General features: G+C 59.8%; 44 protein-coding genes, 4 tRNA genes and 3 pseudogenes (2 of these 51 only partly in view). 30 read left to right on the forward strand and 21 right to left on the reverse strand.

The window, feature by feature from the left end:
- The 6 genes from ftsA to mutT all read left to right on the forward strand — a co-directional run.
- A protein-coding gene (gene ftsA / locus ACTG1P_RS15320; protein ID WP_005336148.1) for a cell division protein FtsA crosses the window boundary here: on the forward strand, positions 1 to 551 show its 3' portion. 709 nt of this gene lie to the left of the window's left edge; only the last 551 of its 1,260 coding nucleotides appear in the window; its start codon lies beyond the left edge, outside the window; the stop codon is at positions 549 to 551.
- A gap of 39 nt (positions 552 to 590) precedes the next feature.
- Positions 591 to 1,742: a cell division protein FtsZ gene (gene ftsZ, locus ACTG1P_RS15325; protein ID WP_005336147.1), complete on the forward strand. Its 1,152-nt coding sequence runs from the start codon at positions 591 to 593 to the stop codon at positions 1,740 to 1,742.
- Between the two features lie 99 nt (positions 1,743 to 1,841).
- Complete coding sequence (lpxC, locus tag ACTG1P_RS15330) at positions 1,842 to 2,765, forward strand: UDP-3-O-acyl-N-acetylglucosamine deacetylase (protein ID WP_005336146.1); 924 nt, start codon at positions 1,842 to 1,844, stop codon at positions 2,763 to 2,765.
- A 140-nt stretch (positions 2,766 to 2,905) separates the two neighbouring features.
- On the forward strand, positions 2,906 to 3,811 hold the full coding sequence (locus tag ACTG1P_RS15335; protein ID WP_042058684.1) for a M23 family metallopeptidase: 906 nt from the start codon (positions 2,906 to 2,908) through the stop codon (positions 3,809 to 3,811).
- 58 nt (positions 3,812 to 3,869) lie between these two features.
- Positions 3,870 to 6,590, forward strand: coding sequence for a preprotein translocase subunit SecA (secA, locus tag ACTG1P_RS15340; RefSeq protein WP_440001632.1), 2,721 nt, complete (start codon positions 3,870 to 3,872; stop codon positions 6,588 to 6,590).
- Between the two features lie 74 nt (positions 6,591 to 6,664).
- Complete coding sequence (gene mutT, locus ACTG1P_RS15345) at positions 6,665 to 7,069, forward strand: 8-oxo-dGTP diphosphatase MutT (protein ID WP_440001633.1); 405 nt, start codon at positions 6,665 to 6,667, stop codon at positions 7,067 to 7,069.
- A gap of 75 nt (positions 7,070 to 7,144) precedes the next feature.
- Here mutT and yacG read toward each other — a convergent pair whose 3' ends face one another.
- The 9 genes from yacG to ACTG1P_RS15390 form a co-directional block, all read right to left on the reverse strand.
- The gene (gene yacG / locus ACTG1P_RS15350; RefSeq protein ID WP_440001634.1) at positions 7,145 to 7,339 is read right to left on the reverse strand and encodes a DNA gyrase inhibitor YacG; all 195 of its coding nucleotides are present in this window, start codon (positions 7,337 to 7,339) and stop codon (positions 7,145 to 7,147) included.
- Between the two features lie 9 nt (positions 7,340 to 7,348).
- Positions 7,349 to 8,071 (reverse strand): cell division protein ZapD, encoded by a 723-nt coding sequence (zapD, locus tag ACTG1P_RS15355; RefSeq protein ID WP_440001635.1) that lies wholly within the window; start codon positions 8,069 to 8,071, stop codon positions 7,349 to 7,351.
- Between the two features lie 37 nt (positions 8,072 to 8,108).
- A complete protein-coding gene (gene coaE / locus ACTG1P_RS15360; RefSeq protein WP_440001636.1) occupies positions 8,109 to 8,723 on the reverse strand; it encodes a dephospho-CoA kinase in 615 nt (204 codons plus the stop codon).
- Between the two features lie 13 nt (positions 8,724 to 8,736).
- Positions 8,737 to 9,609 carry a prepilin peptidase gene (locus tag ACTG1P_RS15365; RefSeq protein WP_440001637.1) on the reverse strand — a complete coding sequence of 291 codons (873 nt, stop codon included), beginning with the start codon at positions 9,607 to 9,609 and terminating at the stop codon, positions 8,737 to 8,739.
- Between the two features lie 129 nt (positions 9,610 to 9,738).
- Positions 9,739 to 10,980, reverse strand: a complete 1,242-nt coding sequence (locus ACTG1P_RS15370; RefSeq protein WP_440001638.1) for a type II secretion system F family protein — start codon at positions 10,978 to 10,980, stop codon at positions 9,739 to 9,741.
- Positions 10,981 to 11,220: 240 nt separating this feature from the next.
- Positions 11,221 to 12,927: a PilB family type IVa pilus assembly ATPase TapB gene (gene tapB, locus ACTG1P_RS15375; protein WP_005336134.1), complete on the reverse strand. Its 1,707-nt coding sequence runs from the start codon at positions 12,925 to 12,927 to the stop codon at positions 11,221 to 11,223.
- Positions 12,928 to 12,930: 3 nt separating this feature from the next.
- Positions 12,931 to 13,359, reverse strand: a complete 429-nt coding sequence (tapA, locus tag ACTG1P_RS15380; RefSeq protein ID WP_058057590.1) for a type IVa pilus major pilin TapA — start codon at positions 13,357 to 13,359, stop codon at positions 12,931 to 12,933.
- Positions 13,360 to 13,674: 315 nt separating this feature from the next.
- Entirely contained in the window at positions 13,675 to 14,538 is an 864-nt protein-coding gene (gene nadC / locus ACTG1P_RS15385; RefSeq protein ID WP_440001639.1) for a carboxylating nicotinate-nucleotide diphosphorylase, read from the reverse strand.
- A gap of 3 nt (positions 14,539 to 14,541) precedes the next feature.
- Complete coding sequence (locus tag ACTG1P_RS15390) at positions 14,542 to 15,012, reverse strand: retropepsin-like aspartic protease family protein (protein WP_440001640.1); 471 nt, start codon at positions 15,010 to 15,012, stop codon at positions 14,542 to 14,544.
- Positions 15,013 to 15,142: 130 nt separating this feature from the next.
- Between ACTG1P_RS15390 and ampD the strand changes: the two genes are divergently transcribed.
- The 5 genes from ampD to lpdA all read left to right on the forward strand — a co-directional run bounded on the left by ampD (position 15,143) and on the right by lpdA (position 23,085).
- Positions 15,143 to 15,718, forward strand: coding sequence for a 1,6-anhydro-N-acetylmuramyl-L-alanine amidase AmpD (ampD, locus tag ACTG1P_RS15395; protein ID WP_167571392.1), 576 nt, complete (start codon positions 15,143 to 15,145; stop codon positions 15,716 to 15,718).
- A 278-nt stretch (positions 15,719 to 15,996) separates the two neighbouring features.
- Positions 15,997 to 16,761, forward strand: coding sequence for a pyruvate dehydrogenase complex transcriptional repressor PdhR (gene pdhR, locus ACTG1P_RS15400; RefSeq protein ID WP_005336127.1), 765 nt, complete (start codon positions 15,997 to 15,999; stop codon positions 16,759 to 16,761).
- Positions 16,762 to 16,840: 79 nt separating this feature from the next.
- Entirely contained in the window at positions 16,841 to 19,501 is a 2,661-nt protein-coding gene (gene aceE, locus ACTG1P_RS15405) for a pyruvate dehydrogenase (acetyl-transferring), homodimeric type (protein WP_440001641.1), read from the forward strand.
- A gap of 119 nt (positions 19,502 to 19,620) precedes the next feature.
- Entirely contained in the window at positions 19,621 to 21,510 is a 1,890-nt protein-coding gene (gene aceF, locus ACTG1P_RS15410; protein ID WP_204419767.1) for a pyruvate dehydrogenase complex dihydrolipoyllysine-residue acetyltransferase, read from the forward strand.
- Positions 21,511 to 21,657: 147 nt separating this feature from the next.
- The gene (lpdA, locus tag ACTG1P_RS15415) at positions 21,658 to 23,085 is read left to right on the forward strand and encodes a dihydrolipoyl dehydrogenase (protein WP_440001642.1); all 1,428 of its coding nucleotides are present in this window, start codon (positions 21,658 to 21,660) and stop codon (positions 23,083 to 23,085) included.
- Positions 23,086 to 23,247: 162 nt separating this feature from the next.
- Here the strand turns inward: lpdA and ACTG1P_RS15420 are convergent, their stop codons facing one another.
- Positions 23,248 to 25,158, reverse strand: a complete 1,911-nt coding sequence (locus ACTG1P_RS15420; RefSeq protein WP_139474352.1) for a methyl-accepting chemotaxis protein — start codon at positions 25,156 to 25,158, stop codon at positions 23,248 to 23,250.
- Positions 25,159 to 25,392: 234 nt separating this feature from the next.
- Between ACTG1P_RS15420 and ACTG1P_RS15425 the strand changes: the two genes are divergently transcribed.
- The 7 genes from ACTG1P_RS15425 to mdtD all read left to right on the forward strand — a co-directional run bounded on the left by ACTG1P_RS15425 (position 25,393) and on the right by mdtD (position 38,258).
- Positions 25,393 to 27,654, forward strand: a complete 2,262-nt coding sequence (locus ACTG1P_RS15425) for a patatin-like phospholipase family protein (RefSeq protein ID WP_440001643.1) — start codon at positions 25,393 to 25,395, stop codon at positions 27,652 to 27,654.
- 229 nt (positions 27,655 to 27,883) lie between these two features.
- Complete coding sequence (gene acnB, locus ACTG1P_RS15430; protein WP_005355080.1) at positions 27,884 to 30,481, forward strand: bifunctional aconitate hydratase 2/2-methylisocitrate dehydratase; 2,598 nt, start codon at positions 27,884 to 27,886, stop codon at positions 30,479 to 30,481.
- A gap of 280 nt (positions 30,482 to 30,761) precedes the next feature.
- On the forward strand, positions 30,762 to 32,351 hold the full coding sequence (locus ACTG1P_RS15435) for an EAL domain-containing protein (RefSeq protein WP_440001644.1): 1,590 nt from the start codon (positions 30,762 to 30,764) through the stop codon (positions 32,349 to 32,351).
- A gap of 127 nt (positions 32,352 to 32,478) precedes the next feature.
- Entirely contained in the window at positions 32,479 to 34,071 is a 1,593-nt protein-coding gene (locus ACTG1P_RS15440; protein WP_440001645.1) for an EAL domain-containing protein, read from the forward strand.
- A 162-nt stretch (positions 34,072 to 34,233) separates the two neighbouring features.
- The gene (locus tag ACTG1P_RS15445; protein WP_440001646.1) at positions 34,234 to 35,628 is read left to right on the forward strand and encodes a D-arabinono-1,4-lactone oxidase; all 1,395 of its coding nucleotides are present in this window, start codon (positions 34,234 to 34,236) and stop codon (positions 35,626 to 35,628) included.
- Positions 35,629 to 35,637: 9 nt separating this feature from the next.
- The gene (locus tag ACTG1P_RS15450) at positions 35,638 to 36,765 is read left to right on the forward strand and encodes a CobW family GTP-binding protein (RefSeq protein WP_440001647.1); all 1,128 of its coding nucleotides are present in this window, start codon (positions 35,638 to 35,640) and stop codon (positions 36,763 to 36,765) included.
- A gap of 68 nt (positions 36,766 to 36,833) precedes the next feature.
- A complete protein-coding gene (mdtD, locus tag ACTG1P_RS15455) occupies positions 36,834 to 38,258 on the forward strand; it encodes a multidrug transporter subunit MdtD (protein ID WP_440001648.1) in 1,425 nt (474 codons plus the stop codon).
- Here the strand turns inward: mdtD and ACTG1P_RS15460 are convergent.
- From ACTG1P_RS15460 to folB, 3 genes are all read right to left on the reverse strand, one after another.
- Complete coding sequence (locus ACTG1P_RS15460; protein ID WP_005336108.1) at positions 38,230 to 38,718, reverse strand: YbaK/EbsC family protein; 489 nt, start codon at positions 38,716 to 38,718, stop codon at positions 38,230 to 38,232. The genes mdtD and ACTG1P_RS15460 overlap by 29 nt on opposite strands.
- A gap of 126 nt (positions 38,719 to 38,844) precedes the next feature.
- On the reverse strand, positions 38,845 to 39,354 hold the full coding sequence (folK, locus tag ACTG1P_RS15465) for a 2-amino-4-hydroxy-6-hydroxymethyldihydropteridine diphosphokinase (RefSeq protein WP_440001649.1): 510 nt from the start codon (positions 39,352 to 39,354) through the stop codon (positions 38,845 to 38,847).
- On the reverse strand, positions 39,354 to 39,725 hold the full coding sequence (gene folB, locus ACTG1P_RS15470; RefSeq protein ID WP_005355064.1) for a dihydroneopterin aldolase: 372 nt from the start codon (positions 39,723 to 39,725) through the stop codon (positions 39,354 to 39,356). The genes folK and folB overlap by 1 nt, the downstream gene beginning before the upstream one ends.
- Before the next feature lie 157 nt (positions 39,726 to 39,882).
- Between folB and plsY the strand changes: the two are divergent.
- From plsY to ACTG1P_RS15500, 6 genes and pseudogenes are all read left to right on the forward strand, one after another.
- Positions 39,883 to 40,543, forward strand: a pseudogene (gene plsY, locus ACTG1P_RS15475) (glycerol-3-phosphate 1-O-acyltransferase PlsY).
- Positions 40,544 to 40,590: 47 nt separating this feature from the next.
- A tRNA-Phe gene (locus ACTG1P_RS15480) sits at positions 40,591 to 40,666 on the forward strand.
- A gap of 52 nt (positions 40,667 to 40,718) precedes the next feature.
- Positions 40,719 to 40,794 (forward strand) — tRNA-Thr (locus ACTG1P_RS15485).
- A 3-nt stretch (positions 40,795 to 40,797) separates the two neighbouring features.
- A tRNA-Phe gene (locus tag ACTG1P_RS15490) sits at positions 40,798 to 40,873 on the forward strand.
- An 8-nt stretch (positions 40,874 to 40,881) separates the two neighbouring features.
- Positions 40,882 to 40,957 (forward strand) — tRNA-Asn (locus ACTG1P_RS15495).
- A 105-nt stretch (positions 40,958 to 41,062) separates the two neighbouring features.
- Positions 41,063 to 42,235, forward strand: coding sequence for a CD0519/CD1768 family membrane protein (locus ACTG1P_RS15500; RefSeq protein ID WP_440001650.1), 1,173 nt, complete (start codon positions 41,063 to 41,065; stop codon positions 42,233 to 42,235).
- A gap of 85 nt (positions 42,236 to 42,320) precedes the next feature.
- On the opposite strand, the pseudogene ACTG1P_RS15505 reads toward ACTG1P_RS15500, so the two are convergent.
- Positions 42,321 to 42,654, reverse strand: a pseudogene (locus ACTG1P_RS15505) (hypothetical protein).
- Positions 42,655 to 42,786: 132 nt separating this feature from the next.
- On the opposite strand from ACTG1P_RS15505, the gene ACTG1P_RS15510 reads away from it, so the two are divergent.
- Together ACTG1P_RS15510 and ACTG1P_RS15515 are read left to right on the forward strand one after the other, a co-directional pair.
- A complete protein-coding gene (locus tag ACTG1P_RS15510; RefSeq protein WP_421288383.1) occupies positions 42,787 to 43,302 on the forward strand; it encodes a ClbS/DfsB family four-helix bundle protein in 516 nt (171 codons plus the stop codon).
- Positions 43,303 to 43,547: 245 nt separating this feature from the next.
- On the forward strand, positions 43,548 to 44,003 hold the full coding sequence (locus ACTG1P_RS15515) for a hypothetical protein (protein WP_440001651.1): 456 nt from the start codon (positions 43,548 to 43,550) through the stop codon (positions 44,001 to 44,003).
- Between the two features lie 75 nt (positions 44,004 to 44,078).
- Here the strand turns inward: ACTG1P_RS15515 and argH are convergent, their stop codons facing one another.
- The 5 genes from argH to argC all read right to left on the reverse strand — a co-directional run bounded on the left by argH (position 44,079) and on the right by argC (position 49,916).
- A complete protein-coding gene (gene argH, locus ACTG1P_RS15520) occupies positions 44,079 to 45,464 on the reverse strand; it encodes an argininosuccinate lyase (protein WP_440001652.1) in 1,386 nt (461 codons plus the stop codon).
- A 413-nt stretch (positions 45,465 to 45,877) separates the two neighbouring features.
- Positions 45,878 to 47,113 carry an argininosuccinate synthase gene (locus ACTG1P_RS15525; protein WP_033115910.1) on the reverse strand — a complete coding sequence of 412 codons (1,236 nt, stop codon included), beginning with the start codon at positions 47,111 to 47,113 and terminating at the stop codon, positions 45,878 to 45,880.
- A gap of 56 nt (positions 47,114 to 47,169) precedes the next feature.
- Positions 47,170 to 48,081 carry an ornithine carbamoyltransferase gene (locus tag ACTG1P_RS15530; protein WP_440001653.1) on the reverse strand — a complete coding sequence of 304 codons (912 nt, stop codon included), beginning with the start codon at positions 48,079 to 48,081 and terminating at the stop codon, positions 47,170 to 47,172.
- 25 nt (positions 48,082 to 48,106) lie between these two features.
- Positions 48,107 to 48,886: an acetylglutamate kinase gene (gene argB, locus ACTG1P_RS15535; RefSeq protein ID WP_033115912.1), complete on the reverse strand. Its 780-nt coding sequence runs from the start codon at positions 48,884 to 48,886 to the stop codon at positions 48,107 to 48,109.
- Positions 48,887 to 48,908: 22 nt separating this feature from the next.
- A complete protein-coding gene (argC, locus tag ACTG1P_RS15540; protein WP_064339283.1) occupies positions 48,909 to 49,916 on the reverse strand; it encodes an N-acetyl-gamma-glutamyl-phosphate reductase in 1,008 nt (335 codons plus the stop codon).
- Between the two features lie 271 nt (positions 49,917 to 50,187).
- Here argC and argE point away from each other — a divergent pair, with 271 nt between their 5' ends.
- Both argE and ppc read left to right on the forward strand, forming a co-directional pair.
- On the forward strand, positions 50,188 to 51,333 hold the full coding sequence (argE, locus tag ACTG1P_RS15545; protein ID WP_440001654.1) for an acetylornithine deacetylase: 1,146 nt from the start codon (positions 50,188 to 50,190) through the stop codon (positions 51,331 to 51,333).
- 230 nt (positions 51,334 to 51,563) lie between these two features.
- Entirely contained in the window at positions 51,564 to 54,197 is a 2,634-nt protein-coding gene (ppc, locus tag ACTG1P_RS15550) for a phosphoenolpyruvate carboxylase (protein WP_440001655.1), read from the forward strand.
- A gap of 141 nt (positions 54,198 to 54,338) precedes the next feature.
- Here the strand turns inward: ppc and ACTG1P_RS15555 are convergent, their stop codons facing one another.
- Complete coding sequence (locus tag ACTG1P_RS15555) at positions 54,339 to 54,974, reverse strand: Vat family streptogramin A O-acetyltransferase (protein WP_440001656.1); 636 nt, start codon at positions 54,972 to 54,974, stop codon at positions 54,339 to 54,341.
- Positions 54,975 to 54,997: 23 nt separating this feature from the next.
- Positions 54,998 to 55,315, reverse strand: a complete 318-nt coding sequence (locus ACTG1P_RS15560) for a DUF6968 family protein (protein WP_440001657.1) — start codon at positions 55,313 to 55,315, stop codon at positions 54,998 to 55,000.
- A 349-nt stretch (positions 55,316 to 55,664) separates the two neighbouring features.
- On the opposite strand from ACTG1P_RS15560, the pseudogene ACTG1P_RS15565 reads away from it, so the two are divergent.
- Positions 55,665 to 56,554 (forward strand): annotated as a pseudogene (locus tag ACTG1P_RS15565) (diguanylate cyclase).
- Between the two features lie 471 nt (positions 56,555 to 57,025).
- Positions 57,026 to 57,671, forward strand: partial view of an amino acid permease gene (locus ACTG1P_RS15570; RefSeq protein ID WP_440001658.1) — the 5' portion only. The gene runs 629 nt beyond the window's last position; the window shows 646 of its 1,275 coding nt (coding positions 1-646); the start codon lies at positions 57,026 to 57,028; its stop codon lies off the right edge, out of view.

Genomic DNA, 57,671 nt, shown 5'->3' on the forward strand with positions numbered 1-57,671 from the left:
GCACTGTGACCAGTGACATCGCCTACGCCTTCGGCACGCCGCCGCTCGACGCGGAAGCGATCAAGGTACGCTACGGTTGCGCCCTCGGTCGTCTGGTCAGCAAGGAAGACAATATTGAAGTACCCAGTGTCGGCGGTCGCCCGGCGCGCAGCCTGCAACGGCAGACACTGGCTGAAGTGATTGAGCCCCGTTACACCGAGTTGCTCTCCATGGTGAATGATGAGCTGGTGCGGGTACAAAGCGAGTTGAAAGCGCAGGGGGTCAAGCATCAGCTGGCAGCCGGTGTGGTCTTGACCGGCGGCGCTGCCCAGATTGAAGGCATTGTGGAGTGTGCAGAGCAGATCTTCCAGAGCCAGGTCCGGGTGGGAGAGCCCATGAACATACGTGGTTTGAGTGATTACGTGCAGGCACCGGTGTACTCGACTGCGGTCGGGTTGCTGCAATATGGCCGCACCCATCAAGCCACAGGTAGCAACAAAGAATATGCCGCCAAGGCAAGCGTCGGTGGCCTGGTCAAACGGGTTAGCAACTGGCTGCGTGGCGAGTTCTAAGAATTTTGCTGAGTCAGGCAAATAAAGCGGAGAGACAACATGTTTGAATTTATGGATAGCCACACTGACGAAGCCGTCATTAAAGTGATCGGTGTAGGTGGCGGCGGCGGTAACGCTGTCGAGCACATGGTTCGTCAAAATATTGAGGGTGTTGAGTTCATTACCGTCAACACCGACGCCCAGGCACTGCGTAACTCCAGCGCCAACACTACCCTGCAGATCGGTGGTGGCATCACCAAGGGTCTGGGTGCCGGCGCCAATCCGGAAGTGGGTCGTGATGCGGCCATGGAAGATCGCGAAGCGCTGCGTGAGCTGCTGACCGGTTCCGACATGGTGTTCATCGCTGCCGGCATGGGTGGTGGTACCGGTACCGGTGCCGCACCGATCGTGGCCGAAGTGGCGCGCGAGATGGGCATCCTGACCGTCGCCGTCGTCACCAAGCCGTTCTCCTTCGAAGGGAAGAAGCGGATGGGCTTCGCCGCTCACGGCATCGAGGAGCTGTCCAAAAATGTCGACTCCCTGATCACCATCCCCAACGACAAGTTGCTGAAGGTGCTGGGTCGCGGCATCTCCCTACTGGACGCCTTCAAGGCTGCCAACGATGTACTGCTTGGCGCGGTACAGGGCATTGCCGAGCTGATCACCCGTCCGGGCTTGATCAACGTCGACTTCGCGGACGTGCGTACCGTGATGCGTGAAATGGGTACCGCCATGATGGGTACCGGTTCCGCCTCCGGTGATGACCGTGCCGAAGAAGCGGCTGAGAAAGCCATCTCCAGCCCGCTGCTGGAAGACGTGGATCTGGCCGGTGCCCGTGGCATCCTGGTCAACATCACCGCCGGCATGGACATGACCATCGAAGAGTTCGAAACCGTGGGTAACGCGGTCAAGGCCTTCGCCTCCGAGAACGCTACCGTTGTTGTGGGTACCGTAATCGACCCGGAAATGCACGACGAACTGCGTGTGACCGTGGTTGCGACCGGTATCGGTGCCGAGCGCAAGCCGGACATCACTCTGGTCAAGAGCAGCCAGGTGCAAGAGCGCCCGGTACGTCAGCCGCTGGTCAGCGACATGATGCAAGGCCGCGTGATGGACGAAGCCCCGGCCAAGGTGGTCAACGCCGAGCCGCAAGCTCGTCGCGAACCGGATTACCTGGATATTCCGGCGTTCCTGCGCAAGCAAGCTGACTAAGCCTCTTATGGCTCTTGTTTGTTTGTTGTTCAAGGAATGTGCTAAGATGGCCTGCCAACGACCATCTGGTCCGGATTTTAAGCTGTTTAGGGTACACCCATGATTAGACAAAGAACCTTGAAAACGAGTGTACAGGCGACTGGTGTCGGCCTGCATTCGGGCCGGAAAGTCACCATGACGTTCCGTCCGGCGCCTGTGAACACAGGGATCGTTTACTTGCGTACCGACCTGAATCCTGTGGTGGAGCTGCCAGCCAATGCCGATCAGGTGCGCGATACCGTGCTCTGTACCGCTCTGGTCAATGAAGCCGGTGTCCGGGTCTCTACCATTGAGCACCTCTCTGCCGCGCTGGCCGGGATGGGGATCGACAACCTCTACGTTGAGGTTGACGCGCCCGAGATCCCGGTGATGGACGGCAGCGCGCATCCCTTTATCTACCTGCTGCAGGAAGTCGGGATCCGTGAGCAAAATGCTGCCAAGCAGTTTGTGCGGATCAAGAAGAGCATCCGTGTTGAAGACGGCGACAAGTGGGCGGAATTCCACCCTTATCGCAATGGCTTCAAGATGGATCTCGAGATCGATTTCCAGCATCCGGTCTTTGAAGGGCGCAATCAGCGTTGTGTACTGGACTTCTCCGGTGCCTCCTTCGTGAAAGAGATCAGCCGTGCCCGTACCTTCGGGTTCATGCGTGATATCGAGTACCTGCGTTCCCAGAACCTGGCGCTGGGCGGAAGCCTGGAAAACGCCGTGGTACTGGACGACTATCGGGTGCTGAACGAAGATGGTTTGCGTTATGAGGACGAGTTCGTCAAGCACAAGATGCTGGACGCGATCGGTGACCTCTATATGTGTAACCGCAGTATCATTGGTGAGTTCCGTGCCTACAAGACCGGACATGCCCTGAACAACAAGCTGCTGCGTGCCCTGCTGGCCGAGCAGGAGGCTTGGGAACTGGTGACCTTCGAGGGTGAGGGCGACAAAGCGCCTATCGCTTACTACGATAACGGTCTGGTTCTGGCCTGATAGCTGTGCAACGGAACGTCGGTCCTCTCTCCGCACCGACGTTCCGTCATTTGTTTACTCCATCCTTTAATACCGATTATCTCCCGGTTTTATTTCCCGTGCAGGCTCATGGCCGCACCTGACCGAGCAGACTTAGTTCTATGAGCATTACCCTGATCCTCCACGGCAAGCAGCGACGCAAGTTGCACCTGCCCAAACAACGTCTGGCCTGGGTCGGCGGTATTCTCTTCTCCCTGTTGGCCCTTGGTGGTGGTTGGCTCTGGCAGAGCTGGCACCAGAAAATGGAGGCGCTGGAAGTGGCGCTTGCCGTTGCCGAGCAACAGTCCGTCGACCAGAGTGGCGATGAAGCCCGTGAACAGTTGGCAATGCTGGCTGCTCAGGTGGGTACCATGCAGGGCCAGCTTGGCCGTCTCAATGCCCTCGGCGAACGATTGACCGAGCAGGCCGATCTCGACCCCGACGAGTTCAATTTCAAAGAGCTGCCCCCCATGGGCGGCCCTTCTTATGATGAAGATCTGGAAGTGAGCCTCAACGAGCTGCAAGCCTCGATGAAACACCTCAGCCAGCAGCTCAGCAGCCGCGAAGAGCAGCTGTCGGTACTTGAATCTTTCATCATGAATCACCATATCACCGATGCCGGTTTTATTTCCGGCACGCCAGTCAAACAGGAGCGAGTTTGGGTCTCGTCCGGGTTTGGTGGGCGGGTCGATCCGTTCAACGGGCGTGCCAAGATGCACAAAGGGGTCGATTTCCGTGGCAAACCCGGAACCCCGATTCTGGCCACCGGGCCCGGCATTGTCAGCTGGGCGGGCCGTCATCCGGAATTTGGCAATATGGTGGAGATTAATCACGGCAATGGCCTGGTCACCCGCTATGCCCACAACTCCAGGTTGCTGGTCGAGGTGGGCACCCTGGTTGATCAGGGTCAGAAGATTGCCTTGATGGGACGTACCGGTCGCGCGACCGGGGTCCATCTGCATTACGAAGTGTTGAAAGACGGTCGTCAGGTCAACCCCGCACGCTTTCTCAGTGCCAGCCGGGGTTAGGTTTTTTTCTTCAGTTCCAGTGACGGAACGCTTTTATAACCAGAAATAGTTGGTACCCATGATTAGCACACTGCTTACCAAGATTATCGGCAGCCGGAACGACAGAACGCTCAAGGCTTTGCGCAAAATTGTAAAACAGATCAATGCCATGGAGCCGCAGTTTGAGGCGCTCTCCGACGCTGAGCTGCAGGCCAAGACGGCCGAATACCGTCAGCGTATCGAGCAGGGCGAGACCTTGGAGCAACTGCTGCCGGAAGCGTTTGCGACCGTGCGTGAAGCCTCCAAGCGGGTGTTCGGCATGCGTCACTTCGACGTGCAGCTGATCGGCGGCATGGTGCTGAACTCCAACCGTATCGCGGAAATGAAGACAGGTGAAGGTAAAACCCTGACCGCCACCCTGCCGGCTTATCTGAACGCGCTCTCCGGTCGCGGCGTACACGTGGTGACAGTGAACGACTATCTGGCCAAACGTGACGCCGAGGCGAACCGCCCGCTGTTCACCTTCCTCGGTATGACCGTCGATTGCAACGTGCCCGGTATGGATGCGTCCCAGAAGCGTGACGCCTACGCCGCCGACATCACCTACGGTACCAACAACGAATTCGGTTTCGACTACCTGCGCGACAACATGGCGTTCTCGCCAGAGCAGCGTGTACAGCGTCCGCTCAACTATGCGCTGGTGGATGAGGTGGACTCGGTGCTTATCGATGAAGCCCGTACCCCGCTGATCATCTCCGGCCCGGCCGAAGACAGCTCCGAGCACTATATTCGCGTCAACAAGCTGATCCCGCTGCTGGTCAAGCAAGACAAGGAAGATACCGAAGAGTACACCGGCGACGGTCACTACACGGTGGACGAGAAGAACCGTCAGGCCCTGCTGACCGAAAACGGCCAGATCTTCGTGGAAGAGCTGCTCAAGAAAGAGGGGCTGCTGGACGAGAACGACTCCCTGTTCTCCGCCTCCAACATCAGCCTGCTGCACCACGTCAACGCCGGCCTGCGCGCTCACACCCTGTTTGAGCGCAACGTGGACTACATCGTCCAGAAGGACGAGATCGTCATCGTCGACGAGCATACCGGTCGTACCATGCCGGGTCGTCGCTGGTCTGATGGCCTGCACCAGGCTGTCGAGGCGAAGGAAGGGGTCAAGATCCAGAACGAGAACCAGACGCTGGCCTCAATCACCTTCCAGAACTACTTCCGCCTCTACAACAAGCTGGCGGGGATGACGGGTACTGCCGATACAGAAGCATTTGAATTCCAACAGATTTATGGCCTGGATACCGTGGTAATCCCGACCAACAAGCCGATGGTGCGCAAGGACATGGGCGATCTGGTCTACCTGACCGCCAATGAGAAGTATGCTGCTATCGTCAAGGATATTCGTGAGTGTGTGGAGCGTGGCCAGCCGGTGCTGGTGGGGACCGTCTCTATCGAAAACTCCGAGCTGCTCTCCGGTATCCTCAACAAAGAGAAGATCCCGCACCAGGTGCTGAACGCCAAGTTCCACGCCATGGAAGCGGAGATCGTTGCTCAGGCTGGCCAGTCCGGCGCCGTGACCATCGCCACCAACATGGCCGGTCGGGGTACCGACATCGTGTTGGGCGGCAACTGGCAGGCGGAGATCGCCAAGCTGGAGAACCCGACCGACGAACAGATCCGTGAGATCAAGGCAGCCTGGCAGGTACGCCACGATGCCGTGCTGGCCGCCGGTGGTCTGCACATTATCGGTACCGAGCGTCACGAGTCCCGTCGCATCGACAACCAGCTGCGCGGCCGTTCCGGTCGTCAGGGTGACCCGGGTTCCTCCCGCTTCTATCTCTCGATGGAAGATACCCTGATGCGGATCTTCGCCTCCGATCGCGTGACCGGCATGATGAAGAAGCTGGGCATGGAAGAGGGCGAAGCCATCGAGCACCCGTGGGTCACCAAGGCGATCGAAAACGCCCAGCGCAAGGTGGAAGGTCGCAACTTCGACATCCGCAAGAGCTTGCTGGAGTTTGATGACGTTGCCAACGACCAGCGCAAAGTGGTCTACGAGCAGCGCAACGAGCTGCTCGATACCAACGACATCTCCGAGACCATCCACGTTATCCGTGACGATGTGTACGGCGCGGTGATCGACGAGTACATCCCGCCCCAGTCTCTGGAAGAGATGTGGGACGTGCCGGGTCTGGAAGCGCGCCTGAAGGCGGACTTCGCGCTGGATCTGCCGCTGCAACAGTGGCTGGCGGAAGATGACAAGCTGTATGAAGAGAAGCTGCGCGAGCGGATTCTGAGCGAAGCCACCAAGCTCTATACCCACAAGGAAGAGCTGGTCGGCAAAGAGGTGCTGCGCAACTTCGAGAAGGCGGTCATGTTGCAAACTCTGGATGGCCTCTGGAAAGAGCATCTGGCGGCCATGGATCACCTGCGTCAGGGCATCCATCTGCGCGGTTACGCCCAGAAGAACCCCAAGCAGGAGTACAAGCGCGAATCCTTCGATCTGTTCACCCAGATGCTGGAAACCCTCAAGCGCGATGTGGTCAGCATCCTGAGCCGTGTTCAGGTGCAGGAGCGCGATGTGGAAGTGATGGAAGAGCAGCAGCGCCAGCAGGCACAAGCCGCTCCCCGCACCTACACCCACGCCGCTGCCGAGAACCAGCTGGCCGATGAACAGGCCGCAGGCGAAGAGGGCCACACCACCTTCGTACGCGACGAGCAGAAGGTTGGTCGCAACGATCCCTGCCCGTGCGGTTCCGGCAAGAAGTACAAGCACTGCCACGGTCAGTTGACCTGATCGACGCTATGTCATAACAGGCGGGCCAAGTGCCCGCCTTGTTATTGGTGGCAACAAGCGAACAGAGGTAATTGATGGAACAGAAAAAACGGATCTGGGTGGCGGTTGGCGTCATCGAGAATGAACGGGGCGATATCTTCATCGCCAGACGCTCCTCCGATCGCCATCAGGGGGGGCGCTGGGAGTTTCCCGGTGGCAAGGTAGAATCGGGCGAGGATCTGCTCACCGCACTGGATCGGGAACTGTGGGAAGAGATCGGCATCCGGGTGCAGGATTGTGCCCCCTTCATGGAGCTACAGCACGACTATCCCGAGAAGCAGGTGTTGCTGGATATCTGGAAGGTGACCCGTTTTAGCGGTGAACCGTTCGGCAAGGAGGGGCAGGAGTGTCTGTGGGTGCCGGTGGCCGAACTGCACCACTACCACTTCCCCGATGCCAATGGCCCGATTGTAGCGCGGCTACAGGGTCTGCTGGCGTGAGCCGGTAGCCATCAACAAGCGTGAAAAAGGGCCCGTCGGCCCTTTTTCATTTGACACAGGTGAGCGACCACTGACTTATAGCCATTGATCGCCCTCTTCCGGCTCCGGCAGCAGATCCGGGTTGATCTCCCCGGAGATCCGCTTCTCTTCATCGGCCCACTCGCCGAGATCGATCAACTGGCAGCGCTTGCTGCAGAAGGGGCGGAACGGACTCTGTGGGCCCCACTCCACGTCGCTCTGGCAGGTTGGACACTTTACCTTGGTGACCATATGCGCTCCTTAGCAGCAGGCGAGCTGGAACGGCACATCGCCAATCTGCTGCTCGCCGGTAGGCAGAAAGCGCAGAGCAAAGCGGTTCTTGTGGCCACTCAGGGTCGGGTAGCAAAACAGATTGCCCGGCAGCTTGATGCGGATCAGCTCGGCGCTCTCTGCGGTGTCCTGGAAGAAGCCATTGGTCGCCACCTGCTCGCTGAAGCTGCCTGATTCACGCCACAGACGCAGCAACAGGGTAATGGCGTTCATCAGCAGGGTGATGTCGCTCAGCCAGCCCTGCATCTGCTGGTGACGGGTGATGGCCGGGGTACCGAGCCAGTGATGCAGCTGGGGCACGTCGAAGGCACACAGACCACCGGGAATGGAGAAGCGCTGGCGGATGGAACCGAGCAGACGATCCTCTTTCAAGCGGGCACCCGGGCGGGCGGCGCTCAGCAGGTTGCGGGAGAGCTGGCTGCTCTCTTGCTGCATCTGTTTGATCTGGTCCAGATCGACGTCGGGCAGGCTGGCCCAGTGGCTCAGACGCTGGCCGAGACGCTCCAGATCCTTGATGAGGTCGGCGCGCAGGTCACCACGTTCCAGCAACTCCTGCAGATCGAACAGCCCTTTGAAGAAGGCGATGTGGGCCCAGGAGTGCTCGCTCTCCAGATTGTCGCGAATTTGGGAAAACAGGGACTCCAGACGCAGGTAGGTCCGGCTTTTTTCATTGAGGGGAAAATCGTAAATCATGCCTAATCCTGGCCAGCCATAAACCGGCCTAGTGTACTCACTGTTGACGGGGTTGTTGAGAGGCAATTGCCAGATATGTCTCGTGCAGCGCCAAAATCCGCGTTTTAATCGCCATTTCGCTGCCATTGTGGTTTTCGATGACATCATCCGCCGCAGCGAGACGTTCCGACCGGCTCGCCTGAGCGGCGATGATGGCCCGGGCCTGCTCGGCCGATATCCCATCCCGGCGGCAGGTGCGCTCAATCTGGGTGGCTTCATCCACATCGATCACCAGCACCCGGTTGGCGAGGCCGGTGAGTTTGTTCTCCACCAGCAGCGGCACCACCAGCAGGCAGTAAGGTGAGCGTGCCTCGGTACACTGACGCTGCATTTCGCTGCGAATCAGCGGATGGAGCAGGGCATTGAGCCACCCCTTGGCCTGTGGGTCGCTGAAGACCCGCTCGCGCAGGGCCCGACGGTCGAGTTGACCGCTCGGCTCAATCACATCCGGGCCAAAATGGTCGGCGATGGCGGCAAGGGCCGGGGTGCCCGGCTCTACGACCTCGCGGGCGATCACATCGGCATCCACCACCTCGATACCCAGCTCGGCAAACTGATTGGCGATGGTGGTCTTGCCGCTGCCGATACCGCCGGTGATAGCAACGATATACATGGGGGCCTCTTGCTCAAAGCAGGGTAGAGAGATACCAGTTGGTAATGGTATCGCCCCATAGCAGGGCAATCCAGCCCGCGATGGCGAGGTAGGGGCCGAAGGGAATGGGGTTGCCCTGATGGTGCCTGCGCAGCGCGATCAGGCTGATGCCGATCACGGCGCCGACCAGGGATGAGAGCAGCAGAATAATGGGCAGCGCCTGCCAGCCGATCCAGCCGCCCAGGGCCGCCAGCAGCTTGAAGTCGCCATATCCCATCCCCTCCTTGCCGGTGAGCAGCTTGAAGGCCCAGTAGAGGCTCCAGAGCACCAGATAGCCCGCCATGGCGCCAATCACGGCATCAGCCAGCGGCACGAAGCCACCTGCCAGATTGAACAGCAGCCCGCCCCACAACAGTGGCAGGGTGAGCTGGTCGGGCAGCAACATCTTGTCGAGATCGATAAAGGTGAGGGCGACCAGCACCCAGGTGAGCAGCAGGGCGGCCAGCGTGCCCCAACCTGGCGGGATCACTATAGCGACCGCCAGCGACAGCAGAGCGGTCAGCAATTCCACCAGCGGATAGCGCGCCGAGATGGGCGCCTGACAGTCGCGGCAACGCCCTTTGAGCCAGAGCCAGCTCAACAGCGGGATGTTCTCGACGGCCGAGATGGCATGGCCACAGTGGGGGCAGGCGGAGCGCGGCACCATCAGGTTGTAGCGCGTGGGCGCCACGGCCTCTTCGTCGGGGGAAAAGTAGCTGCGATACTCAGCCTGCCACTCCCGCTCCAGCATGATGGGGAGGCGGTGGATGACCACGTTAAGGAAACTGCCGATCATCAGGGAAAAGAGAAAAACCAGCGAGAAGTAGAGCCAGGGCAAGCTGTGAGCGAGGTCAAGTACAACAGACATAGGTGTGGTTGGCCGTTATTGGTGAATGGTGAATGGTGAATGGTGAATGGTGAATGGTGAATCGGGATTCGTGGCTCGATTAACGATTCCCGACACCCCATTCCCGAATGCCGCCCGCCCCGAGGCCGATCAACCCACCACATCGCCAAGTTTGAAGATGGGCAGGTACATGGCGATCACCATGCCACCGACCAGCACCCCGAGCACCACCATGATGAGGGGTTCCAGCAGGCTGGTGAGGCCATCGACCAGATCATCCACCTCCTGTTCGAAGATGGTGGCGACCTTGGAGAGCATATCATCGATGGCGCCGGACTCCTCGCCGATCATCACCATCTGGATCACCATGTCGGGGAAGAGATCGACGGTGCGCATCGCCACGTTGATCTGCATACCGGCCACCACCTCATTGCGAATGGCCATGACGGCGGTGCGATAGACATAGTTGCCGGAGGCACCGGCCGCCGAGATGAGGGCATCCACCAGCGGAATACCGGCCGAGAAGGTGGTGGAAAGGGTGCGAGCAAAGCGAGCCATCGCCGCCTTGTGCAGGATCATCCCGACCACCGGGATAGTGAGCACAAACTTGTCGGTATTGTCTCTCACCTTCTGGGAGGCGCGCCAGGCGCGGACATAGAGGAAGATGGCGAGCGCAGCGCCACCAAAGAAGACATACCACCAGTTCTGCATAAAGCGGGAGATGCCGATAACAAACTGGGTGAACACCGGCAGCTCCGCACCGAAGCTCTTGAAGATATCTTCAAACTGCGGGATGACGAACAGCAGCAGGATAGAGGTCACCACGATAGCGACCAGAATGACCATGGTGGGGTAGAACATCGCCTTCTTGATCTTCGACTTGAGCGCCTCAGACTTCTCCCGATAGGTGGCGATACGGTCGTAGATGGTCTCGAGCGCACCGGATTGCTCCCCTGCTTCCACCAGATCGCAGTAGAGATCGTCAAAATAGCGGGGGTGGCGGCGCAACGCCTCTGACATGGGGGTGCCGGTCTCCACATCGGCGGCGATCTGCCCCATCAGCTCGCGCATGGCCGCTTTTTCGTGGCTGCGGGCGATGATCTGCAGGCTCTGCACCAGCGGTACACCGGCGGAGAGCATGGTGGTGATCTGGCGTGAGACGATGGCGATATCCATCGGCTTGATCTTGGCGCCGCCCTTGGAGAAGAGCCCCTGGGATTTCTTGGCTACCTTGGTGACGTTGACCCCCTGCTTGCGCAGTTCGGTCTTGACGGTGTTGATGCTGTCGGCCTGCAGCTCGCCGGAGACCTTCTGCCCCTTGCGGTTTACCCCGTGCCAGCGGAAGGCGAAGACTTTCTTGGGGGCATTGTTCTTTTTCGTTAGGGTTGCCATCTTTGCATCCTGCAATGGGGTTGGTTGTCAGAGTCGGACTCTGCGCGTCACCAACCTGGTCAAGGTGCCCGACTGGCTTGATGCCTGCGGGGTACTGATAGGGTGGGTGGTACCTTCTTGGCGCCAGCCCGGTCACTTTAATGCCTGATTATTCTGTCATTCGGGCTGTCATCTATTCCGTGTTCGTGAACGACGAATTCGCTCTGCCAACCAAACCGGCGGGTCGTTCCGCTACGCGGATCAGTTGGTGGTGACCCGGTTGACCTCGGCCAGACTGGTGACCCCGAGCCGGGCCTTCTCCAGTCCCGAGGTGCGCAGGGTACGCATCCCTTCCTTCTGGGCGATCGCGGCGATTTGCAGGGAGTTGGCCCCTTGCATGATCAATTTGGCGATGTTCTCCGACATCAACATGATTTCGTAGATGCCGACCCGCCCCTTGTAGCCGCCGGAACACTCCTTGCAACCGACCGGTTTGAACAGTCGCAGTCCGGCCGCCAGTTGCTGCGGCGTAAAGCCCAGCTCCAGCAGTTCGGCTTCCGGCACCACTTCCGGCGCTTTGCAGTGGTCGCACAGTTTACGGGCCAGCCGCTGGGCCATGATCAGGGTCACCGAGGAGGCGATGTTGAAGGCCGGTACCCCCATGTTCATCATCCGGGTCAGGGTCTCGGCGGCGGAGTTGGTGTGCAGGGTGGAGAGCACCAGGTGACCGGTTTGGGCAGCCTTGATGGCAATCTCGGCGGTTTCGAGATCGCGAATTTCACCCACCATCACCACATCCGGGTCTTGCCGCAAGAAGGAGCGCAGGGCGCTGGCGAAGGTGAGCCCCGCCTTGGGGTTGACCTGCACCTGGTTGACGCCGGGCAAGTTGATCTCCACCGGATCTTCAGCGGTAGAGATATTTACCTCGGTGGTGTTGAGAATATTGAGGCCGGTATAGAGCGAGACCGTTTTGCCCGAGCCGGTGGGGCCGGTCACCAGGATCATCCCCTGTGGCTTGGAGAGGGCGCGCAGGTACTGCGCCTTCTGCCGGTCATCAAAGCCGAGTTGCTCGATATTAAGGCGTGCCGCCGAGGAGTCGAGCAGACGGATAACGATCTTCTCCCCCCACATGGTGGGCAGGGTGTTGACCCGCATATCCATCGACTTGTTGCGCGACAGCTTCAGCTTGATGCGGCCATCCTGCGGCAGCCGCCGCTCGGCGATATCGAGCCGCGCCATCACCTTGAGGCGAGCGGAGAAGCGGTTGGAGAGGTTGACCGGCGGGGTAGCAATTTCATGCAGAATACCGTCGATGCGAAAGCGCACCCGATACTTGAACTCATATGGCTCGAAGTGCAGGTCGGAGGCACCACGCTTGATGGCGTCCATCAGGATCTTGTTGATGTACTTGACGATGGGGGCATCGTCATCGGCGGTATTAACGCTTTCGTCGAGGCGGCTGTTCTCGTCAGAGACCTCGAGATCAGAAATCTCGGACTCGTCGATATCCTCCATGCCGAGGGCGTCATTTTCGCTCTCCAGCAGCTTGCCGATGGCGGCGGTGAGCTTGTTCTCCTCCACCAGCAGCGCCTCGGTATGAAGGCCAAAGCTGAAGCCGAAGTCCTCCAACGCTGAGACATTGGTCGGATCCGACATGGCGATATAGAGGGTGTGGCCTTGGGTGTAGATGGGCAGCACATGGTGTTTCTCAATCAGCTTCTGATTGAGGTACTTCTGCGGGATCTCGGCCAAGTCGAAGGCGGCAAGATCCAGCAGAGGTACCCCATACTCCAGCTCGCAAAAGTCGGCGAGCGCCTTGCTGTCGAGGATCTCGTTTTCTATCAGAAATGTCACAAAGGGTTTGCGCTGGGCCTTGGCCTGGCTCAGATAGCGCTGGGAGTCCTCTTCACTGATCAGTGAAGAGGCGGCCAAGCTTAACGCCAGGCCGCTATTAGGGCTAGAGGTCATGCGTTAGCAGATACCTGCTGCTACGCAGGATGCTGATGAACTTGCAGCCCAATTCACTTTCCCACTTTGCACTGTAGGAATAAGAATGTACTGCTCGCCATTTAATCCGTTAGTGGTTGTAGCGGTTGCGGTTATCGCGTTAGTTGTGGTGCTTACATCTACGGTCGCAACATTTCCATTAGCTGCGCTTACTGCGGGAGGGACTCCATTAGTTCCGGCGTCACATGTTGAGAGTGTACCGTCAGGAGCGGCAGTTGTTTGTGCACAGATCTCAATTGCTGTTTTAAATGGGCCCACTGCAGATACGACTTCAGTAAACTTAGCTTTTTTGGTGTAGGTCTGATAAGCCGGCAATGCTACTGCAGCCAAAATGGCCACGATCGCGACCACGATCATCAGTTCAATAAGGGTAAAACCCGATTGTTTCTTCATTTGAAATATCCTTTTATCCTTGGTTCCTGGGAAGTGTCGGTAGAAAACCATCCGAACGTCAGTATCTTATCCGAGCTGTCAGGGGTGGCAACAGAGATTGCTGCCTTTGTTAACCACTTTCATGTCATTTACCAAAAACTTGATGCGAGTCATAAAATAAGTAGCTTCTTATGACTCTTTGTTACGGGTGAAAGCGGGTCCGTCATTACACTCCTTTGCTGAGGGATCCTGCATAAAGAAAAGGCGCCCATGGCGCCTTTTGCAAGTTGTTTATCCGGTTAGGTCGAGTAATTGCTCAGGCCTGCGGGGTGAATCTCACTGCTGGATAAAGCGCATGGAGAGATCGAGCGCCCGCACATGCTTGGTGAGCGCCCCGACCGAGATAAAATCGACGCCGGTGGCGGCAAACTCGGCCAGGGTGTCCAGCGTCACATTGCCGGAGACTTCCAGCTTGGCTCGGCCCTGATTGATGGCAACCGCTTCCCGCATCATAGTCACGTCGAAGTTGTCCAGCATCACGATATCGGCTTTTGCCGCCAGCGCCTGCTCCAGCTCTGCCAGTGATTCCACTTCCACCTCTACCGGTTTACCCGGATTGAGATGACGAGCCTCATTAATCGCCTCGGCAATGCCGCCACAGGCGAGGATATGGTTCTCTTTGATGAGATAGGCGTCATAGAGCCCGATGCGGTGGTTTTTGCCGCCGCCACAGGTGACCGCGTACTTCTGGGCGGTGCGCAGCCCCGGTATGGTCTTGCGGGTGTCGAGCAGGCGGCAGTCGGTGCCCTCCAGTTCAGCCACATAGCGAGCAGTGAGGGTGGCGACGCCGGAGAGGGTCTGGACAAAGTTCAGCGCATTGCGCTCGCCAGTCAGCAGCTGGCGGGCAGGGCCATGGAGGCGGAACAGCTCCTGATTGGGGAAGAGCACTTCCCCATCCTGCACCTTCCACTCCACCTTCACGTCGCCGCCGAGTTGTACGAACACTTCATCCACCCAGGGCTGGCCGCAGAACACACCGGCCTCACGGGTGATGACCCGGGCAGTGGCCATCCGGTCGACCGGGATCAGCTGGGCGGTGATATCAGCGCTGGCGTCCGGTTGGTCCAGCGTGGTGAGGGCATCGCCCAGATCTTCGAGTAGTGCGGCGCGCACGGCGCGGCTGACATCCTGTTGAAACATGCCTTATTCCTGCAAGGGTCTGAGCAGCAGTTGCCGCTCCTTTTGAACCAGCTCCAGCCGACCGAGGGCGTTCATGCCAACCAGCACTTCGTCACCGTCTGCCGCCGGATTGATAAAGATGGCCAGATCGTACAAGGTCAATGGCCCCATCGCCAGCGTTTCGATGGTGCCGTTGCCGACCCGGATCTGCCCCGCAGCGGTATTGACCTGGCTGCTGCCGTGAGCGCTCAGGCCGAGCCGCTCGGCAACCTGCTGCGGGATGGTGATCCGGGTGGCGCCGGTATCGAGCAGCAGTTGCACCGGCTGGCCGTTGATGGCACCCTCCAGACGATAGTGGCCGCTCTGGTCGGCTCGCAGCAACAGCTCGCCGCTGGCGGTGACGCTTGGTTGGTTGCGGGAGTGAAAATAGAGGGTCAGCAGACCCATCAAAGAGAGCCAGGCCAGTAACCACATCCAGCGTGCCGTGTGCTGCATACCCCATCCATATCGAGCGGAAGATGACTCAGCCTAACATACCATTTCCCGTTGCTTCAGTGAGTTGGTGCCGGGTTGCCTATCGCGTATCTTCGTTTTTTCGCCATTTATCAGCCAACTCGAGTAGCCGATGACTCAACTCGCTTCGCAACCTTGTTTCTCTATCGATGCCGCTGGCTGGTGCCAGCAGGCGCGCCGGGTGCCTTCTCCCCATCACAACGAACGGGCCGCCCCGGACGATATCTCCCTGCTGGTGGTTCATGGCATCAGCCTGCCGCCAGGGGAGTTTGGCGGTCCCTTTATCGACGATCTCTTTATGGGACGACTCGACCCTGAGGCTCACCCCTATTTTGCCGGTATCCATCAGCTGAGGGTTTCGGCCCACTGCCTGATCCGCCGTGATGGCGAGCTGGTGCAGTATGTGCCGTTCGGCGCGCGCGCCTGGCATGCAGGTGTCTCGAGCTGGCAGGGGAGGGAGGCATGTAATGACTTCTCCATCGGCATCGAGCTGGAAGGGACTGACGAAACCCCCTATACCGAGGCTCAATACCGGGCGCTGGCAGGACTCACTCGAGCTATCTCGGAGCGCTATCCGGCCATCACCCACGAAAAAATTGTCGGCCATTGCGATATCGCACCAGGACGCAAGACGGATCCCGGAGCCAGTTTCCAGTGGGATTACTACCGTCAGTTACTAAACAGCTAAAGCAAATATTCAAATTTAGTTTGGATTTTAAAATCAATGGCTTGCCTATCTGGCAGGCCATTTTTGTCTCTGGTTGCGCAAATGTTATTTGTGAGCGAGGTCAAGAATATTGGTCAGACCATTTTCTATGAGCTAAATCATGTTTCCCCTGCTTTACCTCTTAAGTGGTGGGGCTGATTCTTGACTCAGATCATCTTTTGAGTGGACTTTTCAAAAGGCCTCTGCTAATTTTCGCCCCATCCATAAAATTGGTAATACCAATTTAACAAAGTAGCCTCATGCCCTATCGCAAGATTACGCAACCCAAGTTAGCCGACTCCATTGTCGCCGAGCTGGAACAGATGATTCTGGAAGGCAGCCTGCAGCCGGGGCAGAAATTGCCTCCCGAGCGGGAACTCGCCATCCAGTTTCAGGTATCGCGCCCCTCCTTGCGCGAAGCCATCCAGCGACTGGAAGCTCGCGGATTGCTTTATCGCCGTCAGGGCGGCGGCACTTATGTGCAGAATGCCCTGAGCAAGGGGATCGCCGATCCTCTGTTCGAACTGCTCAGTACCCACCCGGAAGCCCAGTATGATCTGCTGGAGTTTCGCCACGCGCTGGAAGGCATCTGTGCCTACTACGCGGCCTTGCGGGGAACCGGGTCTGATTTCGAGCGCATTCGTCAGGTGCAAACCACCATCGAAGAGGCGGGCCAGCTGGGCTCGCTGGTGGCCGAGTCGGCAGCCGTGACCCAGTTCTATCTGGCGGTGGCCGAGGCGTCCCACAACGTGGTGCTGCTGCACCTGCTGCGGGCCATGAGCCCGATGCTCGAACAGAACATTCTGCAGAATAACGAGATTTTGAATCGCCGCCCGGGAGTGGTAGCCAAGATACGTCGCCATCGCGCGAATCTGATCGAGGCTATTCTTTCGGGGGCTCCGGAGCGGGCCAGAACAGCTTGTCATGAGCATCTGGCCTTTATCGAGGACACCTTGTTGGATATGCAGAGGGAAGACAGCCGGATCCAGCGATCCATGCGTCGGATCCGTCAGCAGGAAAACTAATCCCACAAGGCTCTATTGTCGAATGCTTGCGCCCTTCGCCGTGCAATGCCGTGCAATCACAACAACATAGGAACCAGCCATGTCTGATATCCTGAAGAACGATGTGGACCCGATAGAAACGCTGGAGTGGCTTGCCTCTCTGGAATCCCTGCTGCGTGAAGAGGGTCCGCAACGCGCTCAGTTCATCCTTGAACAGTTGGCCGAGAAAGCCCGCGTAAGCGGTGTGGACGTGGCTGCCAAGGCAAATCGCGATTACATCAACACCATCCCGTCCAGCGACGAGCCGGATTACCCGGGTGACTTGGAGATGGAACGCCGCATTCGCGCCATCATCCGCTGGAACGCCATGATGATCGTGCTACGCGCGTCCAAGAAAGACCTGGACCTGGGTGGTCACATGTCTTCCTTCGCTTCTTCTGCGACCATCTATGATGTCTGCTTCAACCACTTCTTCCGTGCTCGCAACGAGAAGGATGGTGGCGATCTGGTTTACTTCCAGGGTCATATCTCCCCGGGCATCTATGCTCGCGCCTTTGCTGAAGGTCGTCTGACCGAAGAGCAGCTGGACAACTTCCGTCAGGAAGTGGACGGCAAGGGTATCCCTTCCTATCCGCACCCGAAACTGATGCCGGACTTCTGGCAGTTCCCGACCGTATCCATGGGTCTGGGCCCCATCGCCGCCATCTATCAGGCTCGCTTCCTGAAGTACCTGACCGACCGTGGTATCAAGGATTGCTCCGAGCAGACCGTTTACGCCTTCCTGGGTGACGGCGAGATGGACGAGCCGGAAGCCAAAGGTGCCCTGACCGTTGCCGTGCGTGAAAAGCTCGACAACCTGGTGTTCGTGGTTAACTGCAACCTGCAGCGTCTGGATGGTCCGGTTGTCGGTAACGGCAAGGTCATCAACGAGCTGGAGGGCCTGTTCGCTGGCGCCGGTTGGGATGTCACCAAGGTTATCTGGGGTCGCAAGTGGGATGAGCTGCTGCGCAAGGATACCTCTGGCAAGCTGATCCAGCTGATGAACGAGACCGTGGACGGTGACTACCAGACCATGAAGTCCCGCGACGGTGGCTACATCCGCGAGCACTTCTTCAACCGTTATCCGGAAACTGCCGCGCTGGTCAAAGACATGACCGACGAGGAGATCTTCGCTCTGAACCGCGGTGGTCACGATCCTCGCAAACTGTTCGCCGCGTTCAACAAGGCGACCCAGACCAAGGGCAAGCCGACCGTTATTCTGGCCAAGACCATCAAGGGTTACGGCATGGGTGAAGCGGCCGAAGGCAAGAACATCGCTCACCAGGTCAAGAAGATGGAGCTGGACTCCGTGCGTCACCTGCGTGACCGCTTCAACCTGCCGGTGGCCGACGAGCAGCTGGCCGATCTGCCGTACCTGAAGATCGAAGCCGGTTCTGCCGAGCACAAATACCTGCACGACCGTCGCACCGCCCTGAAAGGCTATGTGCCGACCCGTCTGCGCGAAAGCACCACCAAGCTGGAAATCCCGGCACTGGATGCCTTCGGCCCGCTGCTGGGTGAGCAGGCGCGCGAAATCTCCACCACCATGGCGTTCGTGCGTTCCCTGAACGTGATGCTGAAAGACAAGTCCATCGGCAAGCGCATCGTTCCGATCCTGGCGGACGAAGCCCGTACCTTCGGTATGGAAGGTCTGTTCCGCCAGATCGGTATCTACAGCCCGCACGGTCAGCAGTACACCCCGCAAGACCGCGACATCGTCTCCTACTACAAGGAAGACAAGCAGGGTCAGGTTCTGCAAGACGGTATCAACGAGCTGGGCGCCATGTCCTCCTGGCTGGCTGCTGCGACCTCTTACAGCACCAACGACTGCCCGATGATCCCGTTCTACATCTACTACTCCATGTTCGGCTTCCAGCGGATCGGCGACATGGCATGGGCAGCCGGTGACCAGCAAGCCCGTGGCTTCCTGCTGGGTGCGACCTCCGGTCGTACTACCCTGAACGGCGAAGGTCTGCAGCACGAAGATGGTCACAGCCACATCCTGGCGAACACCATCCCGAACTGCATCTCCTACGATCCGTCCTACGCCTATGAAGTGGCGGTGATCGTACAGGACGGCCTGCGCCGCATGTACGGTGAGAACCCGGAGAACGTGTTCTACTACATCACCACCCTGAACGAGAACTACGCCATGCCGGCCATGCCGGAAGGCGCCGAGGAAGGGATCCGCAAGGGTATCTACAAGCTGGAATCCGTAGCCGGTGCCAAGGCGAAAGTTCAGCTGCTGGGTTGTGGTTCCATCCTGGGTCACGTGCGCAAGGCTGCCCAGATCCTGGCCAGCGAGTACGGCATCGGTTCCGATGTGTTCAGCGTCACCTCCTTCAACGAGCTGGCCCGTGACGGTCAGGACGCGGATCGCTGGAACATGCTGCACCCGACTGCCGAAGCTCGCGTACCGTACATCGCTCAGGTACTGGGTTCCGAAGCCACCATCGCTGCGACCGACTACATGAAGTCCTTCGCCGATCAGGTTCGCGCCTTCGTTCCGACCGAGAGCTACCGCGTGCTGGGTACCGACGGTTACGGCCGTTCCGACAGCCGTGCCAACCTGCGTCGTCACTTCGAAGTGAACGAGTTCTACGTGGTGGTTGCTGCTCTGACCGAACTGGCCAAGCGCGGCGAGGTAGACAAGCAGGTTGTGGCCGACGCCATCGCCAAGTACGGCATCGATGCTGACAAGGTCAACCCGCTGTACGCGTAAGTGGATCAAGGGTCGCGCCGTCATGCTGCGCGACCCTGCCAGGATTTAAAACGGTTAACGCGAGATGTGCGTGGCGGCATCAGCCAGTCACGCGGATCGACGCAAGAGGATAAAGCACAATGTCCAAACAGATTATGGTGCCGGATATCGGCGCCGATGAAGTTGAAGTCACCGAGATCATGGTGGCCGTGGGTGACAAGGTCGAGCTGGACCAGTCCATCATCGCGGTAGAAGGCGACAAGGCCTCCATGGAAGTACCGGCCCCGTCCGCCGGTATCGTCAAAGAGATCCTGATCAAGGTGGGCGACAAGGTTGCCACCGGTTCCCAGATCATGATCTTCGAAGCCGAAGGCGCTGCCGCCCCTGCTGAAGTTGCTGCACCGGCTGCCGCTGCTCCGGCCGCCGCACCTGCCGCTGCCGTGCGCAAAGATGTGCACGTACCGGACATCGGTGACGACGAAGTGGACGTGACTGAAATCATGGTTGCCGTGGGCGACATGGTTGAAGCCGACCAGTCCATCATTGCCGTGGAAGGTGACAAGGCCTCCATGGAAGTGCCAGCGCCGTTTGCCGGTCGCGTGGTCGAGATCAAGGTTGCCGCTGGTGCCAAGGTCTCTACCGGTTCTCTGGTGATGGTATTTGAAGTGGCTGGCGCTGCGCCTGCTGCCGTTGCTGCTCCGGCTCAAGCTGCCGCGCCCGTGGCTGCTGCCCCGGTTGCCGCCGCTGCCAAAGAGGTCAACGTACCGGATATCGGTGGCGACGAAGTGGAAGTCACCGAGATCATGGTTGCCGTGGGTGACAAGGTTGAAGCCGACCAGTCCCTGATCGCCGTGGAAGGTGACAAGGCCTCCATGGAAGTGCCTGCGCCGTTCGCCGGTGTGGTCAAAGAGATCAAGGTGAAGGCGGGTGACAAGGTCTCCACCGGTTCCCTGATCATGGTATTCGAAGTGGCTGGCGCAGCTCCTGCTGCCGCGCCGGTTGCTCAAGCTGCCGCTCCGGTCGCCGCTGCCCCTGTTGCCGCTGCTCCGGCTCCGGTTGCCCAGGCTGCTGCCGCTGCGACCGATTTCGTTGCCAACGACGCTTATGTACACGCCTCTCCGGCGGTACGCCGTCTGGCGCGCGAGTTCGGCGTCAACCTGGCCAAGGTGAAAGCCTCCGGTCGCAAGGGCCGCATCGTCAAAGAAGACGTGCAAGCCTACGTGAAGGATGCCATCAAGCGTGCCGAGTCCGCTCCTGCCTCTGCCGGCGTAGCCGGTGGCAACGGTCTGGGCGTACTGCCGTGGCCGAAAGTAGACTTCAGCAAGTTCGGTGATGTGGAAGAGGTCGAGCTGACCCGCATCCAGAAGATCTCCGGTCCGAACCTGCACCGCAACTGGGTCATGATCCCTCATGTCACCCAGTTCGACGAAGCCGATACCACCGAGCTGGAAGCGTTCCGCAAAGAGCAGAATGCGATGCTCGAGAAGCAGAAGGCAGACGTGAAGATCACCCCGCTGGTGTTCATCCTGAAAGCCGCCGCCAAGGCGCTGGAAGCTCACCCGCGCTTCTGCAGCTCCCTGTCCGAAGATGGCAGCAAGCTGATCATGAAGAAGTACATCCACATCGGTGTGGCGGTAGATACCCCCAACGGTCTGGTTGTGCCCGTGGTGCGCGATGTTAACAAGAAGGGCATCATGGAGCTGTCTCGCGATCTGGCCGAGATCTCCAAGAAGGCCCGTGCCGGCAAGCTGACCGCTGCCGACATGCAGGGCGGTTGCTTCACCATCTCCAGCCTGGGTGGCATCGGCGGTACCAGCTTTACCCCGATCGTCAACGCGCCGGAAGTGGCCATCCTCGGTGTCTCCAAGTCCGAGATGAAGCCGAAGTGGAATGGCAAAGAGTTTGCGCCGCGCCTGATGCTGCCGCTGGCTCTGAGCTACGACCACCGCGTGATCGATGGTGCCGATGGGGCTCGCTTCATCACCACCATGAACGGCGTGCTGTCCGACATTCGTCGACTGGTCCTGTAAGTGAGAGGGCGGGCCCAGAGCCTGCCCTTTTTACTTCTCATTTCATTAACATGATCGTAAACTTGCCCCGTTTTTTCACGGCTGCAGCCACCCGTTTCGGTATAAGACTGCGCTGTCCGGGGATATAAGAACGACAAAGAGGTCATGATGAGTAAAGAAATCAAAACCCAGGTCGTAGTACTGGGTGCTGGCCCTGCCGGTTATTCCGCTGCTTTCCGTGCAGCCGATCTGGGTCTGGATACTATTATCGTCGAGCGTTACTCCACCCTGGGTGGCGTCTGCCTGAACGTGGGCTGCATCCCCTCCAAGGCGCTGCTGCACGTTGCCAAAGTGATTGAAGAAGCCAAGGCGCTGGCCGAGCACGGCATCGTCTTCGGTGCACCGCAGACCGACATCGACAAGATCCGTCTGTGGAAAGAGAAGGTGATCAACCAGCTGACCGGCGGTCTGGCTGGCATGGCCAAGATGCGTAAGGTTCAGGTTGTTAACGGCTTGGGTAAATTTACCGGCCCGAATACCATCGAAGTTGAAGGCGCTGATGGCAAGACCACCGTGACCTTCGACAACGCCATCATCGCGGCCGGTTCCCGTCCGGTGAAGCTGCCGTTCATCCCCCACGATGACCCGCGCGTATGGGACTCTACCGATGCGCTGGAGCTGAAAACCGTTCCCGGCAAACTGCTGGTTATCGGTGGCGGCATCATCGGTCTGGAGATGGGGACCGTTTACTCCTCTCTGGGTTCCGAGATCGACGTGGTGGAATTTGCCGACCAGCTGGTTCCGGCTGCCGACAAAGACATCGTCAAGATCTACACCAAGCGCGTCGCTAAGAAATTCAACATCATGCTGGAGACCAAGGTCACCGCAGTTGAAGCGCGCGAAGACGGCCTGTACGTCTCCTATGAAGGCAAGCACGCCCCGGCCGAGCCGGTTCGTTACGACAACGTGCTGGTTGCCGTAGGTCGTGTGCCGAACGGCAAGATGCTGGATGCCGAGAAGGCCGGCGTTGCCGTGACCGAGCGCGGTTTCATCGAGGTGGACAAGCAGCTGCGTACCAACGTGGCGCACATCCACGCCATCGGTGACATCGTGGGTCAGCCGATGCTGGCGCACAAAGGTGTTCACGAAGGTCACGTTGCCGCCGAAGTGATCGCCGGCAAGAAGCACTACTTCGACCCGAAAGTGATCCCGTCCATCGCCTATACCGAGCCAGAGATGGCATGGGTTGGTCTGACCGAGAAGGAAGCCAAGCAACAGGGCCTGAACTTCGAAGTCGCCACCTTCCCGTGGGCTGCTTCCGGCCGCGCCATCGCGTCCGACTGCTCCGACGGCATGACCAAGCTGATCTTCGACAAGGAGAGCGGCCGCGTTATCGGTGGTGCCATCGTGGGTACCAACGGTGGTGAACTGCTGGGTGAAATCGGTCTGGCCATCGAAATGGGGGCGGACGCCGAAGATATCGCGCTGACCATTCACGCTCACCCGACTCTGCACGAGTCCGTGGGTCTGGCTGCCGAAGTGTTCGAAGGCTCCATCACCGACCTGCCGAACGCCAAGGCCAAGAAGAAAAAGTAATCTTCTGCCATCTTCATGAAAAAGCCGCTCAAATGAGCGGCTTTTTGTTTTTGGGCACCAGACGTCAAATATATCCCTTTCCAGTTTTTTGCCTGCTGAGTTGATACATGAGAAAGGGCGCCACAGCGCCCTCTGGTGAGTCTTCATTAGTGGGATGACAGACTACAGGCGGAAGTTGCCAACCAGCTTGTCCAGCTGACCGGAGAGCTGCTGCAGGCTGCGGCTGGACTCGGTCAGCTGGTGGGCTATATCGGCGGTCTCCATGGTGAGCTGGTTGATATCTTCCACGTTGCGGTTGATCTCGCCGACCACGCTCGACTGCTCCTCGGTGGCGGTGGCGACCTGGATGTTCATGTCGTTGATCTGGGTGATGTGGGCGGTGATCTGGCCGAGGGCGGCGTTGGCCTCATCGGCCTGGCTCACCACCTCCAGACTCTGGTTGCGCCCCTGTGCCATGGCGCTGACCGCGCGGGCACTCTGCTCCTGCAAGCGGTTGATCATCCCCTGGATCTCGGCGGTCGAGGCGGCGGAGCGGTTGGCCAGATTGCGCACTTCATCTGCCACCACAGCGAAACCGCGACCCTGTTCACCGGCGCGAGCGGCCTCGATAGCCGCGTTCAGTGCCAGCAGATTGGTCTGCTCCGAGATGCTGCGGATGGTTTCGAGGATACTGCCGATGGAGTCGGTCTGGCTCGCCAGCGATTCGATAACCCCTGCTACCTGCTCAATCTCGCCGGAGAGGTCGACGATGCCGTGGCGCGCCTGCGCCACCACTACCGCACCCGCATCGGCCTGATCGTTGGCCTGTCTGGCTACTTCGGCTGCCAGCGAGGCGTTACCGGCGATCTCGCTCACCGTGGCTCCCATTTCGTGGATAGCGGTGGCCACCTGCACGGTGCGGTCACGCTGGGCAGTACAGTTATGCTGGGTCAGCTGCGCCTTGTTGGCCACCTCGTTGGCGGTGGCGGCGAGCTGGCGGGAGTTCTCTGCTACCTGCTCGATGGAGCCGTGGATCTTGGCGACGAAGTTGTTGAAGCCGGTGGCGACCTGACTCAGCTCGTCACGTCCTTCCACCTTGAGGCGCTGGGTGAGATCCCCATCGCCGCTGCCCAGCTCCTTGAACAGGCGGGCCAGCTCGTTGAGCGGGCGGCTGACCGAGCCTGCCAGCAGCATCCCCATCAGCCCCATAGCCAGCGCAATCACCAGCGAGATCATCAGGATCTCGTTGCGGGTCTGATCCAGCTCGGCATAGATCTCGGCTTCTGGCACCTGGGCCACCAGATACCAGTCGAGCAGCGGGATATAGCTGCTGGCCAGTACCATGGGCTCGCCATTGACTTCAGCGTTGATGACGGCAAAGGGACGTTTGGCCAGCAGGCTACCGGTATCACCGCTGGCGATGCCGCCCAGAGTATCGCGTTCGATGCGGTTGGCCTCGGGGTGGAGCTTCACCTTGCCACTGCCATCGACCATAAAGACGATGCCGCTCTCTTCCAGCCGGAAGTTGGAGACCATGGTCACCATGGTGTCGAGGGATTTGGCAAAGCCCGCCAGCCCGCGCCCGTTGAGCTGCTGGAAGTTGACGAACAGCTTCACCTCGCCGTTGCTCTCGCGGAAGATGCTGAGGGTCATCTCCTTCTGGCTCTTGGTGTAGTCATAGAACCAGGCGTCTTGCGTGGGTGTCAGGTTGCGCAGAAAGCCATCCTGGTTGTAGTAGGCTGCGGTCTGGCGATCGGCGAAGGAGGCGGTCACCAGACCATACTGGTTGGCCACATCCTTGAGCTGGTTGATGAGGATCGGCTCCTGCTCTTTGGGCATGCCCCGATCTACCCAGTCGAGGATGAAGCGGTCGGTGGCCAGTTGGCGGGCGGCCTGGGCGATGCCGTGGAGATCCTGCTCAATCTCCTTGCTGATCCGCTGGGTCAGGTTGGGCAGCTCCTGCTCGAACATCCGGTTTTCGATCAGTTGCTGGGCCGAGCGTTGGCTGAAGTAGCCTACCAGCAGGCAGGAGACGACCACGGCCAGGGTGACCGTGGCCAGTATTTTTTGTTTAAGCGTGAGGGTTGCCAGCATAAAGGTGCTCAAAAGGTTGAGATTGACGACGCTCATATTAGCGGCAGCGCGGCGCTACCCATGAGGCTTGCAGCCCTTTATTTGCGGATTACGTTTGCGCTCACAGGGGCGGCGGCGTGCCCCTTCGCCATGCAGCACAGGCGGGAGGCGGATTGACGGTTGCGCTAACTGCCGGGCCCCTTATAGTAGAGGCCATCCTTGGTGACTGACCCTCTGAATAATATGGAAAATATGATGCGCAGCTTAGGTGCGGGATGGACCCGTCTGCTTTTGGTGATGCTGGCGGCCTGCCCGTTGCTGGCTGTGGCGGCACAGGGGGATCGTCCGAAAATTGCGGTGGTGCTCAGCGGCGGCGGCGCCAAGGGATCGGCCCATATCGGCATCCTCAAGGTGCTGGAGCAGAAACGGATCCCGGTCGACATCATAGTCGGCACCAGCATGGGCTCTTATGTGGCGGGGATGTACGCCATGGGGCTCAGTGCCGAGGAGGTGGAGCGCACCACTCTGGCCATCGACTGGAACAAGGGGTATCAGGACAAGGTTGGCCGCGACGAGCTGTCGCTGCGCAAGAAGCAGCAGAACGAGCAGTATCAGCTGCGCACCGATATCGGGGTGAATGGCGACACCACCCAATTGCCGGACGGTTTCTTCCAGGGCCAATCCATGGCCAGCCTGTTGCGGGGGGCCACCTCCAACCTGCCGGTGCAGGCGAGTTTCGATGATCTCCCCATTCCCTACCGCGCCATGGCGACCGACATGGAGACGGTCACCCCCTTTGTGCTCGATCACGGCAGCCTCGCCAAGGCGATGCAGGCCTCCATGTCCATTCCCGGCGCCCTCAAGCCGGTGGAGTGGGAGGGACACATCCTGGCGGATGGCGGCAGCGTCAACAACATGCCGGTGGATGTCGCCAAGGCGATGGGGGCCGACGTGGTGATCGCGGTGGATATCGGTGCCAAGCTGCGTACCCGTGAGTCCCTCAAGTCAGGGTTGGCGATGATCGACCAGCTCACCACCTACATGACCCAGGTCGGCACCGACAAGCAGAAGGCGCTGATGGGACCGAAGGATATTCTGATCGCCCCCGAGTTTGGCGATATGGGGATCGCCGACTTTGCCCGGATGCCGGAGGGGATCAAGATCGGTGAGACGGCGGCTGACAAGTTGTCGCTGCAACTCGATAAGCTGTCGCTCACCAAGGCGCAGTACAACGCCTATCGCAACCAGAAGCTGAGCCGCCGTGCCGAGCGTAGCGGTCAGCCCGCCTACTTCATCGACAAGGTGGAGATCATCAACAAGTCTCGCCTCTCCGACGAGACGGTGCGCGCCATGCTCAAAGTGCGGCCTGACAAGATCCAGACCAACGAGAGTCTGGAAGCGGGCATTCGCCGCCTCTATGCCCTTGAGTCGTTTGACCGCATCACCTACGAGGTGGAGGAGCGTGACGGGGAGAACGTGCTGCTGGTGGATGCCAGCGAGAAGAACTGGGGGCCGGGCTACCTCAACTTCCAGTTCGGTTTCACCGATGACTTCGAGAACACCTCCAACTACAACGTTGGCATGTCCTACACCCTCACCAACGTCAATGACTGGGGGGCGGAGTGGCTGACCGAGGCGTCGCTGGGCACGGCCAAACATATCAAGACCGACTTCTATACCCCGCTCGAACCCTCCCAGACCTTCTATGGTGAGGCGAGTCTGGCCTATGACCAGACCCTGCGCCGTCTGTTTTTCCCCAATCCGGATCCAGAGGCGGTTTCGATAAGCTATCTCGACTCCGATTACTCCTTCTTCAGCGGTGATCTGGCGGTGGGCTGGAACCGCCAGCCCTGGAGCCGGTTGTCGATGGGGCTGGAGGGACAACTGGGCACGATTGATGTGAAGAACTTCAAGGGGCTGGAGATGGATGCTACGGCGTGGGGCCCCTATGTCCGCTTTGAACACGACAATCTGGATAGCCGCTATTTCCCCTATCAGGGGGTGAAATGGGACATGAAACTGGGCCACTCACACGTCAGTGTGGATGGACTCGAGTCGGCAGATGGCCGCAGTGAAGGCTGGAATTATCAGCTCTCGATGATCAAGCCCTGGTCATGGGACAGGCACAGCCTCAACCTGATCCTCGAAGGGGGCGGCTCGGGCAGTGAAGAGGTGGTGCCGCTGCATATTCAGGATCTGGGCGGACTGTTCCGCCTCTCCGGTTTCCAGCGCTACCAGCTGAGCGGTCGCTACAGCCTGTTTGGTGGCCTGCGTTACATCTATCGGGTGGCAGACAACGACTTCGGTGCCCTCAAGATGCCGCTCTATCTGGGTGGATCTCTGGAGCAGGGCGGGGTCTGGAACAAGGGGGAGGATATCAGTCTGGAGAGCTCGTTTACCGCCGGTTCGCTTTATGTCGGGGTGGAGAGCTTCCTCGGCCCTGTGTTCCTCGGCTACGGCATGGCAGAGGGGGGCAATGACGTCTTCTATCTGCAATTGGGCAGTACGTTCGAATAATGCCGAAATGATGCCAATTTGTTAACTCTTATTGAGGGCGTTCAATTAATTTTCAAAAAATACCAGTCTGTTTAATTGGTTACGATTTTGTGGTGAATAAGTAAACAGGGTTTGGATTTTAATTAGTCGTTAAAACTTATATAGTGGGGAGCACCCTACGGGGTGTCCCGCAAGGACGATCGCCGCGAGCGTGGGCGAACCCCAAAAAAAGACCAAAGAGGAATTAGTCGTGCTTGAAACATACCGTAAACACGTCGCAGAACGTGCCGCCGAGGGCGTGGTTGCCAAACCTCTGGATGCAGAGCAGGTCGCCGCCCTGGTTGAGCTGCTCAAGAACCCGCCCGCTGGCGAAGAAGACTTTCTGAAAGAGCTGTTGTCCTCCCGTATTCCCCCCGGTGTTGATGAAGCGGCCTATGTCAAAGCCGGTTTCCTCACCGCCGTCGCCAAGGGCGAAGCCCACTCTCCCATCCTGACTGCCGCCGAAGCTGTCGAGCTGCTGGGCACCATGCAGGGTGGTTACAACATTCAGCCGCTGATCGACCTGCTGGATCACGCCACTCTAGCGCCGCTTGCCGCCAAGGGGCTCTCCCACACCCTGCTGATGTTTGACTCCTTCCACGACGTGGAAGAGAAGGCCAAGGCGGGCAATGTCCACGCCAAACAGGTGATGCAGTCCTGGGCTGATGCCGAATGGTTCCTCTCCCGCCCGGAGCTGGCCGAGAAGATCACCGTCACCGTGTTCAAGGTGACCGGCGAAACCAACACCGACGACCTCTCTCCGGCACCGGACGCCTGGTCCCGCCCGGACATTCCGCTGCACGCCCTGGCGATGCTGAAAAACGCCCGTCCCGGCATTACTCCGGACAAGGATGGCGCCGTCGGCCCCATCAAGACCATCGATGCCCTGAAAGAGAAAGGCTTCCCGCTTGCCTATGTGGGTGACGTGGTCGGTACCGGTTCTTCCCGTAAATCCGCCACCAACTCGGTGCTCTGGTTTATGGGCGACGACATTCCGTTCGTGCCGAACAAGCGCGCTGGCGGTGTCTGTCTGGGTGGCAAGATTGCCCCGATCTTCTTCAACACCATGGAAGATGCCGGCGCTCTGCCCATCGAAGTGGACGTCTCCAAGCTGGAAATGGGCGATGTGATCGACATCTACCCCTATGCCGGCAAGATCTGCAAACACGGCACCGAACAGGTGCTGGCGCAGTTTGAACTGAAAACCGACGTGCTGATCGACGAAGTGCGCGCCGGTGGCCGTATTCCGCTGATCATCGGTCGTGGTCTGACTGACAAGGCCCGCGAAGCGCTGGGTCTGCCGTTCTCCACCGTATTCCGTCGCCCGCAGCCGGTGGCCGATACCGGTAAAGGCTTCACCCTGGCCCAGAAGATGGTGGGCAAGGCGTGCGGCGTGAAGGGCATTCGCCCGGGCACTTACTGCGAGCCCAAGATGACCACGGTCGGCTCTCAGGACACCACGGGCCCGATGACCCGCGACGAGCTCAAGGATCTGGCCTGCCTCGGCTTCTCCGCCGATCTGACCATGCAGTCCTTCTGCCACACCGCGGCTTATCCCAAGCCCATCGACGTACAGACCCACCACACCCTGCCGGACTTCATCATGAACCGCGGCGGTGTCTCTCTGCGTCCGGGTGACGGCGTCATCCACTCCTGGCTAAACCGCATGCTGCTGCCGGATACCGTGGGTACCGGTGGTGACTCCCACACCCGTTTCCCCATCGGTATCTCCTTCCCGGCGGGCTCCGGTCTGGTGGCGTTCGCCGCCGCTACCGGCGTGATGCCGCTGGATATGCCGGAATCTGTGCTGGTGCGCTTCAAGGGCGAGCTGCAGCCGGGCATCACTCTACGTGATCTGGTTCATGCCATCCCCTACGCCGCCATCCAGAAGGGGTTGCTGACCGTCGAGAAAGCGGGCAAGAAGAACATCTTCTCCGGCCGCATCCTTGAGATCGAAGGTCTGCCGACCCTTAAGGTGGAACAAGCCTTCGAGCTGGCTGACGCCAGCGCCGAGCGCTCCGCTGCCGGTTGCACCATCAAGCTGGATAAAGAGCCGATCATCGAGTATCTGAAGTCCAACATCGTGATGCTGAAATGGATGCTCTCTGAAGGTTACGGTGACGTGCGCACCATCACCCGTCGCATCAAGGGGATGGAAGAGTGGCTGGCCAACCCGACCCTGATGGAAGCGGACAAGGATGCCGAGTACGCCGAAATCATCGAGATCGATCTGGCTACCATCAAGGAGCCGATCCTGTGTGCGCCGAACGATCCGGATGATGCCCGTCTGCTGAGCGACGTGGCTGGTGACAAGATCGACGAGGTGTTCATCGGTTCCTGCATGACCAACATCGGCCACTTCCGCGCCGCCGGCAAACTGCTCGAGAAGTATCAGGGCGAGCTGCCGACACGCATGTGGATCGCGCCACCCACCAAGATGGACAAGGATCAGCTGACCGAAGAGGGCTACTACGGCATCTTCGGCCGGGTCGGTGCCCGCATCGAGATCCCGGGCTGTTCCCTCTGCATGGGCAACCAGGCCCGGGTAGCGGAAGGGGCCTCGGTGGTCTCTACCTCCACCCGTAACTTCCCGAACCGTCTGGGTAAAGGTGCCAACGTCTATCTGGCCTCTGCGGAGCTGGCCGCCGTTGCCGCCATCCTCGGCAAGATCCCGACCGTGGCGGAGTACCTGCAATACGCCAAGGCGCTGGATGCCACTGCGGCAGATACTTACCGCTACCTCAACTTCAACGAGATCGCCTCCTACACCAAGAAGGCCGATGCGGTGATCCTGCAGCAAGCCGTTTAACGGAGTTCTTGCGCGATTTGCGTGATAAGAAGCTAATAATGCCGCGTATTTACGCGGCATTATTTATTTGTGTGTTATTCACCGTCTTTGTTGAAGATTGTTTGCACGATCCTTGCTAGAGAGATCCAACCACCTGTTTGGTGGTTCGTTTTATAAACGCTTTGGGTTATGTTGTTCGGTTATGTGCGGTAATGATGAGGCATCGTTATCGAGGGAAAGTGGATATCTGTTCACTGGGTGCTTGCGTTGGCAGGCCTGACGAATTGCGGCGTGGTTCTTTATGTTTCTGTTCAGGATCGATCTTTCCCGAACCGGGTTACGTTTCGGCGGTGCCTTGCTGGTCTTTACCCTGCCGCTGCTGGTGGGAGGTTGGCTCATCCACAGCAATTATGTGCAGGAGCTGAAAGCGGAATCCAGCGCCTCGGCCCACAAGGCCAGAGCCCTGATGGAGTCGATGCTGGATCATGCGGAGCAGGCCAACCGCTCTGTGCTGCCTCTGGTGAATGCTCCCTGTCGCGACAACCTGCTGGTGCTGCGCAAGAAGGTCGCCCTCGAGCCCTTCCTGCGTTCGGTTAATCTGGTGCGAAACGGCATCATCAATTGCACTTCGCTGTTTGGTGAGGCCAATGATGCCGATGATGGCTCCATCTACACCGGCCGCAAGCTGCTGCTGATGAGTGGCAACCGGGTGCGGCAGAATCACCCGCTGCTGGTGGTGCGCACCGAACAGGGCAAGGATGCCGCCTTGAGTGCCATCGACAGTACCCAGCTCAGCTTCATGCTCACCATGAGCGGAAAATCCAGTGCGCTCTATCTGCAGGTGGGGTCGGCCTGGCTTGATGAGGCTGGCCGCTATCTGAGTGAGGCACCCACCCTCCATCGCGGGATCAGCCAGGCCCTCACCTCATCCCATTATCCTTTCACCATCCATGCCGGTTATGTCATGCCGGTCTACTGGAAGTCGCTGTGGGCCGCGCGGCATGTGGCGCTGTCGTGGCTGGCGGTATCCTCTCTTTTGCTGGCCTGGCTGGTGTGGTGGGTGCTGGGGCGTCCCGGCTCGCCAACAGATGAATTGCGACGCGCCCTGCGGGCCAGGGAGTTTGTTCCCTATCTGCAGCCGCTGATTGCCAGCCACGACGGCAAGATGATGGGCGCCGAAGTGCTGATGCGCTGGGAGCATGTCAATGAAGGGGTGATCCGACCCGATCTCTTTATTCCGCAAGCGGAGGAGTCGGGACTGATCGTCCCCATGACCACCCATATCATGAAGCAGGTGGCGACACGGTTGAACCGCTCTCAGGAGCAGTTGCCCGATGGGTTTCATATCAGCTTCAACATCAGCGCCGCCCATTGCCACGATTTTGCCCTGCTGGCCGAGTGTCGCGCCTTCCTCGGCCACTTCGTCCCCGGCAAGGTGGTACTGGTGCTGGAGCTGACCGAGCGGGAGTTGTTGATGTCAGATCCCCAGACCCTCTCCCTGTTCCGCCAGCTGGATGAGATGGGGGTCAAACTTGCCATCGACGACTTTGGCACCGGCCACTCCAGCCTGGCTTACCTGCAGCAGTTCCATGTGGATTACCTCAAGATCGACAAATCCTTTATCGCCCGCATCGGTACCGAGTCGCTCTCGGAACATATCGTGGACAACGTGATCGACCTGGCGACTCGGCTCGGTCTGGCGCTGGTGGCGGAAGGGGTGGAGAGCGAGCGTCAGGCTGACTACCTCAGGGCCAAAGGGGTCGACTATCTGCAGGGTTACCTGTTTGCCCGCCCCATGCCGCTGCGCCAGTTCTGCGAGGAGCTGCAGGTTGGCGAGACTCTCCTCTTGTCTTCGGCTCCGGTGACCGAGGGCTCAGGCGCCAGCGCCTGAACCTCGCCATCGGGCGAGCTGGGTGTGGTTGTTTAGTAATCCATGTGGTTGATCTTTGCTCGCATTAGGCCTCGGTTCAGCAACGTTTGTTATATTGGGGCGCCATGTTTGCTGTATGGTGCCTTTAATGTCTATGACATTGCCAAACTTGGATTTTTCCCGCCCCTGGCTTCGCTTGGGTTGTTCCTTGCTGCTGTTTGGTCTGCCTTTTGCGCTGGGTCTCTGGCTGTTGTACTGCAGCCATGTACAGACGTTGGAGCGTCAGTCTGAGGAGTCCGCCAGACAAGCGGTCTCACTGATGGAAACCATGCTGGCACATGCAGAGAAGGCCAATCAGGCGATCTTTCCTTTCCTCGGCAAATCGTGCGATCGGGCCCTGTTTACCCTGCGGGAGCAGGTAGCCATAGTGCCCTTCGTACGTACCGTCAATCTGGCGGGGGAGGAGGAAGTTTACTGCAACTCTTTGTTTGGCCCTATCCAGTGGCCAGACCAGCGTGACAACTACGTTGACGGGCGTCTGCGTCTGGTCTCGGGGAGCCAGGTTAGGCCTGATCACCCCTTGCTGATCCTGCGGGACAATGGCGACAAAGGGGCGGCAGTCAGTACCATAGATGGCGAGTACCTGCGCTTCATGATGGTGATCAGTGGCCGTCCTTGCAAACTGTTACTCCATGTGGGAAGTCAGTGGCTGAATGATGAGGGAGTGTTGACTGAGCAAGCAGTGGCACTCCCCGCCTTGGCTAGTCACGAGATCCCCTCTGCCCGTTATCCGCTCTCTATCTATGCCGGATACGAGATTCCCTCGCTCTGGTACTCCCTGTGGAAGGATAGACGGTGGAGTACGACTCTCCTGGCGAGCATCTCTCTGGGCTTTTCCATCCTGATCTGGTGGCTGCTGGGGAGGCCTCGTTCACCTGTCAGCGAGTTGGAACGAGGTCTTCGAAACCGGGAGTTCGTGCCCTATCTGCAACCCCTCGTCGCGTCGGATGGTCAGAAAGTGATGGGCGCCGAGGTATTGATGCGCTGGCAACATCCGTCGGCCGGGTTGATCCGTCCCGATCTCTTCATCCCCCAGGCGGAGGCGAGCGGCCTCATCGTACCGATGACGACCCTGATCATGGAAGAGGTTGCAAGGGAGCTGGGTACGGATCGGGCTCTGGTACCCCATGGATTTCACATCAGCTTCAATATCAGTGCCGCCCATTGTCGTGAGGTTGGCTTGTTGGGCGAATGCCGACGATTTCTCGACCATTTTGCGCCAGGTCAGGTGGTACTGGTGCTGGAGCTGACCGAGCGGGAGTTGTTGATGTCAGATCCCCAGACCCTCTCCCTGTTCCGCCAGCTGGACGAGATGGGGGTCAAACTCGCCATCGACGACTTTGGCACCGGCCACTCCAGCTTGGCTTACCTGCAGCAGTTTCATGTGGATTACCTCAAGATCGACAAATCCTTTATCGCCCGCATCGGTACCGAGTCGCTCTCGGAACATATCGTGGACAACGTGATCGATCTGGCGACCCGGCTTGGTCTGGCGCTGGTGGCGGAAGGGGTGGAGAGCGAGCGTCAGGCTGACTACCTCAGGGCCAAAGGGGTCGATTATCTGCAGGGGTACCTGTTTGCCCGCCCCATGCCGCTGCGCCAGTTCTGCGAGGAGCTGCTGCCGAAAGAGGCACAAACCCGGCAGCCAGATGGGGTGCGAGGCATCCCGAACGCCACCTGATCTATCGGTGACAGACGGGCGGCCACGCTCCTGTCTGGCAGGGTAAGGGAGTGCTCTCTCCCTATCCCCCCTCGAGTGCAGGGGCTTGTTTTCCATGCCTTGTGGCTCGCTTTTCGGTAGAATCGGCGCTCATTTTGACGTCAGTAAAAGATGAGGCGCGGTATGACGGTTCAGTTCCAGGCATTTCACAGCATCAAGGCGATCGGTAATCGGGAGGTGCTGTTCAACTGGTCGAGAACCAATCCCCTCGGGGCGCTGGATCAGGTATGGCGCCCGAAAACCCGCGACGAGTTGCAAGCGCTGCTGCGGGAACATCCCGAGCGCAAGCTGCGCCTTATCGGCTCCGGCCTCTCTTTCGAACCCATTCACAGCGTCTATGCCGAGGGCAGTCAGGCGCTGCTGGTTGACTTGCACCACCTGCGCGGCCAGCTGGCGAAAACTGCGGATGCCGTGACCTATCAGGCGGGGACGCCGCTCGATACCGTTTATGCCGAGCTGATCGCCATGGAGCGGATGCTGCCCGTATCCCCCGGTGTCATCGGCATCCAGACTCTGGGCGGCGCCCTCAGCACCGGCACCCACGGTCAGGGGCTGCACCAGTCTGCCCTCTGCGATGCGGTGGAGGCGATGACGGTGATGCTGGCCAATGGCGATATCATCCGGGTGGATCGCACCGATCCGCGCTTCGGCGCCTTCGTGATGGGGATGGGGATGCTCGGCATCCTGCTCGACGTCACCCTGCGTACCGTACCGAACCGCATCATGCGCTGCACCAAGTTCACCACCGACTACCCCTTCCTGTTGGAGCACAACGAGCGGCTCAACCGCGAGCACGCCTTCGTGAAGAGCTGGTGGTTTGCCTGGACCGGCGAGAGTCACATCTGGCTGGTGGATCCCGCCTCCGAGGAGGAGGTTGCCCGTTACCGCGCTGGCGGCAGCGAGCCGCTGCTGCTGGATGGCGATATCGACGCCCGCATGAACGCCACCATTGACGCCACCCTGCAGAAGATGGCGAAAGACACCAAGGATGAGGCGCTGGCCGGTGAGCACTTCGAGACAGTACGCCGCTTCAAGGATGCCTCCGATCTGGTGGGCAACGTCTACCAGATCCTCTGCAAGGGTATCCCGGCCCCCCAGATCAACTGCGAGGTGGCGGTACCGCTGCATCGGATGAACGAGGCGCTGGAGACCCTGCAGGCTTGGCAGCAGGCCAATCCGGGCGTGCTGCACTACCCCTTTATCCTGCGTTGTACCGGCCCTTCCGAGGCCTGGCTCAGCGCCGCTTATGGCCAGTCGGTCTGCTGGATCGGTTTTCTGGTCTATCTGGCAGCGGACGGCACCTTCGTCAATGGCTCCATGGAGCAGATGCGCGAGCTGCAGCAACTGCTGGTGCCGCTCGGCGGCATCCCCCATTTCGGCAAGCATCTGGCGATGGATCTCTACGACTTCCCGGCCCTGCTGCCGCGCTGGAACGACTTCGTGGCTTTGCAGCGTGAACTCGACCCGCATGGCCGCTTTGAAAACCGCTGGCTCAGCGACCTGTTTGCCAACCGGTAAGGATCTGACATGACCGATATGCAAGATACCCGTATCCCTGTGACCCTGCTGACCGGCTTTCTCGGCAGCGGCAAGACAACGCTGCTCAACCACTGGGTCAAGCAGCCGGAGCTTGGTGAGTGCGCCGTGCTAATCAACGAGTTCGGCTCGGTGGGGCTGGATCACCATCTGGTGCAGCAGGTGGATGAGCAGGTGATACTGCTCGACTCCGGCTGCATCTGCTGCTCGGTGCAGGGCTCTCTGGTGGAGGCGCTGCAGGGGCTGTTTATGAAGGCCATCCAGCGCAAGATCAAACCGTTCAAGCGGCTGATTATCGAGACCACCGGTCTGGCAGATCCGGCCCCCGTGCTCTTCACGTTGAGGGAAGAGGGCTTTATCGCCCAGCGCTACCGCTTCGATGGCACCGTCACCGTAGTGGATGCCGGCCATATCGAGCAGCAGCTGGCGGCTCAATATGAAGCGGTGAAACAGGTGGCGCTGGCGGATCTGCTGGTGGTGAGCAAGGGGGATCTGGTGGATGGCGAGCAGCTGGCGCGGGTCGAAGCCCAGCTGGCGGCCCTCAACCCGGCGGCCCCGATCCAGCAGGTGACCAATGGCGAACTGTCGCCAGCGGTGCTGGAGAAGCTGGGCGCCTACAACGAAGCGGCCGGGCGCGATGTGCGCCAGCTGCTGGCATGGCTGCGCACCGAATCCCCCAAGCAGGGGCTGGCCTCGCCGATGCAGCCGAAGATGAAGCCGTTCGCCGCCAAGGTGGGCACGGCGGCGCCCACCCACTTCGAGCATGGCAACATCGAGAGTTTCTCTCTTCGCATCGGCGAGCCGCTCAAGCCCTCTCGTCTGCTGGCTGCCATCGATGCGGTGCAGGCCCAATATGGCGATGCCCTGCTGCGCCTCAAGGGGATATTGCAGCTGGAAGGGGAGAGCCAGCCTGTGGTGATCCACGGTGTCCACGGCCAGCTCTATCCGCTGCAGGCGCTGGGCGACTGGCCGGAGGGCAAGGCCCAGTCCCGACTGGTGTTTATCGTGAAAAGTCAGGACAAGGCCGGGATAGAGCGGCTCTTCCTTGATACGCTCAAGGCCCCCGAGCCCACTCTGGAAGAGCGGCTCAAGGCCATGCTTGGCCAGCCGGATGCATGATGTCTGACATGACCCGCCCGTAACAACGAGAGCGGGTCTTTTTATTCCTGAAGTGGAGGTGGTCTGTTATGGCGGAAGTTTCACTCGGGGTGACCCCGGCCCAGCGCAAGTGGCTGCCCCTGCTGGCGGCGGTCGGTTTCTTTATGCAGGCGCTGGATGGCACCATTCTCAACACCGCCCTGCCCAGCATGGCCGAGACCTTGGGAGAGAGCCCGCTGCAGATGCAGTCGGTGATCATTGCCTACATGTTGACGGTGGCGTTGCTGATCCCGGCCTCTGGCTGGCTGGCAGACAGATTCGGTACCCGCCGCATCTATCTGGCCGCCATCTCGCTCTTTACCCTCGGCTCGCTCGCCTGTGCCGCCTCCAATTCCCTCTCCATGCTGGTGGCCGCCCGTGTGCTTCAGGGGATTGGCGGTGCGCTGCTGATGCCTGTCGGACGGTTGGCGGTGCTGCGGGTCTATGACAAGCACGAGCTGCTGCGGGTGATGTCGTTTGTCACCATCCCTGGGCTGCTCGGCCCGCTGATGGGGCCGGCACTCGGTGGCTGGCTGGTGGAAGTGGCGAGCTGGCACTGGGTGTTTCTCATCAACCTGCCGGTGGGGTTGCTCGGCTTTATTGCCAGTTGGCACTTTATGCCGGAGCTGCGGCAGCAGACCGCCCGGTTCGACTGGCAGGGCTTTGTGATGTTCAGCGTTGGCATGGTGCTGGTGTCGGTCGGCTTGCAGGGGCTGGGGGAGCACAGCATCTCCACCGGTTGGGCGCTGTTTGCACTGATCTTCGGCTTGGCGGCGATGGCGAGCTACTGGCTCTATGCTGCCAATGCACCGCAGCCGCTCTTTAGCCTGAGCCTGTTCAAGACCACCACCTTTGCCATCGGCATCTGGGGTAACCTGTTTGCCCGCCTCGGCAGCGGCGCCATGCCCTTCCTCACCCCGCTGTTTCTCCAGCTGGGGCTCGGTTTCTCCCCGAGCAAGGCGGGGATGACCATGATCCCCACCGTGATTGGCGCCATGCTGACCAAGACGCTGGTGAACAAGCTGATTCCAAAAGTGGGCTATCGCCGCATTCTGATCGGCAACACCCTGTTGCTGGGGGCGATGATCGCCAGCTTCTACTTTATCGACAACCAGCTCCCCTACGGGGTCTTGCTGGGCTGGCTGGCGATCTTCGGTGCCATCAACTCGCTGCAGTTCTCCGCCATGAACACTCTCACGCTGCAAGATCTCAGCCCGACCCTGGCCAGCAGTGGCAACGGTCTGCTCTCGGTGGTGATGCAGCTCTCCATGAGTTTGGGGGTGGCGATTGCCGCCAGCCTGCTCGGGCTCTTCTCGGCGGGCACCTCAGCGGGCACCTTAGTGGCCGAGGGTCAGTGGCTGGCCGGGTTCCACCTTACCTACCTCTGTGTCGGGTTGCTCTCCATGCTGGCTGCGCTGATCTTCGCCCAGCTGGCGCGCGATGGGGCTACGCCGTCGGCGCGGGCAGATAGCTGACCTCGCAGGGAAGCTGCGCCAGCACTTCGGCCAGATGCTCGGTCGCCAGCAGAAAGGTCTGCTCCGGGTGGCCCGGAGTCCAGGTGAAGGCGGTGTGGTTGAGCAGTTGCGGGTCCACCAGTAGCGGAATATCGGCGCGCGGCAGGAAGGGGCAGACCGCCCCCGGCAGGCAGCCGATCTCCGCCTGCATCTCTTCAGCGGTGCAGATGGAGGGCTTGGCACCGAGTGCGGCCTTGACCGCCTTGTTGTCGAGCCGCCCGTCCCTGTGGGTCAGCAGCAGGGCGAAGCGGCCATCCTTGAATTTGAGAAACAGGGTCTTGCTGAACTCAGCCTGCCAGCCGAGGCGGGCCTTGACCTTTTCATCGGTGGCGTAGTCGAGGATGGGTTCATGCTCATAGCGCTGGTGGGGCAGTTCGGCCAGCAGCTGGCAGTTGAAGTGGTGAATGGTATCGAGTGGCATGGGGTTCTCCTGTAGTGGGCGCTATCCTGCCAGCCTCGCAGGGTCAGGCCCAATGACACTTTCTTATCCGTGATAAGCAACCCTGTCCGTGCAAACAACAAGGGCGCCGTGAGGCGCCCTTGCGGATCAGTGATGCTGCAATTCGCACGCTTCCCAGTGAAAGGGAATGGGGCACAGCTGCTGGGAGTCCTTGTCATAGGCTTGCCACAGCTCGCCCATGGTGCGGCCATCGACGGGGTGGCGCAGTTTGGGGGCCAGCTCGGCCAGCGGCCACAGCACGAAGGCGTTGGTGAGCACTTCACCGCGCGGCAGCACCAGCGGGGTGTCGCAGACCAGATCGCCATAGAGCAGCAGATCGAGGTCCAGGGTGCGCGGGGCGAACTTCTTGGCATCCGGCTCGCGGCCGTGGGCGAACTCCATGGCCCGCAGTCGCTGGCAGACGGTGGCCAGTGGCAGATCGGTCTCGGCCGCCGCCACCAGGTTGTAGAAGGGGCGGCCGTTGAAGCCGACCGCCTCACTCTCGAATACCCGGGAGACCCGCAGCTCGCCAAATTCGGCGTGCAGGGCATCTAGCCCGGCGCGAATATGGCGATCCCGCTCGATGTTGGAGCCGAGGCTGATATAGATGGTGGTCATCAGTTGCTGCTCGCGGCTGGCGTGCGATGGCGCAGGATCTCGACGCCGACCCCGGCGGCATTGGGCACGGCGCCCGGCTTGGTGAGGGTGACCTTGACCCACTGCACCCGCTCGTCGGCGAGCACCAGCATGGCAACCTGCTCGGCCATGGTCTCGACCAGCTCGACGACCTTGCCGCTGACATGCTCGCAAATCTTGTTGGAGAGGTCGGCATAATCCAGTGCCAGATTGATGTCGTCGGTTGCTGCCGCGGGGCGGTTGTCGAACCCCATCTCGAGGTCAAAACGGAGCTTTTGGCGAATGCCCTTCTCCCACTCATATACACCTATGGTGGTCAAAACTTCGAGTCCGCGAATAAACACCTTGTCCATGACTGTACTTCTTCTTTACTCTTGATGGGCTGTGATGACAGCGCAGGGATGCTGGCCGGGCAACAGGCTTGCCGAGGCGCTCTGGGTGGGCATGGGCCCATGCCAGCGTATGTGGCCCGCATCATACCCCATTCATATCGTGGTAAAAACGACCAAGATGACGGCCCTGACGATTTTGATGATTATTCTGGCCTACCTGGGTGGTTCACTATCCAGTGCTGTGCTGGTCTCCCGCTGCACCGGTCTGCCCGACCCGCGGGATCATGGCTCCCACAATCCGGGGGCAACCAATGTGCTGCGCCTCGGTGGCCGGATGGCGGCGCTGGTGGTGCTGTTGCTCGATGTGCTCAAGGGGACTGTGCCCGTCTATCTCGCCTGGTATCTGCAGATCAAACCCGTCTACCTCGGCTTTATCGGGGTCGCCGCCTGCCTCGGCCATATGTACCCCATCTTCTTTCATTTTCGCGGTGGCAAAGGGGTCGCCACGGCACTGGGGACCATGATGCCCATCGGCTTTACCATGGGGGGCGCCGTGATTGGCACCTGGCTGCTGGTGCTGCTGGTGAGTGGCTACTCCTCGCTGGCCTCCATCATTACCGTGCTGCTGACGCCGCTCTTTACCTACCTGCTCAAACCTGAATATACCCTGCCAGTCTCCCTGCTCTCCTGCCTCATTCTGATCCGCCATCACGAGAACATCTCCCGCCTGCTCAAGGGGGAGGAACCCAGAGTCTGGGGGCGAAAAGGCGCGGGCTGTGCCGAAGAAGTGGCAGAAGGACGATGTTGCGCAAAAAAGAGACGAACGAGACAAAAAGTGAAATTTCCCGTTGACCATCCGCCTTAAAATCCGTTTAATAGCGCCCACGCCCAGATAGCTCAGTCGGTAGAGCAGGGGATTGAAAATCCCCGTGTCGGCGGTTCGATTCCGTCTCTGGGCACCAATTTTAGTGCCATGAAATAAAAAATTTGTTCATGCACAATGGTTTAAAGTGTGCCGGCTTAGCTCAGTAGGTAGAGCAACTGACTTGTAATCAGTAGGTCACCAGTTCGATTCCGGTAGCCGGCACCATTTGCCCAGATAGCTCAGTCGGTAGAGCAGGGGATTGAAAATCCCCGTGTCGGCGGTTCGATTCCGTCTCTGGGCACCAATTACAATTCCTCCTTAGTTCAGTCGGTAGAACGGCGGACTGTTAATCCGTATGTCACTGGTTCAAGTCCAGTAGGAGGAGCCAATTCAAAAAGCCCTTGTCGCAAGACAAGGGCTTTTTTCTATTTGGCGCAGCCATTTTTTAACCATAAAAACAACCACACACGCACAGATGAACCGCAGGATAGATATGGAAAATCATGTAGTTATAGAATCAAAGGGGCGACTTGCCGCCATTCGAAACTGGATGGAACCCGTGCTGGTGCTGCTTATTCTCGGCAGCCTGTTCGGTTACCTCGGCAGCCAGATGGGCCTCTCTGCCATGGTCAACACCCTGTTCAATACCGCCCACCAGCTGCTGCTCAATACCGTGCTCTTTATTATGGGGATCACCGTGCTCTCAGGTGCCCTGAGCCAGCTCTTGAGCGAGTTCGGGGTGATCCGTCTGCTGGAGGTGCTGCTGGCCCCCCTGATGAAGCCGGTGTTTCGTCTGCCCGGTCGCACCGCACTGGCGGCCCTGATGACCTTCTTCTCCGACAACCCGGCGGTGATCAGCCTCGCCAAGGACAGCCGCTTTCGCAAAGGCTTCACTCCGTGGCAACTGGTGTCGCTCACCAACTTCGGCACCGCCTTCGGCATGGGGCTGATCGTGGTCACCTTTATGGCCACCTTGCAGCTGCCGAGCGGTGAATCCACTGCCAGCGCGGCGCTGATCGGGCTGCTCGGCGCACTGGTTGGCTCGGTGGTCTCTACCCGACTGATGCAGCGGATGATCCGCCCCTTGGTGGGGGAAGTGCTGATCGATGACCAGCCTGCGGGCAACGGCCCCAAGGTGGGAGTGACCAAAGAGGCGGCTCCCGGCTGGCTGCGGATCCTCAACTCTCTGCTCGATGGCGGCAAATCCGGTGTGGAGCTGGGGATGGCGGTGATCCCCGGGGTGCTGATCATCAGTACCTTCGTGATGCTGCTCACCTTTGGCCCGGGCGACAAGGACTATACCGGCGAAGCGTTTCAGGGGGTAGCCCTGCTGCCAGTGCTGGCCGCCAAGGTGAGCTGGCTGTTTGACCTGCTGTTTGGCTTCCAGCAGCCGGAGCTGGTCGCCTTCCCGGCTACCTCCCTCGGTGCTGTCGGCGCCGCTATGTCGCTGGTGCCCCCCTTTATCGCCAAAGGGTGGATCACCGGTAACGAGGTCGCGGTGTTTACCTCCATGGGGATGTGCTGGAGCGGCTTTTTGAGCACCCACACCGCCATGCTCGATGCCCTCGGCTATCGCCACCTCACCTCCCGCGCCATCGTTGCCCACACCATCGGCGGCCTGTGCGCCGGTGTGGCGGCTCACCAGCTTTATATGCTGCTGGGCTGAGTCGGGTTCAGGCACGGATATAAAAAGAGGCTCTTCGGAGCCTCTTTGCATTTCTCCCTGCCGGTTCTGTTCATGGGCACACCAATCACCCTTGTGGCGTGATGCCCTGCACCTTCAACCAGAATCGCTCCTGGCAGTGGTTGTGAAACAGCTTGCGGGCTGGAGTGATGGGAATGGGACTGGCGATGACCCGATAGCTGATCCAGCACTCTGCACAAAGCTGCTGAGATGGCGCTTCGTCCTGTTCGGTTTGCTGGCGGATTACGACCCCATTGGCAAACCAGCTGGTGGTTATCTGGTGTTGGATCACAGTGCCGCTCTCATCATGCTACGCTATAGTGTTCACTCTCTTGGCGGGTGAGAGTGACGGGGCTCGCCTGTCGATGAATGGCCCTGATATAGCTGATTAGTTGATTCATTGCCGATCTTGCCGTGATGGTTAGCCTGCACGGGATGAGCTGTACAGGATGAAGAGGGCTAGCGTAACGTGCTGCCTTGGTTGCGGCAATCGCCTCGGCTGCGCCGCAAGTAAACCTGAAAAGGGGAGAGCAATGGGGATCCCGCAAAACAAGGCCGAGCTGCTACTCGCGATCGATACCAATTTCAGCAAGTTGTTCAAGGCGTTGCAGGCCGTCCCCGAGAGCCGGGTGCGGGAGCCGACCCTGGCAGGGCACAGCAAGGGAACCACCATGAGCGTTGCCAATCTGCTGGCCTACCTTATCGGCTGGAACGAACTGCTGATCAAGTGGATCGAGCGGGATGCGGCAGGTCTGCCAGTGGATTTTCCCGAAACCGGTTTTAAGTGGAACGAGTTGGGCGGGCTGGCCCAAAAGTTCTATCGGGATTACGAGGGGCTCAGCTATCCGGCGTTGTTACAGCGGTTGGCTGCCGCCAGAGGGCACATCATCGAACTGGTGGAGGCGCGCAGCGACCTGCAGCTGTATGGCTGCCTCTGGTATGAGAAGTGGACGCTCGGGCGGATGATCCAGTTCAATAGTGCATCCCCCTATCTCAACGCCAACGGGCGGCTGCGCAAGTGGCTAAAAGAGTTGGCGATCAGGGTGTGAAAGGAAGAGGTCGCGGCTCGGGTGGGCGGCAAAACGCTTTGCCACCATATTGCCACTACCGCCCGTGGCGGCAGCTACTGGCCGCCTGACACCCCTTTGCGCTCGGCTATCTCCTGGTGCTGCTTGAACAAATAGATCAGCCATTCAAGGGATTAGCCGGTGCGGTACGTTTTATCGCCGTGCTGGCCCCGCTTATGCACATCTCTTGGCAACACCATTCAGGGTCGTTGTCGCGGAGAGATATCATGATCAGCAACCTGCTCCCCCTTGCCTCTATCGCCCTCAAGCTGGGCAGTCAGCTGCTTGGCAGCAGTAGCAAACCTGAGCCTGTGCAACAAACCGTGCAGGAGGAGCGCCTACCGCCGACCGTCCAGAGCCTGTTCCAGCGGCTCGGCATCAAGGAGGCCAATAGCGAGCAGAACCGCGCAGCCATCAACCACTTTATGGGGGAGCTGATGCAGACTCTGGGGCAGGAGAATGGCGGCCAATCCTTACCTGCTGCCATCGATAGCGCCCGCAACCAGCTGGCGAGCGGCACCCAGAGCACCCGCCTCGATGCGCTGCAAAGCGAGCTTGATACCCTCAAGGATTCCCTCGGTGCCAGCCATCTCAATCTCGATCAACTGCTCGGCACCTTTAAACAGACCCTGCCCAATGGCATGGGGGAGGGGGTTGGCCAACTGCTTAATGCCAGTGCGTGACGGGCGGCGAGCAATAAAAAACGGCAACCTCGGGTTGCCGTTTTGCTTTTTTGTTCGAATGACAAGCCGATTGGTTTAACCCACCCGTTTGGCCAGCCAGGTTTCGGCAGTAGTGAGAGCCGCTTCCACCTGCTCGCGGGCGACTCCGCCTTTGGCAACCCGTTTGGCGAGGGTCGCTTCCAGTTCCAGATTGGGGTAGACGTCGAACTCGATCACCGGGCTGAAGCGCTGGAATTCACCGATGGAGAGCTCCTCTAGCGGGCGGCCCACGCTGATGGCAAAGACCACGGTTTCGCCGACGATATGGTGCGCTTCACGGAATGGAATCCCCTTAGCCACCAGATAGTCCGCCAGCTCGGTGGCGTTGGCGTAGCCGCCCTGCGCCGCCGCCATGGTGCGCTCGCCGTTGACCTTCAGATCGATCAGCACCAGCGCCGCCATATCGAGACAGTCGTGCCAGGTATCGAGGGCATCGAACAACCCCTCCTTGTCTTCCTGCATGTCCTTGTTGTAGGCCAGCGGCAGCGCCTTGAGGCTCATCAGCATGCCCATCTGGGCACCGACCACCCGACCGCTCTTGCCGCGGATCAGCTCCAGCGCATCGGGGTTCTTCTTCTGCGGCATCAGCGACGAGCCGGAAGTGACCGCATCGGAGAGCTCGACAAACCCAGCCTCGCCGGTGTTGTAGAAGATCAGGTCTTCGGCAAAGCGCGACAGGTGAGTCATGGAGAGGGACGCCACGTGCATCAGCTCCACCACGTGATCCCGATCGGAGACCGAATCCAGACTGTTGCGGGTGGCGCCGGCAAAGCCCATGTCGAGCGCCAAGGCTTCGCGGTCGATGGCGTAGGCGGTGCCCGCCAGCGCACCGCAGCCGAGCGGGCTGGTATCGAGGCGCTTCAGCGCATCCTGCAGCCGGGAGTAGTCCCGCTCCAGCATCTCCACATAGGCCAGCGCCCAGTGGGCGTAGGTGACCGGTTGGGCCCGCTGCAGGTGGGTATAACCCGGCAGCACCGCGGCCTGATTGGCACGGGCGGAGGCCACCAGCCCCTGCTGCAGGGCTGTGATGGAGCCGAGCAGCAGCTCGCCCTGCGCCTTGCACCAGAGTTTCAGGTCGGTGGCGACCTGATCGTTGCGCGAACGGCCGGTGTGCAGCTTCTTGCCGAGATCGCCGACGGCGGCGATCAGCTGACTCTCGACCCAGGAGTGGATATCTTCGGCGTCCGAGCTCAGGATCTGCTGGGGATCCTGCTGCACCGAGGTGAGCAGCACCTCCATCGCCTGTTGCAACTTGCCCTGCTCATCGGCGGTCAATACGCCCACTTTCACCAGTGCTTTGGCCCAGGCCATGGAGCCTTGAATATCCTGCTCAGCCAAGCGGTAATCGAACCGCAGCGAATCGTTGAACTGCTTGAACCGGCTATCGGCTCCCTGACTGAAGCGTCCACCCCAAAGTGCCATACTGCTCTCCTTGAATGCGTTGTCGGTAGGCGTTTACGCCTGCCGTACTCGCGCGGCCTCTTGGCCTGCGCGCAGAAATCTTGCCCTGTATTTTCCTGAATAACAGTGCGGTGGTGATGAGTGCTGTTGCCGTTGAACACGTCAAATCCAGCAACTGCGAATCGGTTCCCTCTCCCTCTGGGAGAGGGCTAGGGTGAGGGTAATTCCCCCCTCATCCCCGCCCCTTCTCCCGCAAGGGGAGAAGGGAGAAAATACGTCAGCATCATATTCACACAGCCCCTGTTATCTCACAGAAGCGGCCGGGGCGCTGCCGCTCTTGTCACACCGCCGATGATGGGTCAGGGGCCATGCCCTCTGCCTGTAGAAGAGGGGGCCATGCCCCCTCAACGGAATCAACGGGTTATCTCGCTTGCTTAGCCGTGGGTGTGATCGCCACCGATGGCCTGATGCTGCTCCTTCATGGCGCGGATCCGGCTGGCCAGGGTGTAGAGACGGATAAAGCCTTCGGCATGGCTCTGGTCATACACTTCGTCGGCACCGAAAGTGGCGAAGTCTTCGGAGTAGAGGCTGTTCGGCGACTTCTTCTGCACCGCGGTGACCTGACCCTTGTACATCTTCAGCACCACTTCACCATCCAGATCTTCGGCGATGGCGTTGGCAGAGGCGAGGATCGCCTTGCACAGCGGGGTGAACCAGCGACCGTCATAGACCAGATGGGAGAACTCGGCACCCAGCTTCTCCCGCCAGGCGCGGGTCGGGCGATCCAGTACCAGCTCTTCCACGGCGCGCAGCGCGGCGACCATCACGGTACCGCCCGGGGTCTCGTAGCAGCCGCGGGACTTCATGCCCACCATCCGGTTTTCGGTGATGTCGATGCGGCCCACGCCGTGCTTGCCGGCACGTTCGTTCAGGGTCATCAGGATCTGGTGCGGGCTGAGCGGCTGGTCATCCACGGCCACCACTTCACCCTGCGCCACGGTCAACTTGACGTACTCCGGCTGATCTGGTGCCTGCTCGGCCGGTACGGTCCATTGCCAGACCGCTTCGGAGGGCTCGTTCCAGGTGCTCTCCAGCTCGCCACCCTCGGTGGAGATGTGCCAGGCGTTGGCGTCGCGGCTGTAGATCTTCTTCAGGGTCGCCTTGCAGGGGATGTTGCGGGTCTCCAGATAGGAGAGCAGATCTTCCCGGGAGCGCATATCCCAGATCCGCCACGGGGCGATCACTTTCAGTTGGGGTGCCAGCGCGGCGACCGCGCCTTCGAAACGTACCTGATCGTTGCCCTTGCCGGTGCAACCGTGGGAGATGGCATCGGCCCCTTCCGCCAGTGCGGCCTCAACCATCGCTTTGGCGATCACCGGACGGGCCATGGAGGTGCCCAGCAGGTAGGTGCCCTCATAGACGGCGCCAGTCTTCAGGGTCGGGTAGACGTACTCTTTGACGAACTCTTCGCGCAGATCCTTGATGATGCACTTGGTGGCGCCGGAGGCGATGGCTTTTTGCTCGATCCCTTCCAGATCGTCGCGCTCCTGACCGACATCAGCTACGAAAGCGATGATTTCGGCGTCATAGTGCTCTTTCAGCCAGGGAATGATGGCCGAGGTATCCAGTCCACCCGAGTAAGCCAGTACGATCTTGTTGATTCCGCTCATTTTACTTCTCTCCATGATGATTCGATAAAGGGTCGTGATTCAGGTTGAGTGCCGCGTTACTTGCCGCCGAGAAGGGTCAGTAACACGGCGTTCTGGATATGCATCCGGTTTTCGGCCTCGTCCATGATGAGGGAGGCGGCGCCATCCATCACCTGCGAGGTGATCTCCAGCTCCCGGTGCGCCGGCTGGCAATGCAGCACATGTGCAATGCCGGTGCGGTCGAGCAGGGCCTGATTGATCTGGTAAGGCATAAAGAGGTCTTTGACCTGCTCCATCGGGGTGTTGTCGCCCATGGAGACCCAGGTGTCGGTGTAGGCCACGTCGAACCCTTCGATATCCGTAACGTCATCGCTGATGTGGATGGTCGCCCCCGACTTGGCCGCCAGTGCCTGCGCCTGCAGGAAGATCTGGGTATCCGGGCCGTGGCCTTTCGGGCAGATGAGGGTGACGTCGGTGCCTAGGGTCGCCCCCAGCAGCAGCAGAGAGTGGCTGACGTTGTTGCCATCACCGAGGTAGGCAAGCTTCACCTTCGACAGGTCGTCGTAGTGCTCGGCAATGGTCATAAAGTCGGCCAGCCCCTGACAGGGGTGGTAGAGGTTGCACAGGCTGTTCACCACCGGCACTGTGCCGTGCTCTGCCAGCTCAACCAGGGTCTGGTGATCGAACACCCGGGCGACGATGGCATCACACCAGCGCGACAGGTTGGCGGCGAAATCCTTCACTGACTCCCGCTTGCCCAGCGCGCCGTTTTGCTGATCCAGATAGACGCTGTGGCCGCCCAGCTTGGCGATGCCGATGTCGAAAGTGACCCGGGTGCGCAGGGAGGGTTTCTCGAACAGGGTCACCACGCTCTTGCCCGCCAGTGCCTGACCGTATTTTTTCGGATCGGCCTTGACCGCTTTGCCCAGCGCAATCAGCGCCTCGATCTGGGCTTTGTTCAGATCACTGTCTTTCAGAAGATGTTGCATCGGATGTTCCTTGTTCCGGTGGAGATCAAATGGCCACTTGGGTGCCGACCGCGCCGCCAGCCAGCAGCTTGAGCAGCTGATCCGGGTAACGCCAGCTGGCGACACAGACCGGCTTGCCGAGGGTCTGGGCGGCGTGCAGGGCCGCTTCTACCTTGACCGCCATGCCGTCGCGGATCACCCCTTTCTCCATCAGATCCAGTGCGGTCAGCTTGTCGAGCTGGGGCACCAGCTTGCCCTTGCCATCGAGGATGCCGCTCACGTCGGAGAGCATCACCAGATCGGCACCGAGCGCCTCGGCAATGGCGGTGGCCGCCTGATCCGCGTTGACGTTCATCAGCTGCCCCTCGGCGGTGATGCCGATGGAGCTCACCACCGGCAGGAAGCCCTGACCGAGGATCCCCGCCACCAGTGCCGGGTTGCCCGGCTTGCACTCGCCGACTGCACCGAGATCCGGGTCGAGCTGGGTCACCTGACAGAGGCCGCCATCCGCCAGACAGAGCCCCACCGCCGGAATGCCGGTGGCGATCGCCTTGGCCATCATCTGCTTGTTGGCGGTCCCTGCCAGCGCACCGGCAATAAAGGGGATCTGCTCGAACGGGGTCACCCGCAGGCCGTTCTTCTTGGTAGAGGTGAGACCCAGCCCCTTGAGCAGGTCATCCACCAGACAGCCACCGCCATGCACCAGCACCAGCGGACGGTGCTGATCGTCGAGAAAGGTTTTGAGGGTGGCGAACAGGGCGGTCAGCGCCTCGTCGTTCTCGATAAGGGCGCCGCCCAGCTTGATTACCAACGTCTGTTTGTCCATGTTCGAGATCCTTCCTAAGTCCTTAAATCAGGCCGGTGGCCGGTTCAAATCCAAATTTGATATTTATGCACTGCATGGCTTGCGACGCGGCACCCTTGAGCAGGTTGTCGATGGCAGAGACCACCACCAGCATGTTGCCCTGCTGTTGCCAGGCGATATCGCAGTAAGGGGTGTTTGCCACACCGCGAATAGAGGGCATCTGGCCGGTGAGGCGCACCAGCGGCTTGCCTTCATAAGCCTTGAGGAAGGCCTGATCCACCTGGGTGGGGGTGACGCCGTCCGCCAGCTGCACATAGATGGTGGCCAGAATGCCGCGCACATAGTTGCCAAGGTGGGGCTGGAACAGCACCTCCTTGCCGAGGTGGTGGCTGATCTCCGGCTGGTGTCTGTGATTGAAGGTGCCGTAGGGATTGAGGCTCACTTCGCAGAAGCTGGTGTTGATGGCGGCCTTGCGCCCGGCGCCGGAGACCCCAGAGACGGCGTTGATGATGGGCTGCCATCCCTTGGCAATAAGTCCATCCTGCTGCAGCGGCTTGAGGGCGCAGAGGGAGGCGGTCGGGTAGCAACCCGGCACCGCAATCAGCTGGGCGCTGGCGATGGCATCGGCATTCCACTCGGCCAGACCGTAGGCGGCCTGATCCAGCCACTGTTCGCTCTGGTGGGTGAAGCCGTAGAAGCTGTCGTAAAAGCCCTGATCCTTGACCCGGAAGGCGCCGGAGAGATCGAACACCGGCAGCCCCTTGGCGAGAAACTTGGGTGCCAGCTCGGCGCTCACCTCGTGGGCGGTGGCCAGCAGCACCAGATCGGCCTGGGTCAGGATCCGGGTCATGCCATCCTCGTCCAGCGGCAGCAGCGGCTGATCGAGGGCTCCGACCCACTGGGGATGCAGGGAAGAGAAGCGCTTGTGGGCATCCTGACTGCCGGCCGAGACATAGAGGCCGAACAGCTTTAGTTGTGGGTGGTTCTGTACCAGTGCGGCCAGTTCGGCTCCCGCGTAGCCACTAGCACCGACGATAACGGTGTTAAGCATGTTGAGTATTCCAAGTCAGAGTTCGAGATTCACAGCATGGCGCTGCAGTGCACAAGGGTGTTCGATCGCCCCTTTGCACAAGTGCGGAGGGGCGATTCAGGCGGGTGTGTGTCGTCGGTTATAGATCAGGTGACAGAACATTAACTTTCCCTTACAACTAGAAGCCTTTGTTGATGAGCCAGATATTCAGGTAAAATTACAGAATATTCATGCACTCACTTTGCATTTGTATTTTCTAACAGAAACATTCCGGGGACGCAAGGAGGAGCTGATGGCCAATCTGGGTTTTTTTTCACTTTATAAGAATATTATTGCGATTCCCTCTATCAGCAGCACGGATCCCAAGTGGGATCAGAGCAACGAGGCGGTGATCCGGCTGCTGGCCGACTGGTTCGGTCAGCTCGGTTTTCAGTGCGAGGTGACGGCGCTCCCCGAGTTGCCGGGCAAGTTCAATCTGGTGGCAACGATCGGTCAGGGGGAGGGCGGTCTGCTGCTGGCGGGTCATACCGATACGGTACCGTTCGATGAGGGGGGCTGGAGCAAGGATCCCTTCAAGGTGACCGAAGAGGGCAACCGTCTCTATGGCCTCGGCACCATCGATATGAAGGGCTTCTTCGCCTTCATAGTGGAAGCGCTCAAGGAGATCGATCTCACCAAGCTGACCAAGCCGCTGCGCATTCTCGCCACTGCCGATGAAGAGACCACCATGGCGGGGGCGCGCGCCATCGCCGCGGCGGCCGAGCTGAAACCCGACTACGCCGTGATTGGCGAACCGACCGGGCTGGTGCCTGTGGTGGCCCACAAGGGACATATGTCGGAGGCGATCCGCATTACCGGCAAGAGCGGTCACAGCTCGGATCCCGCCAACGGCGTCAACGCCATGGAGATCATGCACAAGGCGATGGGGCAGGTGCTGCGCTTGCAGCAGGATCTGAAAGATCGCTACGCCGACCACCGCTTTGCCGTGCCGCAGCCGACCCTTAACCTCGGTTACATTCAGGGGGGCGATAGCCCGAACCGCATCTGCGGCTGCTGCGAGCTGCATATCGACCTGCGACCCACTCCGCAGGTGGGGCCGGATGAGTTGATGGGGATGCTCAAAGAGGCGCTGTCGCCCATCGAGATCCACCAGCCGGGATGTCTGCATCTGCAACATCTGCACGAGCCTATTCCCGCCTATGCCTGCGCCGACGACTCTGTGCTGGTGCGCGAAGCTGAGAAGGCGAGCGGCCGCGCCGCCGAGTCGGTCAACTACTGCACCGAGGCGCCGTTTATCCAGCAGCTTGGCTGCGAAACCATAGTGATGGGCCCCGGTCATATCACCCAGGCGCACCAGCCGGATGAGTATCTCGACCTCTCGTTCGTCAAGCCGACCACCACGGTGTTGCAACACCTGATCAGACGTTTTTGCCTGTAGCGGCGGCGATGAAAGGGGCGTAAAACTGTAAGTAAGTTACATAACAAGCCGGTTGTGGAGTGGTGATGGAAATACATGTTCTGAATCGGCCTGTTATTTGACCTTGCGCAGACAATCTGGGTAGATTGTCACCCTAAGATGACGGAGCATATGTTGTAATCGCACAACAATAAGTGAGGTCGTCTTGCACCCCGGATGGGTGTCAGGCACCAACAAGATAAGGATGTGGAATGAACGAAAAGTACGCCGCACTACGCGCCAACGTAGGCATGCTGGGTCAGCTGCTGGGTAAATCCATCAAGGATCATCAGGGTCAGGCCTTTCTCGACAAGATCGAAACCATTCGCCAACTGGCCAAGTCCTCCCGCAAGGGCAATGAATCAGACCGGGAACGTCTGCTCGATACCCTGCGCACCCTGAGCGATGATGAACTGCTGCCGGTGGCCCGCGCCTTCAGCCAGTTCCTCAATCTGGCCAACGTGGCGGAACAGTTCCACACCATCTCCCGTCGCTGCGAAGAGCAGGTCTGCACCCCGGATCCGCTGGAGCAGATGTTCGACAAACTGAAAGCCTCCAACCTGTCGCAAGAGGCCATCATTCAGGCCGTGCGCGAGCTGGACATCGATCTGGTGCTGACCGCTCACCCCACCGAGGTGACCCGTCGTACCCTGATCCACAAGCATGTGCAGCTCAATGACTGCCTCGAAGCGTTGGAGCTCTCCGACCTGCTGCCCCGCGAGCGGGACAAGATCCTCAACCGCATCGAACAGCTCATCAATCAGGCGTGGCACACCAACGAGATCCGCGAACAGCGCCCGACTCCGGTCGACGAGGCCAAGTGGGGCTTCGCCGTGGTGGAGAACAGCCTGTGGCCAGCCATTCCCGAATTCATGCGCAATCTGGACGAGCGTTTGCAACACCATCTGGGTGTGCGGCTGCCGCTGGATGCCGCGCCGGTCAAGTTCACCTCCTGGATGGGCGGTGACCGCGACGGCAACCCCTTCGTCACCGCCAAGGTGACTGCCGAAGTGCTGGAGCTGGGCCGCTGGATGGCGGTGAGCCTGTTCTATAAAGACATCAAGGAGCTCACTTCCGAGCTCTCCATGTCCGACTGCACCGACGCCGTGCGCGCTCGTGTTGGCGATCACCCCGAGCCCTACCGCGCGCTGGTGCGCGAGTTGCGTGAAGCGCTGCGCGAAACCAAGGAGCACCTCACTGCCAAGGTGCAGGGTCAGGTGAGCGAGAGCCAGGATCTGGTCAAGACTACCGCCCAGCTGCGCGAGCCGCTGGAGCTCTGCTACCACTCATTGCATGCCTGCGGCATGGGCAACATCGCCGATGGCATGTTGCTGGACGTGCTGCGCAAGGTCGCCTGCTTCGGCATCCATCTGGTCAAGCTCGATATCCGTCAGGATGGCGAGCGTCACGGGCTGGTCTTCTCCGAGCTGACCCGCTATCTGGGCCTGGGTGACTACGCCGAGTGGAGCGAAGATGACAAGCAGGCCTTCCTGCTCAACGAACTGAATTCCCGTCGCCCGCTCATTCCCCACGACTGGGAGCCGAGCGCCGAGGTGCGCGAGACGCTGGATACCTGTCAGGTTATCGCCGAGCACGACCCCGATGCGTTCGGTATCTACATCATCTCCATGGCCGGTGCGCCGTCCGACGTGCTATCGGTGCAACTGCTGCTCAAAGAGGCGGGCTGCAAGTTCCGCATGCCGGTCGCCCCGCTGTTTGAAACCCAGGATGACCTGATGGCAGGCACCGCCGTGATGGAGCGGCTGCTCTCGGTGGACTGGTATCGCGGCTACATTCAGGGCCGTCAGTACGTGATGATTGGCTACTCCGACTCTGCCAAGGATGCGGGCATGATGGCTGCTGGCTGGGCCCAGTACGCCGCCATGGAATCCCTGGTGGGGCTGGCCGAAGCCAACAACATCCGACTCACCCTGTTCCATGGCCGTGGCGGTACCGTCGGTCGTGGTGGTGCGCCTGCCCATCAGGCCATCCTCTCCCAGCCGCCGGGATCCCTGCGCGGCGGTCTGCGTACCACCGAACAGGGGGAGATGATCCGCTTCAAGTTCGGTCTGCCGAAAGTGGCGATCAAGAGTCTGGAGCTCTACACCAGCGCCGTGCTGGAAGGGAACCTGCTGCCGCCGCCCAAGCCGAAAGAGTGCTGGCGCGAGGTGATGGAACAGCTGGCCGCCGACTCCTGCGAGCACTACCGCAGTATCGTGCGCGGTCATCCGGATTTCGTCCCTTACTTCCGTGCCGCCACCCCGGAGATGGAGCTCGGCAAGCTGCCGCTCGGCTCCCGTCCCTCCAAGCGCAAGCCCAACGGCGGCGTCGAGAGCCTGCGCGCCATTCCGTGGATCTTCGCCTGGACCCAGAACCGGCTGATGCTGCCGGCCTGGCTCGGTGCCCACAAGGCGCTGCAACAGGCGATCGACGACGGCAAGCTGGCGGTGCTGGAGGAGATGAGCGCCCAGTGGCCCTTCTTCCGCACCCGCCTCGAGATGCTGGAGATGGTGTTCCTGAAAGCGGACGTCTGGCTCGCCGAGTACTACGACACCCGTCTGGTGCCGCAGGAGCTGTGGGGCCTTGGCAAACAGCTGCGCCAGGAGCTCGCCGAATCCATCGAAGTGGTGCTGAAACTGAGCCCGCGCGGGGATCTGCTGGAGGATCAGCCCTGGATCAAGGAGTCCATCAAGCTGCGCAACCCCTACACAGACCCGCTCAACGTGTTGCAGGCCGAGCTGCTCAACCGCTCCCGCAACCACCCGGAGACCCTGCACCCCGAGCTGGACAAGGCGCTGATGGTCACCATCGCCGGTATTGCCGCAGGTATGCGCAACACCGGTTGATAGCCAGCCAAGCCAGCAGGCTTCCGTTATATCTATCAAGTCAAAGGGCGCCGACAAGGCGCCCTTTGTTGTTTCTACTATCTTGCGGGTCATGTTGTTGTCGTAGTGGTTGTCTCTAACGGATTGCCGCTTCCAGCGCGGCTATTTCGCCGCCGCTTCCAGCGCGGCTATTTCGCCGCCGCTGATGAGCGGCTGGTTGCGGCTGATCTGCTCCACCGGCCAGTCCCACCAGGCGATGGCGTTGAGACGGGCGATGGTGTCGTCGTCGAAGCGGTAGCGGATCACCTTGGCGGGGTTGCCGCCGACCACGGCGTAGGCGGGCACGTCGCTGGCGACCACGGAGCGGGCGGCGATAATGGCGCCGTTGCCGACCTTTACCCCCGGCATGATCAGGGCGTCATAGCCAATCCAGACATCGTTGCCGATGACGGTATCCCCCTTGTAGGGGAGGCTGCCCGGGGCGGGGGCGGAGCTCTCCCAGCCGTTGCCGAAGATAAAGAAGGGGTAGGTGGAGAAGCCGGAGGTCTGGTGGTTGGCGCCGTTCATGATGAACTTCACCCCGCGGGCGATGGCGCAGAACTTGCCGATGATCAGCTTGTCGCCGATGAAGGGGAAGTGGTAGAGAACGTTGCGCTCGAAGCCCGCCGAATCCTCCGGGTCGTCGTAATAGGTGTAGTCACCCACCTCGATATTGGGCCCCTTGATGGTGTTCTTGATAAAGCACACCTGGGGAAAGCCGTTCATGGGGTGGGGATTGGCGGGATCGGGTCCGTGCATCTGGTCTCCTTGGATGGGCCGGGCTAGAGCGCCGGGAAGTAGCAGGCGCTCATGTCGATGGGGTGATCTGGGCAATTGGGCAGATAGAACTGCCAGCCCGCATCGGAGAAAGCTCGCAGCTCGGTTTCGACAAACTTGATGGCGAGGCTCAGTGCCTGCAGGCTGTCGATGCCGTAGATAAAGGTCTTGTCGCTCAGCCCCGCCAGCTTCACCTTGCAGCGCCAGTCACCGCTGGCGGACTTGGGATCCGGCTCGGGGGCCTTGATGGCGATCTTGAGGGTGAGCTGTTCCCCTTCGGCGCTGATGGCGTCGAAGCGGGCGGTAACGATGGCGTTTTTCATCTGGCGATTCCTTTTCCGTGGTACAGCCCCTGCGGTTGCGGGTGGCTGGCGTTCCTGATGGCTGATGATGTGAAAACTGGACTCAGGACGGCCAGCGTAAATGAACTTGTGAGTTGAAACAATGGGATATGCGCGACCGGGGGAGGGGGCTTTCGCCGCTGTGAGCGAGCGCAGTGGCGGGAGTTGCAACGCGCTGGCCACCTGTGGTGGCCGAGAGGCTGGCGGGCTGCTAGATGTAAAGGATTGTTGGCTGTGGCGGTAAATCAACCATCTGGGTCGATGAGGGCCGTTGAGTCCTCTTGAGGCAGAATATCTCCCCCCTGTTTGACGCTGAAGTACAGGAGTCTCCGTGGCGCTTTCGGTAACCCAGCTTTATGAAGTGATGGCCCAACTGCCAGATCCCATCTTTATCCTCAGTGAGGATGGCTATTACGTGGAATATATCGGCGGCATGGAGCAGCAATCCTATCACGATGGCAATCCGCTGGCGGGCAAGCAGCTGGCCGATGTACTGCCCCCCGAGATGGCCATGTGGGTCAAGGCGCAGGTGGCCGAGTCGTTGGCAAGCGGTCAGGTGCGGGTGGTGGAGTATGAGCTCTCAGCAGCCGAGGTGGGGGGATCAATGCTGCCGCCGGGCCGCAAGGGATACAGCGTTTCGAGGGCAAGATTGCGCCGCTGCCCTCCCTCTATGATGGCAAGCGGGCGGTGGCCTGGGTGACCCGCAATATCACTCGCCAGTACGAGTTGCAGCAGCGACTGCTGCGCCAGAGTGAAACCGACCAGCTGACCGGCCTCTACAACCGCCGGTTCTTCTTTGAACACTGCCTGCCGTTGCGGGCAGGGGAGGCGCCTTGCGGCCTCATCATGCTCGACATTGATCACTTCAAGCAGCTCAACGATCGCTACGGCCACCAACAGGGAGATCGGGCCTTGCAGCGCTTCAGTAGTTGTATCGATGCCCTGTTGCGGGCGGATGACCTCTTTGTGCGCAGCGGTGGCGAGGAGTTTCTGATCCTGCTGCCGCGGATCGATGAAGCCGGTTTGCAGCAGATGGCGGAGCAGATCCGCGCCGCCGTCGAAGCGCTGCCTGCCGATCCGGTCGCCATCACGGTCAGTCTGGGCACAACCCTGGTGCAGCCGGAGGAGGAGATCAATCAGGCGCTGGCCCGTGCCGACGAGTGGCTCTACGAGGCCAAGCGGGCAGGCCGCAACCGGGTGGCGCACTGCCCGGCAGGTTGAGAGTGCCACCCCGGTCGCTGTCGGAAATAGCCTGCGCTTTTACCCTGAATAAATTGGCTGACATCACTGTCAATTAGTAGAAAAGTTGGCCGTATTATTTAACTCATATTCCACAGCTTAAGGTGTTAATATTATCGGCCTGTTCGCTGGTCTTATTTATGTTGTTGGGCAACAGCATGAGGTTTTATCGGTATGTTATCAAACAGGCTTGAATTGGGTTTGGGGTGACGAATGTGATACATTCCGTTGTCTTTTGAAACATTCCGATTCAAACAGTCATGAATTATTAACCTTGACCCGGATAGCGATTTCAACGATGGTAGCGTGGCAGCTCCGTTTCTCTCCGGTGGCCCTGTTGGCCGCTGGCGGCGTTGTTTTTTCATGTGCAGGGCGATATGCAACGACATATCTCCAGCCTGTTATTCGGGCTAATAAAAATAATGATGACAGACTAATAAGGTATATATTGCAATGAGTGTTTCTATTGCTGAAAAGAGTAACTCTGTTTCAAAATTGAAATGGGAGAAAAGCGATTCGGTATGGACCATGGGCCTATATGCCACTGCTGTCGGTGCCGGTACGTTATTTCTCCCTATTACAGTTGGCAGTAATTCTCCGGTTATTTTACTGTTTATTTTATTGCTGGCCTTTCCGCTTTCTTATTATTCCCACCGGGCATTGAGCCGCTTTGTGCTCTCCAGCTCCCACAAGGAGGGGGATATCACCCATGTGGTGGAGGAGCACTTCGGTGCCAAGGCGGGCAAGCTGCTGATGCTGGTCTATCTGATGGCCTTCTACCCCATCATTCTGGTCTACAGCATCTCCATCACCAATGCGATCCAGAGCTTTGTAGTCCACCAGCTGGGGTATGCCGAGCTTCCGCGCGGCTTGCTGGTGCTGGGGGTGATGCTGGGCCTGCATCTGGTGCTGCTGTCCGGCAAGCAGATCGTGGTATCGGCCATCAGCGTGCTGGCACTGCCGATGGTCGCCTTTCTGATTGGCCTCTCTATCTATCTGCTGCCCCAGTGGAGCCTCTCCTATTTTTCCGAAAGTCAGGCGGTGGACTGGCGTGATCCGGCATTCTGGAAATCCCTCTGGCTGATCGTGCCGGTGATGG

The organism is Aeromonas sp. 11P (genome assembly GCF_051920165.1).
In the GTDB taxonomy this organism is placed as follows: Bacteria; Pseudomonadota; Gammaproteobacteria; order Enterobacterales; family Aeromonadaceae; genus Aeromonas; species Aeromonas veronii.

Excerpts from the sequence above, each read along its gene's own strand:
- ftsZ (WP_005336147.1), top strand. The coding sequence starts at position 591 with ATGTTTGAATTTATGGATAGCCACACTGACGAAGCCGTCATTAAAGTG.
- lpxC (WP_005336146.1), top strand. The coding sequence starts at position 1,842 with ATGATTAGACAAAGAACCTTGAAAACGAGTGTACAGGCGACTGGTGTC.
- ACTG1P_RS15335 (WP_042058684.1), top strand. The coding sequence starts at position 2,906 with ATGAGCATTACCCTGATCCTCCACGGCAAGCAGCGACGCAAGTTGCAC.
- secA (WP_440001632.1), top strand. The coding sequence starts at position 3,870 with ATGATTAGCACACTGCTTACCAAGATTATCGGCAGCCGGAACGACAGA.
- mutT (WP_440001633.1), top strand. The coding sequence starts at position 6,665 with ATGGAACAGAAAAAACGGATCTGGGTGGCGGTTGGCGTCATCGAGAAT.
- yacG (WP_440001634.1), bottom strand. The coding sequence starts at position 7,339 with ATGGTCACCAAGGTAAAGTGTCCAACCTGCCAGAGCGACGTGGAGTGG.
- zapD (WP_440001635.1), bottom strand. The coding sequence starts at position 8,071 with ATGATTTACGATTTTCCCCTCAATGAAAAAAGCCGGACCTACCTGCGT.
- coaE (WP_440001636.1), bottom strand. The coding sequence starts at position 8,723 with ATGTATATCGTTGCTATCACCGGCGGTATCGGCAGCGGCAAGACCACC.
- ACTG1P_RS15365 (WP_440001637.1), bottom strand. The coding sequence starts at position 9,609 with ATGTCTGTTGTACTTGACCTCGCTCACAGCTTGCCCTGGCTCTACTTC.
- ACTG1P_RS15370 (WP_440001638.1), bottom strand. The coding sequence starts at position 10,980 with ATGGCAACCCTAACGAAAAAGAACAATGCCCCCAAGAAAGTCTTCGCC.
- tapB (WP_005336134.1), bottom strand. The coding sequence starts at position 12,927 with ATGACCTCTAGCCCTAATAGCGGCCTGGCGTTAAGCTTGGCCGCCTCT.
- tapA (WP_058057590.1), bottom strand. The coding sequence starts at position 13,359 with ATGAAGAAACAATCGGGTTTTACCCTTATTGAACTGATGATCGTGGTC.
- nadC (WP_440001639.1), bottom strand. The coding sequence starts at position 14,538 with ATGTTTCAACAGGATGTCAGCCGCGCCGTGCGCGCCGCACTACTCGAA.
- ACTG1P_RS15390 (WP_440001640.1), bottom strand. The coding sequence starts at position 15,012 with ATGCAGCACACGGCACGCTGGATGTGGTTACTGGCCTGGCTCTCTTTG.
- ampD (WP_167571392.1), top strand. The coding sequence starts at position 15,143 with ATGACTCAACTCGCTTCGCAACCTTGTTTCTCTATCGATGCCGCTGGC.
- pdhR (WP_005336127.1), top strand. The coding sequence starts at position 15,997 with ATGCCCTATCGCAAGATTACGCAACCCAAGTTAGCCGACTCCATTGTC.
- aceE (WP_440001641.1), top strand. The coding sequence starts at position 16,841 with ATGTCTGATATCCTGAAGAACGATGTGGACCCGATAGAAACGCTGGAG.
- aceF (WP_204419767.1), top strand. The coding sequence starts at position 19,621 with ATGTCCAAACAGATTATGGTGCCGGATATCGGCGCCGATGAAGTTGAA.
- lpdA (WP_440001642.1), top strand. The coding sequence starts at position 21,658 with ATGAGTAAAGAAATCAAAACCCAGGTCGTAGTACTGGGTGCTGGCCCT.
- ACTG1P_RS15420 (WP_139474352.1), bottom strand. The coding sequence starts at position 25,158 with ATGCTGGCAACCCTCACGCTTAAACAAAAAATACTGGCCACGGTCACC.
- ACTG1P_RS15425 (WP_440001643.1), top strand. The coding sequence starts at position 25,393 with ATGCGCAGCTTAGGTGCGGGATGGACCCGTCTGCTTTTGGTGATGCTG.
- ACTG1P_RS15435 (WP_440001644.1), top strand. The coding sequence starts at position 30,762 with ATGTTTCTGTTCAGGATCGATCTTTCCCGAACCGGGTTACGTTTCGGC.
- ACTG1P_RS15440 (WP_440001645.1), top strand. The coding sequence starts at position 32,479 with ATGTCTATGACATTGCCAAACTTGGATTTTTCCCGCCCCTGGCTTCGC.
- ACTG1P_RS15445 (WP_440001646.1), top strand. The coding sequence starts at position 34,234 with ATGACGGTTCAGTTCCAGGCATTTCACAGCATCAAGGCGATCGGTAAT.
- ACTG1P_RS15450 (WP_440001647.1), top strand. The coding sequence starts at position 35,638 with ATGACCGATATGCAAGATACCCGTATCCCTGTGACCCTGCTGACCGGC.
- mdtD (WP_440001648.1), top strand. The coding sequence starts at position 36,834 with ATGGCGGAAGTTTCACTCGGGGTGACCCCGGCCCAGCGCAAGTGGCTG.
- ACTG1P_RS15460 (WP_005336108.1), bottom strand. The coding sequence starts at position 38,718 with ATGCCACTCGATACCATTCACCACTTCAACTGCCAGCTGCTGGCCGAA.
- folK (WP_440001649.1), bottom strand. The coding sequence starts at position 39,354 with ATGACCACCATCTATATCAGCCTCGGCTCCAACATCGAGCGGGATCGC.
- folB (WP_005355064.1), bottom strand. The coding sequence starts at position 39,725 with ATGGACAAGGTGTTTATTCGCGGACTCGAAGTTTTGACCACCATAGGT.
- ACTG1P_RS15500 (WP_440001650.1), top strand. The coding sequence starts at position 41,063 with ATGGAAAATCATGTAGTTATAGAATCAAAGGGGCGACTTGCCGCCATT.
- ACTG1P_RS15510 (WP_421288383.1), top strand. The coding sequence starts at position 42,787 with ATGGGGATCCCGCAAAACAAGGCCGAGCTGCTACTCGCGATCGATACC.
- ACTG1P_RS15515 (WP_440001651.1), top strand. The coding sequence starts at position 43,548 with ATGATCAGCAACCTGCTCCCCCTTGCCTCTATCGCCCTCAAGCTGGGC.
- argH (WP_440001652.1), bottom strand. The coding sequence starts at position 45,464 with ATGGCACTTTGGGGTGGACGCTTCAGTCAGGGAGCCGATAGCCGGTTC.
- ACTG1P_RS15525 (WP_033115910.1), bottom strand. The coding sequence starts at position 47,113 with ATGAGCGGAATCAACAAGATCGTACTGGCTTACTCGGGTGGACTGGAT.
- ACTG1P_RS15530 (WP_440001653.1), bottom strand. The coding sequence starts at position 48,081 with ATGCAACATCTTCTGAAAGACAGTGATCTGAACAAAGCCCAGATCGAG.
- argB (WP_033115912.1), bottom strand. The coding sequence starts at position 48,886 with ATGGACAAACAGACGTTGGTAATCAAGCTGGGCGGCGCCCTTATCGAG.
- argC (WP_064339283.1), bottom strand. The coding sequence starts at position 49,916 with ATGCTTAACACCGTTATCGTCGGTGCTAGTGGCTACGCGGGAGCCGAA.
- argE (WP_440001654.1), top strand. The coding sequence starts at position 50,188 with ATGGCCAATCTGGGTTTTTTTTCACTTTATAAGAATATTATTGCGATT.
- ppc (WP_440001655.1), top strand. The coding sequence starts at position 51,564 with ATGAACGAAAAGTACGCCGCACTACGCGCCAACGTAGGCATGCTGGGT.
- ACTG1P_RS15555 (WP_440001656.1), bottom strand. The coding sequence starts at position 54,974 with ATGCACGGACCCGATCCCGCCAATCCCCACCCCATGAACGGCTTTCCC.
- ACTG1P_RS15560 (WP_440001657.1), bottom strand. The coding sequence starts at position 55,315 with ATGAAAAACGCCATCGTTACCGCCCGCTTCGACGCCATCAGCGCCGAA.